This window comes from Dorea sp. MB18-49 (assembly GCF_023669465.1).
Classification (GTDB): domain Bacteria; phylum Bacillota; class Clostridia; order Lachnospirales; family Lachnospiraceae; genus Dorea_A; species Dorea_A longicatena.
Window position 1 is genome coordinate 1 of the sequence record NZ_JAMOYX010000017.1, and the last position, 49656, is coordinate 49656.

At 42.1% G+C, this 49656-nt stretch carries 45 protein-coding genes and 1 pseudogene; 4 read left to right on the forward strand and 42 right to left on the reverse strand.

Annotated features, from left to right (window positions below; all coding sequences use genetic code 11):
* Nucleotides 1–1037: 1037 nt before the first annotated feature.
* From NCY30_RS06895 to NCY30_RS06970, 16 genes are all read right to left on the reverse strand, one after another.
* Nucleotides 1038–2063, reverse strand: coding sequence for a sensor histidine kinase (locus tag NCY30_RS06895; protein ID WP_008372095.1), 1026 nt, complete (start codon nt 2061–2063; stop codon nt 1038–1040).
* Complete coding sequence (locus NCY30_RS06900; RefSeq protein WP_044998951.1) at nt 2060–2737, reverse strand: response regulator transcription factor; 678 nt, start codon at nt 2735–2737, stop codon at nt 2060–2062. Before NCY30_RS06900 ends, NCY30_RS06895 begins: the two co-directional genes overlap by 4 nt.
* A 19-nt stretch (nt 2738–2756) precedes the next feature.
* Nucleotides 2757–4703: an ABC transporter permease gene (locus tag NCY30_RS06905; RefSeq protein ID WP_334296709.1), complete on the reverse strand. Its 1947-nt coding sequence runs from the start codon at nt 4701–4703 to the stop codon at nt 2757–2759.
* 115 nt (nt 4704–4818) lie between these two features.
* Nucleotides 4819–5586 (reverse strand): ABC transporter ATP-binding protein, encoded by a 768-nt coding sequence (locus NCY30_RS06910; protein WP_062304187.1) that lies wholly within the window; start codon nt 5584–5586, stop codon nt 4819–4821.
* Nucleotides 5587–6674: 1088 nt separating this feature from the next.
* Entirely contained in the window at nt 6675–7334 is a 660-nt protein-coding gene (locus NCY30_RS06915) for a thiamine diphosphokinase (RefSeq protein ID WP_055181937.1), read from the reverse strand.
* Nucleotides 7327–7989 carry a ribulose-phosphate 3-epimerase gene (gene rpe, locus NCY30_RS06920; protein ID WP_081019631.1) on the reverse strand — a complete coding sequence of 221 codons (663 nt, stop codon included), beginning with the start codon at nt 7987–7989 and terminating at the stop codon, nt 7327–7329. Before rpe ends, NCY30_RS06915 begins: the two co-directional genes overlap by 8 nt.
* Nucleotides 7990–7991: 2 nt before the next feature.
* Complete coding sequence (rsgA, locus tag NCY30_RS06925) at nt 7992–8870, reverse strand: ribosome small subunit-dependent GTPase A (RefSeq protein WP_250818588.1); 879 nt, start codon at nt 8868–8870, stop codon at nt 7992–7994.
* A gap of 6 nt (nt 8871–8876) precedes the next feature.
* Nucleotides 8877–10991 (reverse strand): Stk1 family PASTA domain-containing Ser/Thr kinase, encoded by a 2115-nt coding sequence (gene pknB / locus NCY30_RS06930; RefSeq protein ID WP_250818589.1) that lies wholly within the window; start codon nt 10989–10991, stop codon nt 8877–8879.
* Nucleotides 10985–11728, reverse strand: coding sequence for a Stp1/IreP family PP2C-type Ser/Thr phosphatase (locus NCY30_RS06935; protein WP_006427776.1), 744 nt, complete (start codon nt 11726–11728; stop codon nt 10985–10987). Before NCY30_RS06935 ends, pknB begins: the two co-directional genes overlap by 7 nt.
* On the reverse strand, nt 11706–12776 hold the full coding sequence (rlmN, locus tag NCY30_RS06940) for a 23S rRNA (adenine(2503)-C(2))-methyltransferase RlmN (RefSeq protein ID WP_055213207.1): 1071 nt from the start codon (nt 12774–12776) through the stop codon (nt 11706–11708). The genes NCY30_RS06935 and rlmN overlap by 23 nt, the downstream gene beginning before the upstream one ends.
* The gene (rsmB, locus tag NCY30_RS06945) at nt 12769–14079 is read right to left on the reverse strand and encodes a 16S rRNA (cytosine(967)-C(5))-methyltransferase RsmB (RefSeq protein ID WP_055213209.1); all 1311 of its coding nucleotides are present in this window, start codon (nt 14077–14079) and stop codon (nt 12769–12771) included. Before rsmB ends, rlmN begins: the two co-directional genes overlap by 8 nt.
* A gap of 67 nt (nt 14080–14146) precedes the next feature.
* Nucleotides 14147–14854 (reverse strand): zinc metallopeptidase, encoded by a 708-nt coding sequence (locus NCY30_RS06950; RefSeq protein ID WP_250818590.1) that lies wholly within the window; start codon nt 14852–14854, stop codon nt 14147–14149.
* A gap of 76 nt (nt 14855–14930) precedes the next feature.
* Nucleotides 14931–15881, reverse strand: coding sequence for a methionyl-tRNA formyltransferase (gene fmt / locus NCY30_RS06955; RefSeq protein ID WP_022415853.1), 951 nt, complete (start codon nt 15879–15881; stop codon nt 14931–14933).
* 1 nt (nt 15882) lies between these two features.
* On the reverse strand, nt 15883–16356 hold the full coding sequence (def, locus tag NCY30_RS06960) for a peptide deformylase (RefSeq protein ID WP_006427771.1): 474 nt from the start codon (nt 16354–16356) through the stop codon (nt 15883–15885).
* Nucleotides 16357–16377: 21 nt separating this feature from the next.
* Entirely contained in the window at nt 16378–18606 is a 2229-nt protein-coding gene (gene priA / locus NCY30_RS06965) for a replication restart helicase PriA (RefSeq protein WP_250818591.1), read from the reverse strand.
* Nucleotides 18607–20070, reverse strand: coding sequence for a UDP-N-acetylmuramoyl-L-alanyl-D-glutamate--2,6-diaminopimelate ligase (locus NCY30_RS06970; RefSeq protein ID WP_006427769.1), 1464 nt, complete (start codon nt 20068–20070; stop codon nt 18607–18609).
* 126 nt (nt 20071–20196) lie between these two features.
* Between NCY30_RS06970 and pepT the strand changes: the two genes are divergently transcribed.
* Nucleotides 20197–21414 carry a peptidase T gene (gene pepT / locus NCY30_RS06975; protein WP_055194438.1) on the forward strand — a complete coding sequence of 406 codons (1218 nt, stop codon included), beginning with the start codon at nt 20197–20199 and terminating at the stop codon, nt 21412–21414.
* An 89-nt stretch (nt 21415–21503) separates the two neighbouring features.
* On the opposite strand, the gene NCY30_RS06980 is transcribed toward pepT, so the two are convergent.
* From NCY30_RS06980 to NCY30_RS07005, 7 genes and pseudogenes are all read right to left on the reverse strand, one after another.
* Entirely contained in the window at nt 21504–22379 is an 876-nt protein-coding gene (locus NCY30_RS06980) for a YitT family protein (protein WP_055194436.1), read from the reverse strand.
* A gap of 176 nt (nt 22380–22555) precedes the next feature.
* Nucleotides 22556–23335, reverse strand: a complete 780-nt coding sequence (locus NCY30_RS06985) for a Cof-type HAD-IIB family hydrolase (protein ID WP_055194434.1) — start codon at nt 23333–23335, stop codon at nt 22556–22558.
* On the reverse strand, nt 23313–24791 hold the full coding sequence (locus tag NCY30_RS06990) for a BglG family transcription antiterminator (protein WP_055194432.1): 1479 nt from the start codon (nt 24789–24791) through the stop codon (nt 23313–23315). Before NCY30_RS06990 ends, NCY30_RS06985 begins: the two co-directional genes overlap by 23 nt.
* 36 nt (nt 24792–24827) lie before the next feature.
* Nucleotides 24828–26966, reverse strand: coding sequence for a glycoside hydrolase family 3 N-terminal domain-containing protein (locus tag NCY30_RS06995; RefSeq protein ID WP_055194429.1), 2139 nt, complete (start codon nt 26964–26966; stop codon nt 24828–24830).
* A gap of 32 nt (nt 26967–26998) precedes the next feature.
* A complete protein-coding gene (locus tag NCY30_RS07000) occupies nt 26999–28405 on the reverse strand; it encodes a sucrose-specific PTS transporter subunit IIBC (protein WP_250818592.1) in 1407 nt (468 codons plus the stop codon).
* On the reverse strand, nt 28405–28728 hold the full coding sequence (locus NCY30_RS15205; RefSeq protein ID WP_330376416.1) for a GH32 C-terminal domain-containing protein: 324 nt from the start codon (nt 28726–28728) through the stop codon (nt 28405–28407). Before NCY30_RS15205 ends, NCY30_RS07000 begins: the two co-directional genes overlap by 1 nt.
* 96 nt (nt 28729–28824) lie before the next feature.
* A pseudogene (locus NCY30_RS07005) lies at nt 28825–29724 on the reverse strand (glycoside hydrolase family 32 protein); the annotation flags it as partial.
* A 171-nt stretch (nt 29725–29895) separates the two neighbouring features.
* Here NCY30_RS07005 and NCY30_RS07010 point away from each other — a divergent pair.
* Together NCY30_RS07010 and NCY30_RS07015 are read left to right on the forward strand one after the other, a co-directional pair.
* Nucleotides 29896–31926: a beta-galactosidase gene (locus NCY30_RS07010; RefSeq protein WP_055194425.1), complete on the forward strand. Its 2031-nt coding sequence runs from the start codon at nt 29896–29898 to the stop codon at nt 31924–31926.
* Nucleotides 31923–32408, forward strand: coding sequence for a PTS sugar transporter subunit IIA (locus tag NCY30_RS07015; protein ID WP_081019623.1), 486 nt, complete (start codon nt 31923–31925; stop codon nt 32406–32408). Before NCY30_RS07010 ends, NCY30_RS07015 begins: the two co-directional genes overlap by 4 nt.
* Nucleotides 32409–32430: 22 nt before the next feature.
* On the opposite strand, the gene NCY30_RS07020 is transcribed toward NCY30_RS07015, so the two are convergent.
* The 4 genes from NCY30_RS07020 to NCY30_RS07035 all read right to left on the reverse strand — a co-directional run bounded on the left by NCY30_RS07020 (nt 32431) and on the right by NCY30_RS07035 (nt 37913).
* On the reverse strand, nt 32431–33618 hold the full coding sequence (locus tag NCY30_RS07020) for a Y-family DNA polymerase (RefSeq protein ID WP_161170470.1): 1188 nt from the start codon (nt 33616–33618) through the stop codon (nt 32431–32433).
* Nucleotides 33609–36203 carry an ATP-dependent chaperone ClpB gene (gene clpB, locus NCY30_RS07025; RefSeq protein WP_250818593.1) on the reverse strand — a complete coding sequence of 865 codons (2595 nt, stop codon included), beginning with the start codon at nt 36201–36203 and terminating at the stop codon, nt 33609–33611. The genes NCY30_RS07020 and clpB overlap by 10 nt, the downstream gene beginning before the upstream one ends.
* A gap of 150 nt (nt 36204–36353) precedes the next feature.
* Nucleotides 36354–36806: an Hsp20/alpha crystallin family protein gene (locus NCY30_RS07030; RefSeq protein ID WP_055181944.1), complete on the reverse strand. Its 453-nt coding sequence runs from the start codon at nt 36804–36806 to the stop codon at nt 36354–36356.
* 606 nt (nt 36807–37412) lie between these two features.
* The gene (locus tag NCY30_RS07035; protein ID WP_055213229.1) at nt 37413–37913 is read right to left on the reverse strand and encodes an EFR1 family ferrodoxin; all 501 of its coding nucleotides are present in this window, start codon (nt 37911–37913) and stop codon (nt 37413–37415) included.
* A gap of 209 nt (nt 37914–38122) precedes the next feature.
* On the opposite strand from NCY30_RS07035, the gene NCY30_RS07040 reads away from it, so the two are divergent.
* Nucleotides 38123–38308, forward strand: a complete 186-nt coding sequence (locus tag NCY30_RS07040) for a hypothetical protein (RefSeq protein ID WP_173733532.1) — start codon at nt 38123–38125, stop codon at nt 38306–38308.
* 6 nt (nt 38309–38314) lie between these two features.
* Here NCY30_RS07040 and NCY30_RS07045 read toward each other — a convergent pair whose 3' ends face one another.
* The 15 genes from NCY30_RS07045 to NCY30_RS07115 form a co-directional block, all read right to left on the reverse strand.
* The gene (locus NCY30_RS07045) at nt 38315–39064 is read right to left on the reverse strand and encodes a YibE/F family protein (RefSeq protein WP_006427760.1); all 750 of its coding nucleotides are present in this window, start codon (nt 39062–39064) and stop codon (nt 38315–38317) included.
* Nucleotides 39058–40203: a YibE/F family protein gene (locus tag NCY30_RS07050; protein WP_006427759.1), complete on the reverse strand. Its 1146-nt coding sequence runs from the start codon at nt 40201–40203 to the stop codon at nt 39058–39060. Before NCY30_RS07050 ends, NCY30_RS07045 begins: the two co-directional genes overlap by 7 nt.
* An 11-nt stretch (nt 40204–40214) precedes the next feature.
* Entirely contained in the window at nt 40215–40352 is a 138-nt protein-coding gene (locus tag NCY30_RS07055) for a hypothetical protein (protein ID WP_006427758.1), read from the reverse strand.
* 6 nt (nt 40353–40358) lie between these two features.
* Entirely contained in the window at nt 40359–40811 is a 453-nt protein-coding gene (locus tag NCY30_RS07060) for a hypothetical protein (protein ID WP_195389383.1), read from the reverse strand.
* A gap of 352 nt (nt 40812–41163) precedes the next feature.
* The gene (locus NCY30_RS07065) at nt 41164–41523 is read right to left on the reverse strand and encodes a Fur family transcriptional regulator (protein WP_006427754.1); all 360 of its coding nucleotides are present in this window, start codon (nt 41521–41523) and stop codon (nt 41164–41166) included.
* A gap of 139 nt (nt 41524–41662) precedes the next feature.
* The gene (locus NCY30_RS07070; protein ID WP_006427753.1) at nt 41663–42247 is read right to left on the reverse strand and encodes a cytidylate kinase-like family protein; all 585 of its coding nucleotides are present in this window, start codon (nt 42245–42247) and stop codon (nt 41663–41665) included.
* 13 nt (nt 42248–42260) lie between these two features.
* Nucleotides 42261–43622, reverse strand: a complete 1362-nt coding sequence (locus NCY30_RS07075) for an MATE family efflux transporter (protein ID WP_006427752.1) — start codon at nt 43620–43622, stop codon at nt 42261–42263.
* 292 nt (nt 43623–43914) lie between these two features.
* Entirely contained in the window at nt 43915–44175 is a 261-nt protein-coding gene (locus tag NCY30_RS07080; RefSeq protein WP_006427751.1) for a type II toxin-antitoxin system Phd/YefM family antitoxin, read from the reverse strand.
* A 52-nt stretch (nt 44176–44227) separates the two neighbouring features.
* Nucleotides 44228–45574, reverse strand: a complete 1347-nt coding sequence (locus NCY30_RS07085) for an MATE family efflux transporter (protein WP_006427750.1) — start codon at nt 45572–45574, stop codon at nt 44228–44230.
* Nucleotides 45564–46019, reverse strand: coding sequence for a MarR family winged helix-turn-helix transcriptional regulator (locus NCY30_RS07090; protein WP_006427749.1), 456 nt, complete (start codon nt 46017–46019; stop codon nt 45564–45566). The genes NCY30_RS07085 and NCY30_RS07090 overlap by 11 nt, the downstream gene beginning before the upstream one ends.
* Nucleotides 46020–46259: 240 nt before the next feature.
* Nucleotides 46260–47237, reverse strand: a complete 978-nt coding sequence (locus tag NCY30_RS07095) for an aldo/keto reductase family protein (protein ID WP_006427748.1) — start codon at nt 47235–47237, stop codon at nt 46260–46262.
* 14 nt (nt 47238–47251) lie between these two features.
* Entirely contained in the window at nt 47252–47461 is a 210-nt protein-coding gene (locus tag NCY30_RS07100) for a substrate-binding domain-containing protein (RefSeq protein ID WP_006427746.1), read from the reverse strand.
* Nucleotides 47425–47964 (reverse strand): substrate-binding domain-containing protein, encoded by a 540-nt coding sequence (locus tag NCY30_RS07105; protein WP_147578449.1) that lies wholly within the window; start codon nt 47962–47964, stop codon nt 47425–47427. Before NCY30_RS07105 ends, NCY30_RS07100 begins: the two co-directional genes overlap by 37 nt.
* Nucleotides 47865–48485 carry a methylated-DNA--[protein]-cysteine S-methyltransferase gene (locus NCY30_RS07110; RefSeq protein WP_022415842.1) on the reverse strand — a complete coding sequence of 207 codons (621 nt, stop codon included), beginning with the start codon at nt 48483–48485 and terminating at the stop codon, nt 47865–47867. The genes NCY30_RS07105 and NCY30_RS07110 overlap by 100 nt, the downstream gene beginning before the upstream one ends.
* 183 nt (nt 48486–48668) lie before the next feature.
* A complete protein-coding gene (locus NCY30_RS07115; protein ID WP_006427743.1) occupies nt 48669–49556 on the reverse strand; it encodes a LysR family transcriptional regulator in 888 nt (295 codons plus the stop codon).
* Between the last annotated feature and the right edge of the window lie 100 nt (nt 49557–49656).

Here is a 49656-nt window from a genome sequence, read left to right on the forward strand (position 1 = left end):
TTCGGAAACTGGAAGTACTGAAGCATCTGCTCTGACTCCTTCATGTATTCATATTTCATTCTTTTCTCGCCTCGTTTCTGTTTCTAACTGTTGTAAAAATCATTTTTATGCCGGCTCAAAAAATGTCCTTACACATATTCAAAAGATGAAGGGCATAAATACAGGCTCTTGATGAAAATTTTTTATTTTTCCTGCAAAAAATACCCTTTCATTAATACGAAACGCTGAGAGGCATTTTTACAGCCCCCTGATGAAAATTTTTTTATTTTTTCGGTTAATTGAATACTTAAAAACAAAAAAACACTCACCTATCCAGGTGAATGCCTTATCAAAATTTCCTTATTTTGTTGTCTGTAACGCTTATCCAGAAACGCTTGCGTATCTGCTAAAATATAATTGCCAGCAATTATATTTTCACGTGGGTATGGGGACGTAATCCCAATCAAGTCTGCTACTCGTAAGTAATACAAAATTGTCAAAATGACAATACTGTAATACACGGGTGGATCTTGCTCTGGTTGTAACGTATGAATTCATACAATAATAGGCCCAAATGGGCACTTTCACCATTTGAGCCTATATATTATATATGTCTTTCAAATGATAGCTTAAAAAATAGCTGTCTAGACGGTATGTTTTTAACGTAGAATTGATTTTATGGAAGACAAGGCATGGAATGCTTTGTACCTTTAATGGAAAAATTTAATGATATTTACCATGTACAAAAAAGAAACGGCAGATAAAAAACATCACACGAATCCTTATCGTGCTGTAAACTATATAAGAGATGAGAACGGAAATCCTATATGCCCTATTGGACGTAAATTTCTTTTCAAACGAAAACAACATGTAAGATATAAAAAATATGGACGTACAGAAGAAATCTATCCAAGCTTATTAAGTGTACCCTTTTTACATAAAACAGTGACGATTTTCAAAAAACATATATTAATGTAAAGAAACGCCAGAACCAGCATTTGTCGGAACTAGCGTTTCTTTAGCAGAGACTTATTTTACAGCCCCGTTTTTTGCTTATATTATTTTCCTCCGTTGGATCTCAATTTTGGAAAGAAGATGACTATCTTAAAGCCCTTTTCCCACGGGGAAGCAGCTTCCAGACGAAGGTTTAGATCGTCAGCCATCTTCTTAACCAGGTAAAGCCCTATACCGGTAGCTTTCTTTCTGCTGTCAGTAGAATCCCCGGTAAAGCCCTTTTGAAAAATATACGGCAGATCATATTTTTTTACACCGATGCCATTATCCTCAACCGAAAGGACATCTGCGATCTCCGAATGTATCATAGAGATTGTTAGCATGGGACTATCGCTGCTATATTTTATGGCATTGCTCACGATCTGTCCCAACATAAACTGGAGCCCTCTACGGTCTGTATAGACTGTTTCAGATTGCAGTTTATTGATAATTACAAACTGCTTTTCTTCCAGAAGTGGGGCATAGTCCTCCAGAACTTCCCCCAAGCAGTCATTCAAATTGATATCCTTAAACTGATAATCCTTTGTACTGCTCTTTAACCGGGCATAGTATAACATCTGAGTGACATCCTCCTGAAGCTGACTGCGGACATAATCCAGTTTTGCTTGCAGGGGAGGAGACATTTCGTTGCTCCGATTATCCAGGAGCATGGTCAACAACGATAGGGGCGTTTTCGCTTCATGTGCCCAGCCCTCCACATATTCTTCATAGTCCTGTAGGGCATCTGCCATACTGTTACTCTCAGTTTTGTGTTCCTGTAAAACTGATGCCAGAAGCCGGATAGATTCTCCTTCTTCCCGGCTGATGGCACTGAGCAGCCGTTCCTCGTTGCAGATGGTAGGATCACTGAGGAAATCCCGGAACAGCTCTCGGCGGGTGGTCTCCCGCTTGTTTAGTACAAACAGAATTGCTGAAAACAAAAGGAGGCTTGTCAGAACTACTAACCCACTCAAGGTTTGAAATGCCTGAATGTCAGAAATCCAAAGAATGATAGCACAAAAGCAATCCACGCCCAACAGCAACAGCAGCCAGGGGTAGTACCGTTCTATCATGCGCCAAAGCCGCTTCATGGAGCCACCCCCGTTTCCAGACGATAGCCCATCCCACGAACCGCAACGATTCGCTGCTTCATCTCAAGACCGGACATCGTCTTTTTCAGCCTGGTCAGATTAACCTGCAAGGCATTTTCGTCTATATATTCCGTGGTTCCCCATAGTGCTATGCAAAGTTGCTCCGTCGTGACCAGAGCATCGCCGCCGGACAAAAGAGCAACCAACAGTTTTCCCTGATTTTTTGGAAGCACGACAGAGGTATTATGAATATAAAGCGTGTAGGTCTGCTGGTCTAACAGGAAATCTGGTCCCTCTATGAGATTGGTACGGCCTTCATACCTTTTGAGAATATTGGATACCCTGGCAAGAAGTCGATCTTTTCTGCACGGCTTCGTCAAATATTCATCAGCACCCAAGTGGAACGCTTGCAGTTCATCCTTTACCTGATCTCTGGAAGTCAGTACCAGGACGGGGATAGCGGTTTTATTCTTTAGTTCCTGGCAGATTTGAAAGCCACTGATCTCCGGCAAATTCAGGTCTAAGATCACAAGGTCAGGACGGAGGGCTGCCAGGAGCCGAACGGCATCTTCCAACTCGGTGATTGCCTCCGCAAGATACCCGTCCTTTTGAAGCATATTGCAGAGTTCTTCCCGCATATAGACTTCATCTTCCACAACAGCAATTCTTTTCACGGCAGCACCTCCTTCCAAATTATTCTTCTCTCTGTGGCTGCATCAGTGTCAGCAAATACCGATCACTGGAGCGCTTGACCACTCTCATATAAATATATTCTATCACGCAAAGCAGCAAAATCATAGTAGCAGATACAAGCAGCATTTCAGACACTGTCCCACGGGTTCGAGACGAGAGTATCCCTGTAAATAACGCCCTGACTCCAAACAGACTGCTGACAGCCGCAACCAATACAGGAAGTCCCATAAACCAGGTAATTTGCTTTCCAGCAGACTGGCAAAGGGTTTCGTAAGTAGCTCCCAGGCGGATCAGAGTCTGGTATCTGCGCCCGGTTTTCTGCTGACTCATCAGGAACTGAACACCCACGATGGTGTTGGCAACTACCAGGAAAACAATTGCTAGATATAGGGTAATATAACTGGATGCTATGGTGTAGAAAAGCTGACGACCCATATTCTGAAGATAGCTTTCATATTCAATGCCAGTTTCGTCCAGCTTCTCGTTCAAATCCAAATATGCAGTCATAAGGCTATTTCCATCCAGAGCCTGTTCACTGAGCACCGCATTGACATAGGTATCATACATCCCCTGGCTATAATATAGGAATGCTTCATCCGGAAGAATCAATGCAAAGGACAAGGTTATAGAACGGTCCGTGACCAAATTCACAGACTGAACCTCTCCTGTAAGATGAATCGGACTACCATCCAGTTCCACCTTGGGATGCCCGGCCAATACTTGGTTCAGCATTGCGGTACGGCTTACCGTAGTAAACTCTGTATCAATATAGACAGCGGCCTCCTTTTCGCCTAATTGGAGAGCCGGATTGCCGGACAATTCCAACAAACGATTATAGTCCGATAAACAAATCAAATATGGGTATGTGGCATAATCAAGATTGTTCAAAAGGACATCCCGGTCTTCCGACTGGGGCAGGCTTCGAAGAGAGTCCATAACAACGTCCATGCTGTAGGCATTATCATAATCTTCTGTGGTGTGAATACTCCCAACCCTCATTTCAAAAAGCTCTGAAAATTGATTTTCCAAACCGTTTTCTTTCAGGGCTGCCTTTATATTCGGAAGAACCTGCGATGAATCTTCTGCAGTATGATCTTCAAAAGTATAGTCGATTACATGGTCAGAAGACAGGCTATTCGTTCCTGCAATTCCTACGCCCGCACCAAAACAACACAGCGCTGCCAGAATCAGCAGGGAGCTGATGGCAATGGAGTTTGACTGATGAATGACATTCTCCTGAATCTGCCGGAAGGTAAATACATGCAGCTGCTTATTTCCTTTTCCTTTCTTAACAATCAAAGCAATCAGCGCACGCATCCCATAGAAAAGCAGCATCGTACCAACTATGCCCAACAGCAAAGTCAGTCCCATCATACTTACCTTTGTCCATGCAATTCTCTGAATCGCCATGTAGTAAGCCACTGCCAACATCACACTTCCGCATATAGCAGCCAGTCCATAGATAACAGATGGCATTTGCTTTTTGGGGTGGTTCGTTGGCTGGGATAGCAAAGTACCGATCTCTTGGCGGCTGATTCGTCCACTCAAAATCAGAAGTGCCGTCAGCTTAATTGCCAGAAATCCTGCCAGCGTCCATTCAATCGCAGACCAGGATAAAGAAAACTGATGACCGATGATCCCCATGCCTACCAGTTTGGCGGTGACAAGACTGACAATTTCTGAAAGCACCACAGCCACAGGTAATCCTATGAGCATGGCAAGAATACTGGTCAGGAAATCTTCCGCCAGAAGCATACCAAACAGTTTACTTCTACGCATCCCCAACATTAGATAAACACCAAACTCATGCCGTCTGCGCTCGAACTGATACTTGCAGGCAAAATAGATCAAAAAGAACAGAATACCGAGGGTCATCCCATAAAACGCAGGAATCAGAAGCAGGAGTTTGTCAACTGCGTCACTCTCCATTTTCTGCAAAAAGAGCATCACATCTTGAGTGGAGATGGAAAGAATCATGTAAAATGCAACAATAGAAATCACCAGGGAGCTGAAAAACAGACCGTTTTCCTTTCGGCTGCGGCGACTGTTCCGAAGAATGAGATTAGAGAACATTTGCGCTGCCCCCTCCCAGTTGCGCCATCACCTTCAGGATGCGCCCGTAGAACTCCTGCTGGCTTTCGTCTCCACGCCGAAGCTCATGAAAGATCACGCCATCCTGGATGAACAGGATGCGCTTACAGAAACTGGCGGCATTGGAATCATGGGTTACCATCAGGATCGTAGCTTGTTCGTCACGATTCAGGCCGGACAGCTTCTCCATAAGACTTCTTGCGTTCTTAGAATCCAGCGCACCCGTCGGTTCATCGGCAAGGATCATTTGGGGATGTAAGATCAGAGCCCTTGCTGCCGCAACACGCTGACGCTGGCCACCGGACATCTTGGACGGAAACTTATCCAGAACATCAGAAATTTCCAGATAGTCAGCCAACTGCTTCAGCCGCTGGCTGCTTTCTGTTTCGGCTACCCCATGCAAGGAAGTCGGGAGCAGGATATTTTCCCTGCCAGTCAGGTTGTCCAGCAATTCAAAGTTCTGGAATAGATAACCAACTTTTTTGCCACGGTACTCGGCAAGAGCCTTTTCCTTGAGGGATTGCAGAGTATCTCCCTCCACCTGAATGCTTCCACCTGTAGGCTGAATCACAGTTGCAATACAGTTGAGAAGCGTGGATTTGCCGGAACCACTGCTTCCCATAATACCGAGAAACTCTCCCGGCATGACCTGAAAAGTGATTCCGTTCAGTGCTCTCGTCTGGTTTGGCAACGTCCCATAGACTTTGGTAAGATTTTCAATATTCAAAATTGGTTTCATGTGAATGCCTCCTATCCATTTCTGGGTAAATGATAGCACAGAAGCACAATAAATAACACTTACAGTCGCTGTAAGGATTCTGTTCCTGTTTTCAGAACAAGAATGACGCATCAAGCGGAATAAGTATATGTTTTGTATAAACGTCGGGTGACAATGAAAAAATATGCTGGACTACCGGATTGGCTAACTTGCATTTCTTTGTCAATTCTGGTAACCGCTTCAAACATGGAAGTTTCTGTTCTTACTTTTATTATACTCAATCAATAAAATCAACACGGTTCAGCAAATTTTAATTATTTCCAATATGACAAAATTGCTTCCTGTTATATTTATCTATTTCTTTATTTCTCTATTATTCCGATCCGGTCTTCCAAAGGTATAAATAAGGTGTAAATTATTCGTCAATCATCAAAAAATCCTTTAAAGCCTAGGCTTTCACAGCATCCATTAAACACTGCCGTGACAATTAAAAGCAAATCATAATACAACAACGTTCTGTTCGATACTAGAAATATATCATCAGCATGCAGTTTGAGTGAAAAAAGTCTCATGGTCATGAGCAAAAATGAAAGCAAAATTTATTAGATGGTACAACATACTATGCCTTTAAAATTCCAGTTACATATTCATATTGGAACCTAATCACCAGTTATTTTTATTATAATACTTGCAAAAAAGAAGCGCTCATACAAGCACTTCTCCTTACCATATTAGGACTTCAATCAAAAGTTAATGGGCCACAAAGTGGGCCATTTTTCAAAAACTTACATGAATTTATATAGAGTTTTATCCAAGTCGGAAATCCGTTAAATGCTCTAGCTATCAGCATTTAAAGGCATTTAACAACTTATATGGACATTTATGAAATCGGTCTCGTAATAACGATTCCTAATTTCATTTTTCTATTTCCTCCTGTGAATCTATCTGTTTTCTCTTTTTGGCACTCTAGGTCTGATAGTCTTGCCGGTAATCATTCTCATTCCGGCACTCTTATATCACAATAAAAAAGTCTTAACACAGTATTTTGTATTATACCATGCTAGGACTTTTTTGTGAATAATTTTGCTTTAAATTCTATTATGAAAATTTTATCTGTCTTTTGTCTCCATCAGGATTACAATCCCTTTCATGAAGCTGATCGTAACTTCATCTTCCTGAAACTGATTGCTTACACACAGACTGTCATAAGGAATCAGGGTATGATTATCAAGCGGATACTTTGCCCCCTTAATACTAAATCCATATACCTCTTCCCCCAACGGGAACACTGAAAAATACGGCCCATATGTTTCACCTTTCTTCAGATGTGTCTCCCCGCCTCCGATCAGACGGATCTTATTCTGCGTATCCATAATAACGGCATCAATCCCTGCTTTAAATGGAATTGCAAGGCTCTGTACATTAGCCCAGAGATGATCAATTCGCCCTCCGGTCGCTCCAAGGATCAGGATTTCCTTAGCCCCTAGTGTCATCGCAAGTCTTATTGCAATCTCTGTATCCGATGCATCCTTTACCGGATTAAATTCACGAATAGGAACATTCGTCTCATTGCGGTAATAATCACCGATTTCTTTTTTTACACTGTCGAAATCGCCAACAATATAATTCGGCAGTATCTGATGTCTGCAAAGGAACTCCATACCTCTGTCCACACCGATGACATACTGATTCTCTTCTTTTTCAAGAATCGATAATACAAATTCTTCATTCAGTTCCCCACCACTGATGATGATAATCCTCTTACTCATAACTCTTTAGTATCTCCATAAATTTTGCAGTATTTTCTCCGGCATCCCCTCTGAATACAGCGGAGCCGGCAACAATCACATTCGCTCCTGCATCCAGTACTTCTCTTACATTCTCTACATAGACGCCGCCATCTGCCTGAATATCCGTCTCCAGATTTTTTTCATTTAACATCGCACGAATCGCACGAATCTTGTCCAATGACTCTGGAATGAATTTCTGTCCTCCGAATCCAGGATGAACACACATCACCAGAATCATATCCACTTCTTCAAGATACGGTACAACTTCCTTCACATCCGTCTCCGGATTAATAGAAAGTCCTACTTTCATTCCGCATTCGCGGATCTTATTCAGCGTAGCTTTTACATCCTCACAGGCTTCTACATGTACAGTTACAGAATCAGCCCCTGCTTTCTGAAATGCTTCCACATAACGGATTGGCTCCTGAACCATCAGATGTGCATCCATGAATTGCTCTGTAGCATCATGAATCGATGCCATAACCGGCATACCGAATGAAATGCTTGGTACAAACATTCCATCCATGACATCAAAATGAATATATTCCGCTCCATTATCCTCAGTCTTTTTCATTTCCTGACCCAAAACTTTGAAATCCGCCGCCAGTATTGACGGTGCTAATACATAGTTTATCATCAGTACCTCCTCTTATTCTTCAATTCCTCATACATTTCTATATAATTCTGATAACGGATCTTATGAATCTTTCCTTCTTCCAAAGCTTCTTTTACTGCGCATCCCGGCTCATGCACATGATCACATCCATTAAACCGACACATTCCTTCATATTCCCGGAATTCCGGGAATAAATATTTCAATTCTTCTTTTTCATAATCATTGACGTACAATGAGCTAAATCCGGGTGTATCCATGATATAAGAATCCTCATCGATCGCGAATAGTTCCGAATGTCGTGTCGTATGTTTGCCACGCTCAATCTTTGTGCTGATCGCACCGATCTCCATCTCGGCGTCCGGCTGCAGAATATTGATGATCGAAGATTTTCCTACCCCTGACGGCCCTGCAATTGCCGTCGTCTTTCCTTTTAGCAATTCACGTATTTTTTCAATTCCCCGTTCTTCTTTTGCACTTACGAATACCATTGGATAGCCACATGTTTCGTAGATTTCTTCCAGTTCTTTTATCTGAGGATCTGTTGCAATATCTTCTTTATTAAAGCATAAAACCACCGGAATTTCTTTGCTTTCCATCATGACCAGAAATCTGTCCAATAGATTAAAATGCGGATTCGGTTTTGTGATTGCAAAAACCACCAATGCCTGATCGATGTTAGCCACTGCCGGACGTATCAATTCATTCTGACGAGGCAAGATTTTTACGATATTGCCTTTCTTCTCGGATTCATCCAGAACCTCTATCTCTACATTATCTCCGACCAGAGGTTTTATCTTTTCTTTACGAAATACCCCTTTTGCTTTACATTCATAAACACCGAATTCTACTACATGAACGTAGTAGAATCCGGCAATTCCTTTTATAATTTTTCCCTGCATATCTTTTTACTGATTACCACCGTTATTTCCATCACCGGAATTCTGGCCGTTATTTCCTGAATTTCCGGAATTGTCACCATTATTTCCAGTGTTATTACTATCTTGTGATTTTGATCCAAGACTGATCACATAACTGATTGTTCCTCCTTTGGAAACTGTTCCTGAAGAAGGAGTCATGGAAATAATACATCCTTTTGCATAACTGTCACTGTATTGTGAATCAGATATATTGGTATAAAGTCCTTTTGACGATGCCCAGCTCTTCAGTGCTGATTCCTGTTGACCGACAAAACTCTGTACTTCTATCTTTTCCTCCGGTTTCGGTCCGTTACTTACGGTAATAGAAATACTCGTTCCTGCAGAAGCCTTTGTTCCAGGTTCTACTGTCTGACTGATGACCATTCCTTTTTCTACACTGTCGCTGTAATCATAAGTTACAGTTCCTACATTAAATCCGTAACTCTTGATTGTACTCTGTGCAGTTGCATCTGCCATACCTCTTACATCCGGCACTGTCTTCTTATTGCTTCCCTGACTTACCAGCATCGTAACCGTCGAACCTTTCTCAGCTTTTGTACCTGCTTCCGGTGTTGTACTGATTACTTTTCCACTTTCAACACTGTCATCATACTGGAAACTTGAAGTTACTTTAAATCCTGCCTCCTCAAGTTCATTCTGTGCCTCTGTCTCACTCATACCACTGACATACGGTATTGCCTTTTTGCTTCCAACTAGTCCTGAACTTACAACTACTTCAATCTTGGTATGTTTTGATACCTTTTCTCCGGCTTCCGGTGTCTGTTTTGAGATCTTTCCTGCCTTATACTTCTTAGACTCTTTTCTTGTCACAACCTGAATTCCGAGTCCTTTTTTATTCAGCAGTGCCTTTGCATTCTCTTCAGACATACCACGGACATCCGGTACTGTGACCTTGCCTGATTTATCTTCCTCGTCCTGAGTTGTAATTCCACCAAATGATTTAAATACGCCTGCCGCCTTACCAACAGTAAATACAAGGATCAGCACGATGATCGCCACAACTACGATTGTAAGTATCTTCATGATCTTATGCATATGCGGATTGACTTCATCTGCCCCTCTGCCACTTTCATAATTCTCATAATCTTCGTCGTTGTCATCATTTCCATACATGGTATCTGTATCATACTCATCTGTATCATACTCTTCTGTATCATACTCTTCATCATCATTTCCATGCCGGATATCATCCAGATCTTTGTCTGTCATGATAACGGTATCTGTCATACCACCGATTGGAGGGATCACTACAAAATCCCCATCCGGATCGACCAGTGAATGCTTCAGATCTTGAATCAGAGCCCCTGTACTTTCATATCTTCTCTCTGAACTTTTCTGCGTACATTTCAGAATGATCTGCTCCAGACTGTACGGAATATCCGGTACGAGTTCTGACGGCGGTGTAATCTCCTGCTGCAGATGCTTCATTGCAACTTCTACCGTTGTCTCCCCGTCAAATGGAACCTGACCGGTTACCATTTCGAATAAAGTTATACCAATTGAATAAATATCACTTCTCTGATCACTGAATCCGCCTCTTGCCTGCTCCGGCGACGTATAATGAACCGATCCCATCGCATTCGTACTTACCGTATTGGACGTTATGGCCTTCGCAATTCCAAAATCCGTAACTTTTACCTTTCCGTCCTTGGAAATAATAATATTCTGTGGTTTGATATCGCGATGGATAATTCCCGATGCATGTGCTGCGCCGATACCGCTGCACATCTGAATCGCAATACTGATCGTCTCTTTATGAGAAAGTCTTCCCTTTCTCTCTATATATTCTTTTAATGTAATTCCTTCTACGAGTTCCATAACCATATAGTTAAGGCCACGGTCCTCCCCTACATCATATACATTTACAATATTCGGATGTATCAGTCCGGCTGCTGCCTGTGCCTCCGAACGAAATTTTCTCACGAAATTTTCATCCTCTTTATACTGTTTCTTTAATACCTTAATCGCTACATATCGGTTCAGCATCTGATCCCGGCCTTTATAGACATCTGCCATTCCGCCGGCACCGATCTTACTAAGTACAGCATATCTCTTGCCTAGTACGATTCCATCTTTTACCATACACTCACCTCATCAGCAAGTGGCTCTGCTACGATAACCCCTATATTATCTCTCCCGCCATTGCTATTTGCTTTTTCTATCAACATCTGAACAGCTTCCACTACGTCTCTGGAACCTTTGACAATATTGAACATGTCTTCATCCTCTACCATATTACTGAGGCCATCTGTACACATCAATATCATATCACCCTTTTTCAGACGATATTCATAAATGTCCGGTTCCACATCTTCTTTTACACCAATTGCCCGTGTAATGATGTTCTTATCCGGATGGTTTCTTGCTTCTTCTGCTTTGATTCCACCAAGTCTTACCATCTCTTCTACCAGCGAGTGATCTTTGGAAAGCTGACGGATCTTATCGTTGATCAGGTAAAGTCTGCTGTCTCCCACATTGGCAAAGTACAATGTATTGCCAACAACAGTTGCCGCTACCAGTGTCGTTCCCATACCTTCCAGTTTTATATCTCTTGAAGCTGCCTCGATTAATTTATGATTTGCAATACTGACTACGCTCCTTAGGATCTCCTCGGGTTTATCCATCGGTGTCTTCTTCAGTTCATCTTTTAATACATTTACCGTATAACTGGACGCGAAATCTCCCGCCTTATGTCCGCCCATTCCGTCGGCGACCGTAAGGAGATTTGGAAATGGTCCAATCGGTCTGTCTGTCACATATACATAGTCCTGATTGACCTCACGTCTTCTTCCTACATCAGTCATTGCATAAATTTTCATCTGTCTCTCCCTCGCTTTTGGCTGCGTGTCTGCGACGCAGCTGTCCACAGGCTCCGTCAATATCAGAGCCTCTTTCCCTTCTTATAGTAACATTAATTCCGTTTTTTTCAAGTTTATTTTTAAATTCCAGGGCATTTTTGCGGTCCGGCTTTTTAAAATCTCTTTCCTTGATCGGGTTCACCGGAATCAGATTAAGATGACAATTTCGCCCTTTTAAAATCGTCGTAAGTTCCCGGATATCGTCCGGCTGGTCATTCACTCCGGCTACCAGACTGTACTCGAAAGTAATCCTTCTTCCTGTCTTGTCAAAATAATAATCGCAGGCATCCAGTACTTCCGACAGATCGTATTTATTCGCTACCGGCATCAGTTTCTTACGTTTTTCCTGACTGGAACCGTGAAGTGAAAGTGCCAGTGTGATCTGAAGTCCTTCCTCCGCAAGCCGTCTCATATTCGGAACGATTCCACAGGTAGACGCCGTAATATTTCTCTGACTGATATTCAGTCCGTGCTCATCACTCAACATATGGATAAACTTTACAAAATTATCATAATTATCGAGCGGTTCTCCGGTTCCCATCACAACAACATTCGAAACACGTTCTCCGGTAATCTTCTGGATGTGATAGATCTGCCTTAACATCTCAGACGGCTCCAGGCTTCTTACCAGTCCACCGATCGTTGAAGCACAGAATCTGCACCCCATACGGCAGCCCGCCTGTGAAGAGATACATACGGAATTGCCGTAATTATATTTCATCAGAACACTTTCTACCATATTACCGTCTTCCAGTTCGAATAAGAACTTCTCCGTCGGATCTTCTTTTGATATCTGATGATCGATCATCTTCACTTTGCGGATCTCATAATTTTTTTTCAGTTTCTCACGTAAGGCTTTTGACAGATTCGTCATTTCATCAAAATCATCTGCCAGCTTTACATGAAGCCATTCATAGATCTGTTTGCTCCGGAATGCCTTCTCTCCGATTACAAGCATCTCTTCTTTTAATTCATCATAATTATAGGAACATATATCTTTCTTACTCATGGTTCACCCTTTTTATTATTGCTATGTAGAATCCATCTCCTGCATCTTTACCCGGAATCATCTGTTTGTCTTTCACCAGTTCAAATTCCGGATATTCTTTCAGGAACCATTCTACATTCCCCTCATTCTCTTCTCTGTGTATGGTACAGGTACTATACAGAAGCTTCCCGTCCGGTTTTACATAATCCTTTACCACCGACAGGATCTTCCTCTGTAATTCCACCAAGTCAGCTTCCGTCTTTTCATTCATCTTATAACGCAGATCCGGTTTCTTTCCAAGTACACCAAGTCCGGAACACGGAAGATCTGCGATTACAATATCTGCACTCTTTTTCTTATCCGGATCATACACAGTTGCATCCTGGCATACTGCCTCAATATTAGTAAGGCCGCTTCTTTCGATGTTGTCCCGGAGCAGATCGACTTTATATTCAGTCAAATCTCTTGCTTCCACATGGCCGGTTCCGTTCAGAAGTTCTGCGATATGTATGGATTTTCCACCCGGTGCGGCACACACATCCAGTACCTGGTCTCCTTCTTTCACTTCTGACCATAATGCTACCTGCATAGAGCTTAAATCCTGCACCTGATAAAGTCCTTCGCAGAAGCTTGGAAGTACGGACAGGTGATCATATCCTGACAGATATAATGCACACGGAATCTCCGGCACTTCACCAACCGTTACACCTTCTTTTTTCAGGATTCCGACCAGATCTTCTTTTTTGATCTTATGTTCATTAAACCGGACTGTTAATGGCTTTTCTTCCAGAAATGCACTTCCGATTGTCTTTACTGTCTCTTCGTCGTATACGTTCAGCCATTGTTTGACCAGCCATTCCGGCAGCGAATACTTCACGGAAAGGTAAGACACCTTATCCTTCTCATCCGGATAGTTAATCTTGTCAAGATTCCTGCTGATATTGCGGAGCACTCCGTTGACGAATCCTTTCAGATTCACGAATCCTCTTTTGCCTGCAAGCTTCACCGCTTCATTACAGATTGCCGAATCCGGTACGCTGTCCATATATTTCATCTGATACACCGAGCTTCTTAAGATCGTTCGTATCAACGGTTTCATCTTATTTACTTTTACCTTTGAAAACAGATTAATGATATAGTCGATCTCAATCATGCGTTCCAGGGTTCCATTTACCACTCTTGTGATAAATGCACGTTCTCGTTTGTCCAGATACTGATATTTATCCAGAACATTCTTTATAACAATATGGCTGTACTCACCGTCTCTCGTGATCTGAAGCAGCATGTCCAGCACTAATTCTCTTTCATTTACAGACGCCTGCATACGTCCCCTCCTCTTCCCATAGATATACAATCAGGGAAGCGGTTTATATCCCCTTCCCTTTCGTTAATTAATCGTTTCTTCGATTTCCAGTCAGAAGCAGTATACGCAGAAGCTGCAGAATTGCAGATGCTGCTCCGGCTACATAAGTAAGCGCTGCCGCTGTCAGCACCTTTCTGGTATCTCTGACTTCATCCTCATACAACATGCCTGTATTACCAAGGATCTTTAATGCTCTGTGCGACGCATCAAATTCCACCGGTAATGTCACAATCTGGAATAACACTGCAAGTGAAAATGCAAGGATTCCAAGATTGATGAACAGTGAAGAGGTCGTACTGCTGTTGAAGAAAAATCCAAGGATAATTAACGGCCACGCGATCGAACTTCCGAAATTCGCCACCGGCACCAGGCTGCTTCTCAACTTCAGCGGCACATATCCCATCGCATGCTGTACTGCATGCCCGCATTCATGCGCTGCTACGCCAAGTGCTGCTACTGATGTAGAATTATACGTTGCATCCGAAAGTCTCAGCGTCTTTGTTCTTGGATCATAATGGTCAGTGAGATTGCCGGAAATATGCTCGATCCGCACATCATACAGTCCTTCCCTGTGAAGGATCTGCTCTGCAGCATCTCTTCCTGTCATACCGGAATGATTCCTTACTCTGGAATATCTGCTGAATGTGGAATTCATCTTCGCAGATGCGATCAGGCAGATCACGACACCAATCAGCACTAATATATACGTTGGATCAAAATACATTGGATAATACATAATTATCAGCCTCCTTGCTCTCTATGACCTGCATTATATATGAAAATTTCCCCAAATAGCAGGTTTTCATACATTTTTAACAATTCTTAATCATTTGTGAAGAAAGTTCACATCCTGTTTCGATCTGATAACCTCGTAAGAAAGCGTCCGCTTCCATTCTCTTCTTTCCCGGGATCTGAAGTACCAGTACTTTCAGAAGTCCGTCTCCTGTCTGTACAGAAAATCCGTCTTTTTCCACTTTCACGATTGTTCCCGGGGTTGCATCGGTATTCTCATCCAGAACTTTTGCTTCCCAGATTTTCATGACTTTACCATTCCAGTCTGTGTAAGCACTCGGCCATGGATTCAGACCCCGGATCAGACATTCGATTGCCTTCGCAGACTTGCTCCAATCGATATCTCCAAGCTTTTTGTCCAGCATTTTCGCATATGCTGTCGGGCTTTCTCCCTGTGTTTCCCACGTTGCGGTCTTATCTTCCAGTGCCTTTAATGTCTCAACACAGAGCTTTGCACCTGCTTTAGCAAGCTTGTCATGAAGGCTTCCGCCGGTCTCATCTTCTGCCAGTGGCACTTCTGTCTTCATGATCATATCTCCCGTATCCAGGCCTTCATTCATCTGCATCGTCGTTACACCGGACACTTTATCCCCGTTGATAACTGCCCACTGGATCGGAGCCGCACCACGGTAACTTGGCAATAAGGACGCATGTACATTGATGCATCCGTATGGTGTCATCTCAAGAATTTCTTTTGGAAGGATCTGTCCGAATGCGATAACGACCATGATATCTGCATTATATTTGCGAAGTTCTTCTACGGCCTGCGCTTCTCTGATCTTCACCGGCTGAAAGACCGGGATTCCATGTGCCAGTGCTGCTTCTTTGACCGGTGTATACTGCATCTTGCCGCCACGTCCCTTCGGCTTATCCGGCTGTGTGACTGCAAGTACGACTTCATGTCCGGCTTCGATCAGTGCTTCCAGTGTTCCGACCGAAAAGTCCGGTGTTCCCATGAATATTACTTTCATGCTATTCTTCCTCCTCATAGTTCACGTCATGTACTTCACCCTCTACCAGTCTGGTATATAACTTACCATCCAGATGGTCGATCTCATGACAGAATGCTCTTGCAAGGAGACCTTCTCCTTCCAGGATCACTTCTTCCATATCTTCATTCAATGCTTTTACTTTCGCATAATTCGGTCTTGTCACGATTCCTGCTTTTCCAGGAAGGCTTAAGCATCCTTCTTCGCCTGTCTGTTCTCCGGATGTCTCCAGGATCACCGGATTGATCAGGACGATCGGTCCTTCTCCGATATCAATGACTACGATACGCTTCAGGATCCCAACCTGTGGTGCCGCAAGCCCTACGCCCATTGCTTCATACATGGTATCTAACATGTCGTTGATCAGTACTTTTGTGCGAAGCGTCATCTTCGTTACTTCTTTACATTCTTTATTCAGAACTTCATCCCCAAATTCTCTGATTGTTCTAAGTGCCATCTCTTTTGTCTCCTTTATCTTTTAAAAAATATTCATCGGATTAAAGTCAAACTGTATCCTCATGTTCGCAAATCCTCTGTTGATCTCGATATAGCGTTCCATATGGTTCTTGATCCGCACAAGCACCTGATATTCCTCACTTTTCAGATATATGACTTTCCGGTAAACGTCATTGACTTTTCCAACCGACGGACTTGCCGGTCCGATTACCTGCACTTCTCCGTCTGCGCTTACCCTGATTACATATTTCTTCAGATATTCTGCTGCCGTTGTAAGCTTATTTTCATCAGATCCGGTCATCAGGACTGCCATCAGCTGTGATGCCGGCGGATATCCCATCAGATCCCGGTAATTCATCTCTTTTTCATAGAAGCCTTCGTAATCCTGTCTCGCTGCCATCCGGATACTGTAATGATCCGGACTGTAAGTCTGTATTATTACCTCCCCCGGACGTCTGCCTCGTCCCGCACGGCCCGCCGCCTGTGTCAGGAGTTGGAATGTACGTTCTCCGGAACGGTAATCATCCGAATACAGCGACATATCTGCCGCCAGAACACCGACCAGCGTCACATTTGGAAAATCATGTCCTTTTACGATCATCTGTGTCCCGATCATGATATCTGCTTCTTCGTCTGCGAATTTCGCCAGGATTTTCTCATGTCCGCCTTTGTTCTTCGTGGTATCCATGTCCATCCGAAGAACCCTTGCCTGTGGGAATTCCCGCTTCACCAGATCTTCAATCTGCTGTGTTCCCGCCCGGAAACCTCCGATATACGGAGACCCGCACACCGGACAATTCTTAACAGTCTGTGTCTCATACCCACAGTAATGACAGACCATTTTTCCGCCCCGGTGTACCGACAGTGATACATCACAGTGAGGACATTTTACTACATATCCACAGGCTCTGCAAGAAACAAAGCCTGCGTATCCTCTCCGGTTCAGGAATAACATTATCTGTTCCTTCTTCTCCAGCCGGTCCTGCATCAGTAATTTTAACCGGTCACTTAAGATAGAACGGTTCCCATGCTTTAATTCTTCCCGCATATCTGCCACATATACTTCCGGAAGTGCCTGCATCCCGGTGCGGTTCCTAAGCCTCAGCATCTGATATCTGCCACACTCACACGCATAAAATGCTTCCAGAGACGGAGTTGCCGAACCAAGTACTACACTTGCGCCCTCCATCCGTGCTCTTTCGATTGCCGTCTCTCTTGCATGAAATCTCGGTACCTGTTCACTCTTATAAGTCGGTTCATGCTCTTCGTCAATGACGATCAGTCCCAGTCGTTCGAACGGTGTGAACAGAGCCGATCTCGGACCAATCATGATATCGACTTCACCTTTTTTCACACGTTCCATCTGATCATAACGCTCTCCCTGTGACATCCTGGAATTCAGGATAGACACCCGTCCGCCAAATCTTGTGTAGAACCGCATCACGGTCTGATAGGTCAGTGCTATCTCCGGAATCAGTACGATTGCCTGTCTGCCCTCACTTAGGACTTTATCGATCATTTCCATATATACTTCTGTCTTGCCGCTTCCTGTCACCCCGTATAACAGATAAGTCTTACGGATTCCCTGCTCATAATCCTTCGAAAATGTCCGGATTGCCGCCTGCTGTTCTTCTGTATAAATGATTTCTTTTTGCTCTTTCTGCTGATAAATCACCGGGTTACGGTATACTTGTTCCGATTCCAGTGCCAGAACCTTCTGCTCTTCCAGTGCCCTTACCACACTTCTCGTCAGATTCAGCTTATGGATCAGAAAATCATAATCCTGTTCCGGCTGATCCAGAAGTGCCGCCAGAAGTCTGGCTCTTGCTTTCTGATTCTTGTGCAGATACAGTTCCAGCTTTTCTTTTCCCTCTGCTTCCGGCAAAAGAAGCCGTACCTTCTGCTTTTCCTTTGCTTTTTCTTTCTTCTTGATCGGAAGTACCGTCTTCAGTGCCTGGATCATCGTTCCCCCGTAAGATTCCTTCATCCAGGCTGCCAGTGCAACAAGTTTACTTTCAATCGCCACACTTTCTTCGGCAATTTTTAAGACCTCTTTCATCTTCTCCGGTGCATACTCCGCACGTTCGGAGAATCCGGTTACATAGCCTTTGATTTCTTTATTTCCCATGCCGAACGGAACTACAACTTCCATTCCAACCTTAAGCATCCCCTCCAGATGAGAGGGGATGCGGTATTGAAAGACTTTATCTAATTTTTCATGCGTAATATCAACGATAATATCAGCGTACATTTATTTCTTTAATTCCTCTAATACTTCCTTGATCAGAACACGTTCGTCCATATCGTGTTTCACACCCTTGATTTCCTGATATGTCTCATGTCCCTTTCCTGCCAGAATGATGACATCTCCAGGCTGGCCGTGTTCGATCGCATACTTGATTGCTTCTTTTCTGTCACAGATCGTGATGTATTTTCCATCTGTCTTCTTCATTCCTACTACAATGTCATCGATGATCGCCTGTGGTTCTTCAAATCTCGGGTTATCAGATGTGATGATCGTAAAGTCGGATAATTTACCGGATACTTCACCCATCTCGTAACGTCTGGTCTTAGATCTGTTACCGCCGCAACCGAATACGGTCACGATTCTTTCCGGATGATAATCTCTTAATGTATCCAGAAGACTTTCGAGTGCCATGGCATTGTGTGCATAGTCGATCATCAATGTAAAGTCATCAGATACTTTGATCATCTCGATACGGCCTTTGACTCTTGCAACCTTCAGCGCCTTCTTAATATCTTCTACCGGCACACCGAAATGTCTGCATACAGCAATTGCTGTCAGTGAGTTATATACACTGAAGTCTCCGGGAATGTCGATCTCTACATCAAAGTCCATAAGTCCTGCTACATGATACTGTACTCCAAGGTATCCAGGTCTTGAGATGTGCTTTACATCCGTTGCACGAATATCTGCTTTTTCAGAAAATCCAAATGTTTCCACTTTGCATGTTGCGTCTTTGAATATATCTTCGAACCATTTATCATCTACATTACCGATTCCGATCTTACACTGCTTGAATAACAGGCTCTTACAATATTTATATTCATTGAAATCTTTGTGCTCATTCGGTCCGATATGATCTTCTCCAAGGTTCGTAAAGATTCCGATCTCAAATGGAATTCCTGCGGTACGATCCAGTTTCAGCCCCTGTGAAGAAACTTCCATAACTACACATTCGCAGCCTTCTTCTACCATCTCTGAAAAATATTTCTGAATGGTATAAGATTCCGGCGTTGTATTATTTGCCGGGATACTCTTATCTCCGATGATTGCCTCAATCGTACCGATCAGTCCGACTTTGATGCCGACTTCTTCCAGAATGGATTTCACCATATAGGTTGTCGTTGTCTTTCCTTTTGTTCCTGTGATACCGATGACTTTCAGCTTCTCTGCCGGATATCCGAAATATGCTGCCGAAGTTAATGCCAGTGCGTAACGGGTATTCTCTACCTTAATGACTGTCAATCCTTCCGGTGCTTCTACATCTTTTTCTACGATCACAGCCGCTGCTCCTTTTTCCGCAACCTGCTGTACATAAGCATGTCCGTCGGAAACCGCTCCGCTGATGCATACGAACACGCTTCCTTCTGTCACTTTACGGGAATCGTTGATCAGTTCTGTGACTTCAATCTGGTCGTCTCCCTGTACTACTTCATATTCTAAACGTTCCAGTAACTGGGTTAATTTCATCTGATTGCCTCCTATTTTCCTACAATATCATAAGTATACCATCATTTTTCCATGCAGCAAAGGAAAAATTATGTTATAGTAATAGTTAGAATATTTTGAAAAAATAAGAAAAGGGGAATGTAACTTATGAAAGCTTATGAAAGATTACTGAAATATGTCGTTGTCCGTACACCAAGTGACGAAAACAGCGAAACTGTACCATCTTCTGTATGCCAGTTCGATCTTGCAAGACTTCTGGAAGCAGAGATGAAGGAACTGGGTCTTACAGATGTTATTCTGGATGACCAGTGCTACCTGTACGGAAAGCTTCCGGCTACCGAAGGCCTGGAAGACAAGCCGGCGATCGGATTCATCGCACACATGGATACCGTATCAGACTTCTGTGACCATGATATCAAACCAATTGTTACTGAAAATTATGACGGTGGTGAACTTAGGCTCGGAACAAGTGATACTATTTTAAGTCCTAAGAACTTTCCGCATCTGGCAGATCTGAAAGGACGTACACTGATCACTTCTGACGGCACGACTGTTCTCGGAGCTGATGACAAAGCCGGAATCGCAGAGATCATGACAATGATCGAACGCATTCAGGAAGAAAAGATTCCTCACGGACCTCTGTGCGTAGCATTTACACCGGATGAAGAGATTGGTACCGGTGCTTCTCACTTCAACGTAGAACAGTTCGGTGCTGACTACGGCTATACACTGGACGGTGATACCGAAGGCGAGATCCAGTACGAGAACTTCAACGCATGCAAAGCGGATTTCGTGATCAAAGGATTCAACGTACATCCTGGTTCTTCCAAAGATACTATGATCAACGCAAGTCTGGTTGCTATGGAGATCAATAATGCTCTTCCATCTATGGAGACACCTCGCGGAACAGAGGATTATGAAGGATTCTATCATCTGATGAGCATGTCCGGAGAAGTTGCGGAAGCTGAGCTTCATTATATTGTAAGAGACCATGACAAAGATCTCTTTGAAGCAAAGAAAAAAACTTTGAAATTAATCGAGAAAGATATGAATGAAAAATGGGGCGAAGGTACTGTAACACTTACCATTTCTGAACAGTACCGTAACATGGCTGAGATTATCTCCACCTGTATGCATCTGATTGACAATGCGAAAAAAGCGTGTGAGAATGCAGATGTGACACCACTTGTACTTCCGATCCGCGGCGGTACAGACGGATGCCAGTTAAGCTTCAAGGGACTGCCTTGCCCGAACCTTGGAACAGGCGGACATGCTTATCACGGACCTTATGAACATATTACTGTAGAGGGTATGGATAAGAGTGTGGATGTAGTTACAGAGCTTGTGAAATTGTATGCAATGTAAAGATTTTCTTTTTACAGCAAGAAGACCTGCCGGTAATCGGCTGGTCTTCTTACTCTTTTATGTCTCTTCTAATTTTTTACTGTCTTATTTTACAATTCAATATCCGGAAGTTCTTCCTTGAATCCTTCTCCTACTACTTCGTTCGATTCTACGATAATAGTGAATGCTTTCGGATCGATGGTATGTACCATCTTCTTAATGGTATACATCTGCTTGTTATTGCAGGCGCACATTACGACATCTTTGTCCTTCTTTGAATAACTTCCGATTCCTTTTAAGATTGTAGATCCTCTTCCTGAGTAAGCGTCAATCTGTTCTGCAATCTCAGCACCTTTGTCGGTTACGATCAGGGTCATCTTACCTTCATCGATACCGTACATGATTCTGTCCATTACCATTGCCATCAGATAAGTAACGACGACACCATAGATCAGGCCGTCTATATCCTTGAATACAAGTGCTGTGCCAAGAATGATCGTACAGATATCAAGGACAAATGTAATAATTCCAAGCGTAATATGTGGTTTTACTTTCTTGATTGCCACACTGATAAAGTCCTGTCCACCTGTTGAAGAACCTCTCATGAAGATCATGGCATATCCGATTCCGCATAATACGCCCATACACAGAGCTGCCAGCAGTCTGCTTCCGTCATAGACCGGAAACAGTGGTGCTACGTAGTCCATCAGTAATGATGAAATGATCATCGATTTCATGGACTTTAAGAAAAATTCTTTTCCTAAAAATTTATAACAGAAGATTGCAACAGGTACATTCAAGATGATGGTTCCGGCACCAACCGGAAGGCCAAATAAGTGATACAGAATGATTGCGATACCGGAAAATCCTGCTACCGGGAAATCTGCATTCAATGCAAAGTTGTAAATACCAACTGCGATGATCATACCTGCTACGATATCCACAAGGATATCAATGAATAATTCTTTCCAATTTACATTTTTCATTTCCATTCCTCCTAGATTTATTTTTTAATCTTTGTGGACATATCTCTCACGACCAATGTCTTTTGATGATGTCCGCTTTATTTATAAACAAACAAAGAAAGCAGCCACAAATTATATGTAAATATAATTCGCAACTGCTCTTATGCTCATAACTATATCAAATTTCATTAGTTTTGTCAAGGATTTTTCCTACCCAGCAATTTCAACACGGTCTTTCCCACTCCTGACTCCTCATTCGTATATTCAGTAATATGCGCTGCCCGTTCTTTCAATTCCCTGGTACCATTCTTCATTGCATAGGATTCTGGGAACTGATCTATCATTGACAGATCATTCCATCCATCCCCGAATACAACCACTTCTTCTGACTTTATATCATAGTATTCTGCAACTTGTTTCAACATAATTCCCTTTTGAGCCTTTGGTGCGGTAACCTCCATATTATCTGCAAATGAAGATAATACGCTAAGTCCTGTCTCTTCAAAAATCTCCTGCTTAAGTCTTTTTATCTTTTCTGTATCTTTACTGAAACATAGTATCTTTCTTATCTTGTATTTCTTTTCAAAAATCTGCTGCCATCCCTCTTCCAGAAAATCTGCATATTTCATCTCTTTCGTAGTCGCATAATCCCCATGATCCGTATTGATCTCGAACTTTATCCCCTCTGCATCCAGTTTTCTGCACACTTTTGCTGCCTTTTCAGGATCCATATCCTCCGCAAATATCAGTCTTCCTTCTTCATCCCGAAATTCTGCCCCATTCATTAATACATATCCACAGTTGATCCCATACTGTTGCATAAGCGGCATTGCACCTCTGTAAGATCTTCCGGTTACCGTCATCCACCTGACTCCCTGTCCCTGCGCGGTCTCTACTGCCTTAGCATTTATCCCGGATACTGACCAGTCATTTTTCAACATTGTTCCATCCAGATCAGTTGCAATCATCTTTATCATAATCTGTTCCTTCCTTCATCAGATACTCCTGGATCGCTTTCAGATTTTCTTCTTTCAACAAGTAATCCACGTATATAATTTTTGTCTTTTTTGGAAACTCTACACCATATACTCTGGAACCCGATATTACCAGATCTACCGGAACCGGATCCAGTCTGTACTCCGCCAGAGACATCTTCTCCAGAATGTGTATCTTTTCACCACAGTAATCTGTAATCTGCCTTGCCATATTATCCGCAAAGCTTTCACCAATGTCACATAAAATAACGGCTTTTAATCTCTGGAAGTCATATGCCTTTAAGTAAATTGCAACATAACAGATCTCATGTACATTGGCTATAAATTGATATTTTTCCTGCAGTATCTGGTTCAGTTCTTCTGCCATCCGCACTTCTCGTTCGTAATATTCCAATACATTTTCCAGTGTCGGATTTGTCTCAAAATATCCCTGTTCTATCCGTTCTATCATCTTTCCGATGTGTACAGACAGTCTCGTGAATAATTCTTCATTATTTCTGTAATCTGTATGATATTTCCGGTCAACTATTTCAAGAAATTCTTTCGTAATCTCTGTATATTCTTCCGGAACTTCATACGTTTTTCCCTGTGTGTACAATATTCTTTTTGCTCTCAGACACTCTGCCATATAACTGCGTTCCTGCTTTGGAATATCATATTCCTTTTTTTCAAGAAATCTGCATATTTCTTCTACACATGGCCAAGTCTCATAATCTCCGGCATCTTCTTCCAGTTCAAATCCTTTTTCTCTCCGCATAAGACTGACAAATATATCCAGGGCAAACCCTTCGATTGCTTTATCTATTAACCGATATCCGTATTGTTGTAATATCGCCGGAAGTGCTTTATATAGTGCAATATAATCTTCATATTTTTCACTTCCAAACAGGAACGTGATCACACGTTCCATCAATATCGCACCATACGTATAATAGTTCATGATCTCCGCCAGGGCATGTCTGCGGATTTTTTCCGGACCCGTAATTCTTGACCCCTTACTGCTTACCTCTATCGTCAGTCCATGGTACCATCTGCATGCATCCTGTATTTCTTTCTTGGTCTGCAGCATTGCTGTTTTAGATACAAATAATTTTTCTGCTGTCCGTTGTATAGAAATCGGGCGCTTTTCAAAAAACAAAGTGGTAAATCCAAATAAAAATCTTTCATCCGGCGTCTCCGGCAATATTACATTCTTACTCTTCCTGATCATACGATCCAGGACCTTCTGTACATTTTGTTTTTCTTCTGCTTTCAGATAATACCCTCCAGTATTAGACGAATAAATTCCAACATTCTCCTGTCTCAGGATTTCATTAATTTCTTTTACTTCGTTTCGCAATGTTCTCTGGCTGATATCTAATTTATCCATCAATTCGGCAGACGACATTCTTTCATGTCCAAGCAACGCCCTGATCAGCTTTATCTTTCTATTATACATTTACTCACCCTGGTTCGTTTCTTATACTTTGATTTTTTATCCGACCGTCAGTTCCATTCTCTGAAAGTTCCGGCCGTCATTACTAACCAATATTGTATATTCCCCTTTTTCTTTTGTCCAGCCTTTTCCCGGTATCCAGCGTTCCAGTGTCTTTTCTTCTATCGGAATAACGATTTCTTTACTCTTTCCCGGCTGTAATTCAATTTTTTTATAAGCCACAAGTTCTTTCACCGGCCTTGCGACCAAAGATTTTTTCTTCCCGATATAAATCTGGACTACCGTTTTTCCTGTCATATTTCCAAGATTTGTCACCTTCACAGGTACCAGGTATTCCTGTTCTTGTCTGACAATTTTTCCATTGACCTGTACATCATATTCCGTGTAACTCAAGCCATATCCAAATGAATACAATGGTTCATTCGGTATATCCAGATACTGTGATTTATATCGTGGTTCCTGCACCAGATCGGCTTTTGGGCGTCCTGTCGGAGCCATATCATAGGACACAGGGATCTGACCGCTTCCATATGGAAAACTCATCGCCAGTTTTCCGGAAGGATTCTTTTCTCCATACAGCAGTGCTGCTGCTGCATTGCCGCCTTCCGTTCCCGGAAACCACATTTCCAGAACTGCATCTGCATATTCTTTCACCTTTCTTAAGTCCAATGGACGTCCATTAAACAGTAATACTACTACCGGAATCTGATGTTCATGAAGTTTTTTCAAAAGGCTGATCTGATGTTCCGGCAGTTCGATCACAGATCTGCTTCCTGCTTCACCGGACCATAGCTCTGGTTCACCAAGTGCCAGTACTACTACATCTCCCGATGCTACAGTCTGTACGATACGGTCTGAATCTTGTTCTGTCACTTCTTCATATGCAGTCTGAATCACTTCCTTTATCCGGCCGCCCTTTAAAATAAGTCCGTCTTTTACTGTTATGGCATCTTCTACGATACCGTCAACCGACCACGGACCCAGAATATTTTTACTTTCTGCATATGGTCCGGTCAGAATAACCGGCGTCTCTTTCGTCAGTGGTAGAATTCCGTTATTTTCCAATAGTACAGCCGACTCTGTGGCCGCATGGAATGCTGCCCTTTTTTTATCCGGACTTCGAAGTTCCCGCATTTCCCGCTCTGGATCAACTCCGCGGTATGGATCTTCAAATAACCCCAGTTCGTTTTTCAAGATCAGGACTTTTTCCACCGCTTCATCTAATATAGCTTCCAGATGTGGAAATTTCTTAACATATGCTTCTATGTGTTTTACTATGGCTGCTGTCGCCATCTCAATCTGTACCCCGGATTCCAGAGCAAGTCTTCCGGCCTCTGCTTCCTCTTCTGCTACACCATGCTTGATCAGTTCCAGTACCGCCCCCCAGTCTGAAATCACGGTTCCCTCAAATTCAAGATCTTTTCTTAGTATATCCTGCAAAAGCCATGGATTTGCCGTCGCCGGAATTCCATTCAATGCTTCAAATGCTGCCATTACCAATTTAACTCCTGCATCAATACAGGCCTTGAACGGAGGAAAATATTTATTTCTCAGACGGAATTCTGATACATCGGAAGTATTATAATCTCTTCCCCCTTCTGCCGCACCATATGCTGCAAAATGTTTCACACATGCTGCCAGACGGTCCGGATCCTTCAGATTTTCCCCCTGGTATCCTTCTACCATCGCTTTTCCAAAGTCACAATTTAATTTACTATCTTCCCCAAAGCTTTCCATCACGCGTCCCCATCTCGGATCTCTTACGACATCTACCATCGGGGAAAATGTCACTTGATATCCTGCGGCACTTCCTTCTTTCGCAGATATTCTGGCACATTCCCGGACCATTCCCGGGTCAAATGATCCTGCCATAGCCAACGGTACCGGAAATATTGTCTGATACCCATGTACAATATCCGTCATAAACATCAGCGGAATCTGTAATCTGCTTCTTTCCAGATTCTCCTTCTGGATATTTCTCATAGATACCGCATCAAGTTTTCCCAAGATGCTCCCACACAGCCACTTCTTTTCTTCACTGATCCCAAGCTTTGTCTCTGTTCCGGTCAGCTGACTTCCCTGAATTGCAAAATACCGGGAAGGTAATTGCGTTACCTGCCCGGCTTTTTCTTCAAGAGTCATCTGCCGGATAAGAACTTTTATTTGATTCCTGTCCATTTTACTCTTCCTTATAATTCTGTCTTCATTTTTTATTCTGCTTCTGCAACATCCTGTTTCATTCCGAAGAAATATGTAAGTACAAATGCAACGGCGAATGCAATTACATTTACCAGAATGTAAAGCGGCATCTGTTTATTCAGATATAAGAGCATTCCCGGAATACCAGTGATAGACATTCCTGTTCCTTTCAGTCCGAGAAGTGCTGCGATCCATCCTCCGACGCCACCACCGATACATGCACATACAAAAGGCTGTACCAGTCTTAAGTTTACACCAAATACTGCAGGCTCTGTAATTCCAAGTAATGCAGAGATTGCAGAAGGATAACCTAAGGATTTCATTTTTGTTGATTTTGTTTTTACTGCAACTGCCATTGCTGCTCCTGCCTGTGCTACAATACCGCAAGAACCTACCGGGTTTACCGGATTCCATTTTGTTTTTGCAAGCATCTCAATCTCAACAAGATTCAACGCATGATGTACACCGGTTACAACAATTACCTGGCAAAGTGCTCCCCAGATAAATCCGCCAATTCCGAACGGAAGGCTGAACAATGCAGATACGATACTTACCAGACCTACTTCAACCGAATGGAAAATTGGTCCGACAACAAAAAGTCCCAGGCAAAGTGATACAAGCACTGTAACAAATGGTGTCACGATCAGATCCAGTGCATTGATCACATGATCATGCAGCCATTGTTCAATCTTAGAGCCTAAGAAACCAACAATGAATGCCGGTAATACAGAACTCTGATATCCATTGACTTTAATAAATCCAAAGAAGATCAGTGGTTTTGCATTTCCCTGAGCCACATCCCATGAAGTTGGCAAAATACTGCTTACAAGCATCAATCCAATTACAATACCAAGTACCGGAGATCCACCGAACTTTTTGAATGCAGACCAGCATACCAGTACAGGCAGAAAACTAAACGCTGTATCAGTTAAAATCTGTGTAAATTCCAGGAACTGTTTTGGAATCGCATCTGCTGAAGTTCCAAAGAATGCAAGCAGTGCATCCTGTGTCAGGAATCCCCTCAGTCCCATGAAAAGTCCTGTTGCAACCATTACCGGAATGATCGGAACGAATACATCTGCGAACACACGGACCAACTGCTGTAATTTATTTCCTCGTTTTGCGGCAGCGGCTGCCTGTTCATTCTTAGAGGAACCTTCAATTCCAAGTTTCATTACTTCATCATATACTTTATTTACAATACCTGTTCCAAGAATAATCTGATACTGTCCAGCCGTGAAAAAGCATCCTTTTACAATATCAATTGCTTCTACCTGTTTGTCATCAATGATTTCCCTGTTTTTTACAATCAGGCGTAATCTTGTCGCACAGTGCGCAACAGAAATGATATTCTCAGGTCCACCGACAACTTCGATGATCTGCTGTGCAACTGCTTTATAATCTGTCTCTTTTGCCATCATTCTTCCTCCAATAACCATGTTTTCACTTTTATCTGCAGTTCAGAATTCATATGGATCAACGTATCCTCTGTGAAATACGACTTCATAGTCAGTACTTTTTCACCCTGATTCAGGAATATCTCTGCCGTAGACTGATCCAGATAGATTCTGAAATCTTCCAGTTTATCCAGATGGATCTCTTTCTCATCATATCCTTCTCCATTCCACTTCTTTCTGAAAACAAGCAGATTTCCCGATTCTTTCTTATATAAGAACTTGATCACCTTACCAAAATCAAATGTGATCGTCTGATTTTCCAGACCCTCTGCCAATATCTCCATGCACTTTGAGTGTCTGTCGATTGCAATCTCTCCGGTTCCACAAATGCTTTCTTCGTTCTTTCTCAGATGTTTTAATTCTTCTGCCGGCTTCTGATACAGCCGGTCGTTCTTCACATATACTTCCCGCGGTATCGTAAGCACATGCAGCCATCCTTCTTTTACGGTCGGCTGACTCATCTGATATTCAATCTCTCCTGCTCCGATCCATCCCATCAAAAGGCGTCGTCCACTTTCATCAGTAAATGTCTGTGGCGCATAGAAATCGAATCCCTCATCCAGAAGTACACCTGTGTCTTCACTTATATGGAATCTTCCCTGTTCATAATCCATTATTCCGGCAAATACCATCCCTTTGCATCCGTCTTCTTTCTGACGGCTCACAATAAGGAATTGTCTTTCTCCCATGTCTGCCAGATCCGGGCATTCACACATATACCCCCAATCCATGGAAGAATCCAGCATATTGCCTTTCCACTGCCATTTTTTCAAATCATCCGAAACAAATAAAGCTACATTTCCTTTCAGCTCTTTTGTCTGTGCTCCGACAACCATCCACTAGCGGCCATTCTTCTTCCATACTTTTGGATCTCTGAAATGTGGTGTATAGCCTTCCGGAAGATATACCACAGGCCCTTCCTTATGAAAGTTCACTCCATCCGAAGAACTTGCCAGACACTGATAAGTTTCCCTGCCGCCTTCGGAATCTCTCACATTTCCTGTGTAAAACAGATAATAGCTGTCTCCTTCTGTAATTCCAGAACCAGAATAACATCCATTCTTTTCATACCACTCTTCCGGTTTCAGCCCACATCCCTGATCCGACCAGTGAATCAGATCTTCTGACACGCAATGCCGCCAGATCTTATTTCCCTGCGGTACAACATCCGGAAGCCATTGATAAAATACATGATACTTTCCCTGAAACTGTGCCAGACCATTTGGATCATTCAAAAATCCATGTTTCGGTGAGATATGATAATTTGGTCTCATTCCCATATTCTTGCTCCTTTCTGATCTGCATCGATCTGATATCGTTATACTACCCCACTTTTCATTCGAAAAAAAGCCGTGTTTTTGCCATGCGGTTGTGCAAAAATGTGAACGCTTCCCCTCTTGTCCTTCCGCAGGAAAGCATTTAAACTCTTAGTAGCGGAAAGGACACAATTTATGAACATTTTAAGAAAAGGATTTATCTACGGCGGTGACTACAACCCGGAACAATGGCTGGACCGCCCGGATATATTAGAAAAAGATATTGTACTTATGAAAAAAGCCCGGATCAATACGGTAACTTTGGGAGTATTTTCCTGGTCCGTACTGGAGCCAGAGGAAGACCATTATCATTTTCAATGGCTGATTGATACGATTAATCGTCTATACGAAAACGGGATTCAAGTCATTCTCGCAACTCCGTCCGGAGCACGCCCACGCTGGCTTGCCGAAAAATATCCAGAAGTTCTCCGGGTCCGCGAAGACCGAGTCCGTTACCACTACGGCGAAAGACATAACCATTGTTATACTTCTCCTGTTTACAGAGAAAAGGTACGGAAAATCAACCGGAAACTCGCGGAAACGTTTCGGAATCACCCTGCCGTTATCATGTGGCACATTTCCAATGAATACCGCGACGAGTGTCACTGTCCATTGTGTCAGAAGGCATTTCGTGTCTGGTTAAAAAAGAAATATCATACAATAGATGCTTTAAATCACGCCTGGTGGACTACCTTCTGGAGTCACACTTACAATTCATTTGACCAGATAGAAAGTCCGTCTTCCATCGGCGACAAAGGACTTCATGGCCTGAATCTCGACTGGAAACGTTTCGTCACAGAACAGACTACAGATTTTATGTGTCACGAAATCACTGCTCTTCGTGATGCCGGTGCCATGCAGCCGACGGTCGTGAATTTTATGGATGATTATAAAGGACTGAATTATTACCGGCTTGCCCAGCACGTAGACTATATCTCCTGGGACAGCTATCCGGCCTGGCATAAAGATTCCGATATCCATACCGCATACGATACCGCCTTCCAGCATGATCTGATGCGAAGTATGAAGCAGCAGCCATTCCTTCTTATGGAATCCTGCCCAGCAAGTCCAAACTGGCAGAAAGTAAGTAAAGCCAAACATCCGGGGCTTCTTATGAATGCAAGCCTGCAGGCAATTGCACATGGTTCAGACAGCGCACAATTCTTTCAGATCCGCGCAAGCCGCGGAAGTTTTGAAAAGTTCCACGGTGCCGTGATAGATCATTACGGCGGAGATGACACCCGCATTTTCCGCGAGGTAACAGATACCGGTATCGCATTACAAACTTTAACCGCTGCCGACGTCCCGGCCTCTTCCGTGCATGCACCTGCTGCCGTTCTCTATGATATGGAAAGCCGCTGGGCTATGGAAGATGCCAAAGGGCCAAGAAATGAGGGACTTTTTTATCATGAAGCTGCTCTGAAATCTTATCAGGCATTCCGTAAGAACGGCCTGAACACCGATATTATCAACATGGATCAGGATTTGACCGGCTATCAGATCATTGCTGCTCCCATGCTTTATATGTTCCGTTCTGGCATTGAACAAAAATTAAGAACATTTGTACAAAACGGCGGCATTCTTATCATGACTTACTGGAGCGGCATCGTAAATGAAACCGATCTCTGCCACCTTGGCGGAACCCCGCATCATCTTATCGATGTACTTGGTATCCGCAGTGAAGAGATCGATGGATTATATGATAATCAATGTAACCATATGGTTCCTGCCAGCAATAATTTTATGACATTGCCTGCCACCTATCTCTGTACACATCTGTGTGATCTTGTACAATTAAAAGGCGCTGTTCCTCTTATGCAGTATGCCGATAATTTCTATGCCGGGTACCCTGCATTAACTGTTCACAAATATGGAGATGGCCTTGCTTTTTATCTTTGTGCAGACGCCGAAGATACGTTTTATTATGATTTTTACAGACAGATCATCCAGGAACAGGAGCTCCCGGTCATCATGGATCACATTCCAGAAGGCATTGAGGTATCCAGCAGAAGCAGCGGCCGCCAGGAATTCATCTTTGCCCAAAACTATACCGATTCACCAATCCCATTCACACTGCCCGGGCATGCACAGATCTTGTTTGGGCAATACGATGGAACGATCAAAGAATACAGCACACTTATTTATCAGATGGAGGTAAAATCATGAGTTTATTTAAAAGAAAATCAAAAGACACCGGAAACGATGTATACGCATTTATATCAGGAAATACAATTCCGATCACAGAAGTAAATGATCCTGTATTTTCTGCAAAAACATTAGGTGACGGACTTGCAATCATTCCTTCCGGGGAACTTATCTGTGCACCTTGCGCCGGAACTATCTCTATGGTTGCCGAAGGGTCAAATCATGCGGTCGGCATGACATTAGCAAACGGAGCTGAAATTCTGATCCACGTCGGATTAGATACCGTGAGTCTGAATGGTAAAGGCTTCAAAATCCTTGTAAAAGAGGGACAGAAAGTAAAACCAGGAACAAAACTTTTAAAATTTGATAAATCATTTATTGAATCAGAGGGATTTGACACGGCATGCGTCTTTGTTCTTACGAATTGCGAAGACTTCCCGGATGTCAGATTCTTTACCGGGCAGGATGTTGTTCAGAACGAAACTGTTATCTGTAGTTTTTAAAATAAATACGGGGATGGGATTGCTACCATCCTTTTTTCACAATCCCATCCCCGTATTTTCCTTCTAATTTCTTTAATGCCTCTTTTAAGTTCTTCTTTTTCTTCCTCGTCTCTTCAGATTCAAACTTCATATCAAAAAGGCTCAGCTGCTCCGGTTCGCTTTCTTCCGATAATTTGGACGTCCGGATTCCAAGAAGTCTGATAGGTTCCCCGCTCCACAATTCGCGGAACAGTTCGATAGATGCCTGATAAATATCCTGATCCTGGTTCGTCTGTCTCTCCATCTGTTTCTGATGAGACACCTGATTAAAAGTGTGATACTTAATTTCTACGCTCACCATTCCGGCTTTTTGTCCGGCTTTTCTCAACCGTCGTCCCACACTTACAGCCAGATCTTTCAATACCGGCAATGCCTCTGCTTCTGTTATCAGATCTTTGGGAAGTGTCGTGGAATTGCCGACTCCTTTTGCCTCTGCACGGACACTTTCCACTTCCGAATCATCCAGCCCGTTGGCAAATTCCCATAGCTTTCTTCCATGGCTTTTCAAATGCAGTTCCAAAATTTCCGGATCTGTATTCGCCAGATCTCCGATCGTATAGATTTCAAGCTTCTTCATTGTCTCTACACTTGAACGGCCTGCCATGAATAATTCTCCGATCGGCAGCGGCCACATTTTCGCCGGGACTTCTTCTGGAAATAAGGTATGCACTTTATTTGGTTTTTCAAAGTCAGATGCCATCTTTGCCAGGACTTTTCTGGAAGATATCCCCACATTCACCGTGAATCCGAACCTTTTATACACCTCATCTTTGATTTCAGACGCACCTTCCACCGGAGATGTGAACCGATCCGCAATCTCTGTAAAATCCATATAACATTCATCCACACTGACCTGTTCTATATGTGTCGTGTAAGTACGTAAAAATTCCATCAGCTTTCTGCTATATTCACGGTACATCTGATGATCCGGCAGATAGGTCTTAAGATTCGGACACTTACGAAAGGCATTCGCAACAGGTTCCCCCGTACGAATGCCATATTTTTTTGCCGAAATGGATTTGGCCAGTACGATACCGTGGCGGGACTTCTGGTCTCCGCCAATGATCGCAGGTATCGTCCGGATATCCACCCCGGCTCCGTTTTTCAATTGTTCTACTGCTGTCCAGCTAAGATATGCTGAATTGACATCTATGTGAAATATTATTCGCACACGCTCTGACTCCTTGCCACAAGCTTACCGTCTTCTACGTCTATGATGATCGTATCCTGTGCTCCAACGTCACCTTGCAGCATCAGTTTTGCTGCCAGTGTATCGACATGTTTCTGGAGGAATCTCTTCAGTGGTCTTGCACCATAGTTCGGATCGTATCCTCCGTCTACGACATATTTCTTCGCATCTTCGGTCAGGAAGATTGAAATCTCACGATCAGCCAGACGTTTGTTGACATCAGCTACTAATAAGTCAATAATGTCATAAATATTGTCTTTCGTCAATGGTTTGAACATGATCGTCTCATCCAGACGGTTCAGGAACTCTGGTCTGAAGTGTGCTCTTAAGTCTTCCATTACCGCATTCTGGCTCTCCTGGCTGATGTTGCCATTTTCGTCCATACCATCCAGCAGATACTGAGATCCAATATTGGATGTCATGATCAGGATCGTATTCTTAAAGTCCACGGTACGTCCCTGTGAATCGGTGATACGTCCGTCATCTAATACCTGTAACAAGATATTGAATACATCCGGATGTGCCTTTTCTACCTCATCAAACAGTACAACCGAATAAGGTCTTCTTCTGACTGCCTCGGTAAGCTGACCGCCTTCATCGTATCCGACATATCCCGGAGGCGCTCCGATCAGACGTGACACAGAATATTTCTCCATGTACTCACTCATATCAATACGTACCATGTTGTTCTCATCGTCGAACAGATTCTCTGCCAGTGCTTTGGCAAGCTCTGTCTTACCTACACCGGTAGGTCCAAGGAACAGGAACGAACCGATTGGTTTGGTCGGGTCTTTGATTCCTGCTTTGGAACGGATGATGGCTTCTGTTACCAGTTCTACCGCTTCATCCTGTCCGATGACTCTCTTATGCAGTTCATCACCTAAATGTAAAGTCTTGCTTCGTTCGCTTTCATTTAACTTGGCAACCGGAATTCCTGTCCAGCGGGATACGATTCTTCCGATCTCTTCGTCATTGACACTTTCGTGTACGAGAGACAGATCTTCGTCTTTTACCTTTGCTTCTTCCTCTTCTAACTGTTTCTGAAGCTGTGGCAGTTTGCCATACTGAAGTTCTGCTGCCTTCTCCAGATCATAGGAATGCTGTGCTCTTTCGATGTCTTTATTGACCTGCTCAATCTCTTCACGTAGTTTCTGTACACGTTCGACACCGACTTTTTCATTGTCCCACTGTGCTTTCTTACCGGCAAATTCATCTCTAAGCTCTGCCAGTTCCTGCTGTAAGTGTTCCAGACGTTCTTTACTTAACCGGTCATCTTCTTTCTTAAGAGCCGTCTCTTCAATCTCCATCTGCATGATCTTACGGTTCAGCTCATCCATCTCTGCCGGCATAGAATCCAGTTCTGTCTTAACCAATGCACACGCCTCATCTACAAGGTCGATAGCCTTATCCGGAAGGAAACGGTCGGAAATGTAACGGTCAGATAATCTTGCGGCTGCTACCAGGGCACCATCTGTGATCTTCACACCATGGAATACTTCATAACGCTCTTTCAATCCACGAAGGATAGAAATGGTATCTTCAACGGTGGGTTCTTCTACCATAACCGGTTGGAAACGTCTCTCAAGTGCGGCATCCTTTTCAATATACTGACGGTATTCATCCAGTGTCGTTGCACCGATACAGTGGAGTTCACCTCTTGCCAGCATAGGTTTTAACATATTACCGGCATCCATGGCTCCGTCTGTCTTACCTGCTCCGACAATGGTGTGTAACTCATCGATGAACAGAATGATCCTTCCGTCACTGTTCTTGACTTCTTCGAGTACTGCTTTCAGACGTTCCTCGAATTCACCACGATATTTGGCACCTGCTACCAGAGCACCCATATCCAAGGAGAAGATTGTCTTCTCTTTCAGTCCTTCCGGTACATCACCGCGTACAATACGCTGTGCAAGACCTTCTACAACTGCTGTCTTACCTACACCAGGTTCACCAATCAGGACCGGGTTGTTCTTCGTCTTACGGGAAAGGATTCTGACCACATTACGGATCTCGGAATCACGTCCGATAACCGGATCCATCTTCTGTTCTCTTGCTCTTTCTACCAGATCGGTACCATATTTGTTCAATGTATCATAGGTATCTTCCGGGTTATCGCTGGTCACTCTCTGATTACCTCTGACGGTTGATAATGCCTGTAAAAATCCTTCTTTCGAAATTCCCACTTCACGGAAAAGTGCCTTCATATCTTTACTTGCATATTTCATCATTGCCAGGAAAAGATGTTCTACAGATACATATTCATCTCCCATAGCTTTTGCTTCGTCTTCACCGTGTACCAGTGCATTGTTCAGATCCTGTCCGACATACTGCTGTCCGCCCTGGACTTTCGGACGTTTCTGAATGGCTTCTTCTACTCTGTTAATGATGAGGTTCTTATCAAGCCCCATCTTTTCCATCAGTTTCGCGATCAGGCTATCATCCTGTGTCAGCAACGCATAGAGCAGATGCTCCTGTGCAATCTCTTGGTTGCCATAGTCCATTGCAATACGTTCACAGTTCTGAACAGCCTGCAGTGATTTCTGTGTAAATTTATTTATATTCATATAGACAACCTCCTTTTCACTCTTGTTCTATTTGCAATATAACATTACATCGTTTTATTAGCACTGTCAACCCTCGAGTGCTAATTTTGTTGTATTTTTTTGCCACAGAAGGATTGCTCCCACCGTGGCAACGGTTCTTACCTTATTTAATTATCCCTCAATGGAAATATAATTTTTCTTTTCTTCCACTGGTTTTGCTTCCTCTTTCGGAACACTGAAGGAGAGGATTCCGTTCTCGTATTTCGGATGTACATCCTCTACGGTTACGTGTTTTCCTACATAGAAGCTTCTGCTCATGCTGCCTGCATAACGCTCTTTTCTGATGTAGTTACCTTTCTTGTCTTCCTCATCTTTGTCCAGTCCTTTGGCTGCGCTGATGGTAAGCACTCCATCATTCAGCTCCATCTGAATCTCATCTTTCTTAAATCCCGGAAGATCCATATCTACTTCATAACCTTTCTCGGTTTCTTTTACATCTGTCTTCATTAAATTCTTTGCATGTTTTCCATACAGTTCTTTGTCTACATCCGGAAATGCAGGTAATCTGAAATCGTTCATAAAATCATCAAATAAATTTTCTCCCAAAATACTAGGCATCATCATAAGTCATTTCTCCTTCCAAATGTTTAAAATGTATTGTTAGCATCATCGGATAATTCCTGGATGTTGTTTGCTGGAACTTCTGGAGTTTCGATTCGGAATCATATCTTTGATTCTTTATCTTTCTTCCTTTGTTCTATTTGTACTATAACATACTTTGTTAGCACTGTCTAGAGGCGAGTGCTAATTTTTTGATTTTTTTTTGCAAAACTTTTCAATGTTATACTCCAAAATGTAACATTTACGCTCGCAAATACTGCATCTATAAAATAATAATTTTTCTGTTGAGAAATTTAATGTCTAAAAAACTATGGAATCAGAAATAATCATGTTCAAAAAATGTTACTCCAACTAGTAAATTTTACAGATGCACAACTCCGTGGTATCTGGAACTGTCTACAAACTACCTACAATGAATTACTCAGCAAATCCTATCAAAAAAAAGGAAAAAAGCCTACCATTATCCGTAGAATACTCCACAGATAATAGTAGGCTTGACTCACTCATTAACAGTTACCTGCATTACCGTTACAGCCATGCTTATCTTCACCACAATGATGTTCTCCGCAGGAATGCTCGTGTTCATGATGGGTGCAATGCACTTCCGGATTATAGTTCAGGTTTCCGGCTATATAATTTTCTGTCTACAAAATTTCCTTTTCTTTTTGACATTATATTGCCGATAACAAGCTTAAGCTGCTTTTTGCCGTCACTCAGCCATTTATCAACTCTATTCTTATTCGTAAGGTCAAATACCGGTGTCCATGTATCCGGCATAATCACACTATAGTAGGCATCAAAGTTCTGCCCATTATGAGCCATAATCTTCTTCGCCATACTGCCAGCCTCACCTGTCGTTGCTCCATAGCTGGTAAGGAAAAATGTATATCCACAATTTTCAATTCTGAGCTTTCCCAGATATTCTGCAACAATCCGTGGAAGACGCCAGAAATAAGTCGGTACCACCATTCCAAATATTTTTTCATTGGAGAAACAATACTTATCCTCACAGATGCAGTCTACGATAGACATACATTTTTCATCTGTTTTCTCCGCAATCTGTTCTGCAATATATTTCCCGTTTCCTGTTGCACTGAAATACAAAATCATTTTCTGTGAGCCTCCCTTTCGACACTGCCAAGCAAAAAGCAAACCGCCTGTAATGCTTCCTCTTTGCTTAATTGCTCCTTCGCCAAAAACATTTTTCCATATCCATGTCTTTCATAATTGCAATCCAGCAATAATCCATCAGATCATAAATGTCATCAAAATAATCATAAAATGTTGACCTTGGATATGTCCTTTAACCGTGCAGGATCATGGCATTAATCGAAAAAGCCCAAAAGACTATACATTCAAATTATGACGAAAAAGATCAAAATCATACTGTAGGATCCGCCATACTATGTGAAAGTGGGAACATCTATGTCGGTGTTAATGACAGGAAACCAGGAAAAATCAAAGCAAAATATCTGCTGCCTTTTGCTTATAATACGGAAAATTAGAAGCAATTATACGATATTAATACGTTTTCCCACCAATACCGCCGCAACCGGCATCACCACTACACAGGCGATCGCACCAAATATCATTGATACACAATTCTGGAACAATATTTTCGAATTTAATAATGTTTCCAGTGTATAATCCTGCATCTTCAGATAAGAAAATAATAATAGTGATTCTCCAAGATACGCAAATAACAATGTATTCACCGTTGTCCCGATTACTTCTCTTCCGATCTGCATTCCACTTTCTACAAGTTCTGTCAGTTTCATCTCCGGTTTGTGAATACTGACCTCGTAAACGGAAGTGGTAACCGTAAGTGCCATATCTAACACAGCACCTAACGTGCTGAGTATGATCACAGCTGTCGCAACATTTCTCATATTAATATCCAGATTCATATTGTAATATAATACATCATCTTCCGCAGCCTGTATTTCATTCAGTCCTCCTGCCTCACTTCTCCACACCACCATATAGATAAAGAAGAACAAGACCGCCATTGTAATCAATACGGCTGTAAATGCACTCTTCGTCTTTTCATTGGTACCATTTTGATAAAATAATGTGACACATGAAATGATGATTCCTACTCCGACCGTAACCAGAAGTACCGGTGCTCCCGCTGCCATCAGCCAGATAGCCAGGCTAAGCAGCAGCATATTTCCAACCAGTGATATCAATGATATCACACCTCTGTCCCCGCCAATAATCATGATCAAAAATAACAGGATGAATCCCAGTATCATCAACATATCTTCTTCACCTTTCTTATCGTTAATTTCATTATCACAGATGTGATCAGGATAGATACTGGTATTGCCAGTACAATTCCAATACTCTCTATGAAGAATCTGCATAATTCACACGGAATATGTAATTTGATGATCGTCATAAACCGGACACTGTTATTCATCCTGATCACACACATCGGAATCAGGCCACAGCCAAACACGAATAACAATACATTGATCATCGTTCCCATAATATCATATCCAATCTCTCTTCCGGACCGGAATAACTCCCGGAATGTAACTTCTGGCCGCTTCGTAACAATTTCACTCAAAGCTGCCGCAATTGCCACTGCAACATCCATGATTGCTCCAAGTCCGGATAACAGGATCTCCGCATGAAAAATCTCATCCGGATTATCAATGCTTCCCAAATATTCCATCGTAGAATAATCCAGTTCTGCGGTATGACTGATCACTACCTCAAATATTCCCATGATCATTGCCAGTATACATAGTGTTGACAATAAGGCCGCCCATGTTTTCCTGTGAAGTCCATTTAATCCGATCAATGTAGCAATTGCAAAGAAGAGTACCATTTTATTACAGATTGCTACAACATCCGCATCATCACCGCTTTTTAAAAATCCTACTGAAAATATCACAATATTGATTCCAACCGTTATAATCGTGAGCACGCCTTTCTTTCCTGCGATTGTCATCAGTGCAAATATTAAAAGTCCAAGCAAAACAACAAGTTCTGTATCTCTTTTTACGCTCTGTATACTGGATCCCACATTACTTTCAGACCCGTTCAGCAATACTTTATCCCCTTTGTGATATTTCTGTTTTAACATTCCTGTATAGGTATATTCGTTAGAAAAATCAACGATTTTCCCCTTATTCGTTCCATTTAATATCACACCCCGGATTTTTTGCTTATATTTGATTTCCTGTGTTCCGCGGGTGCTTTTATTCTCTCCTGCTATGCTTGTCTCTACTTTTGTAAGTTTTGCAATTGGTGTCTGATACAGCCATGCATCATTCATGACAAATATAACTGCAATCAGATATATCAGACCAAATACTCCATATAATTTTGCTCTTTTGCTTTTCTTTACATATTCCGTTATCTTCGTTGCAACCTGTTTCATTCTTATCATCTTTTCATTTTTTATTTTACCTGCATCTCTGAATTCACAAGGTGACAGTATAATGTATCGTCTCCAGGTTCCTTATACGTTTTAAATGTTCCCTTTACCTCTATCTCTGTCTCATCTTTGGGATATTCATCCGAATATACATGTAACACATCTCCCTAGACAAACTCCAGTCCCTGTGAACAGCAGGCCAGTGCATCTTTTATAATGCTATAATGATAGTATGTTCCAGTTTTTTCGTTTTGTCCAGTATAATATAAGCCATCGATGCAAAGTGTCTTTCCAATATATTTATCTGGTTCTACCATCAGCTGATAAAAAGCAGCATAGACCATATCTTTATTCATATTTGTAAGGTCATAATCAACATCACTGCCTGGTGTCTGTTGCCCTCCCTGTCCCTTCGATTCCTGGCTTTTCTCTTCCTGCTGTTTTTTCGTTTCTTTACGTTTTGTATTCTGAGTTTCTTTTTTTTCTGTCTTTTCCTTTACGATTTTATCCACGGAAGAGCCTGTAGTAATCTTCTTGCTTTCTTTTTTTACACATCCAGCTATATTTATCATACAAAAGAGCATACAAACGCCAAGAATAATCCATTTTTTTCTTCTCATATCATCTTCTCCCCATCATCCGTCCTGCTACACAACTGATAAAGAATGCTGCCATATCTGCAGCCACGATAGTCGAGCCAACCGGTGTTCCGGCAAGTATGGATAACAAAATTCCTATAACCGCACAGATAACGGACAATATCACCGAGCACAAAGTTACACAAAAAAAGTCTTAAACACACGCACAGACAGGACAGTCTTCTCCTGTGCATTTATGATTTTCTTCTTTGACAATATAGAAAAGAGAAGCCAATGTCACGAATATAAAGATGATGCTAAACCATGCTGCAAGATGTTTTCTTTTTTCCGTAGTCATATCCTTCTCCTTTCTCATTAACGTTCTTATTTTGGTTTAAGTGTTTTTTCTACACTCATTACAGATTCCATAGAAGACAGTACGTTTGGGATCTAATTGAAAATCATGATGTTCTGTCATGTGTCTGCTCAGGCATTCAATCTCATCACATTGAATATGAATCAGTTTTCCACATTTTTCACACTTGCAATGATAGCAGCTCTCATAATCAGATGTCTCACTCTCTCCTATGTACTCAAAGCAGGCACTGTTTGTACCTTCTACCACATATTTCTCAACCAAACCATCTTTTACCATCTTTTCCAGCTGCCGGTATATTGTTGTCGTTCCGACTGCAATTTCACGGTCTTTGAAGTATTCTCTGATTTCCTGTACAGTAACATGCTGTCCCTGCACGGATTGCAGAAAAGTATGTTACTCAGTCATCTGTTTTATCTTATATCTGGCTTTTGCCATTTTGACCTCTCCTTTTCAATTTGGAAATCATTTTTAAATTATCTTCATTAGCCCCGGATACTTTTCTGTCCCCACAGATCTATCTGCACTCCATAATAACCGCTTCACATCTGCCATATCCAAGCTGTGAACTGTTCAGACACAACGTGTAATTGCTGGCCTTTCCCCACTTCTGCCCGGTATAAAAGTTATAATTTGTCATGCGCCTTTTATCTGTATCTGCTATCAGCTTTACAGCCTCCTGCTCACTGACATGATATAACCTGCTGATACGCTGTATCTTTTCCGGCATATCTCCATGAATAAACACATTCAGCACATCATCCCTGTCTTTCAGTATAAAATCTGCATTTCTTCCTATAATAACGCAAGATTCCTTATCCGCAAGTTCCAGAATCACCTTCCTCTGTGCTTCATATACCATATCTTCCAAAGATTTTCCCGTGATATCCCGTCCGGCAAATGCATAGGCAAACAGTCCTTTCTTTGGCGATAATTCGGCACTTTCCTGAATATAATCCGGTGACAGTCCTGATTCTTCCGCTATCTGATTGATGATATTTTTATCGTAATAAGCAATTCCCAGCTTCTTTGCCACTTCCTCGCCGATGAAACGTCCGCCGCTTCCAAATTCTCTGCTGATCGTAATGATTCGTTTTACCATTCCTGTTTCCTCCTTACTTTAAAACCTTGTTTTTTCTGATTCTCTTTAAGAATACATATCCCACCAGACATGCAATCACTTCCGTGATCGGGAATGCCCACCAGATTAATGCAACTCCCATCTGACCATTTCTGGCAAATATAGAAAAAATTCCAGCCAGTGGTAAGATAATTACAAGCTGTCTCAGAAGTGAGATAACCAGTGATTCCATACCACTGTTCACTGCCTGATAGATTCCCTGATAAGCAACATTAATTCCTGCAAACAAGAAACTTAAAGAAATGACTCTCATTGCACTGATAAAATATGCTCTCGACTGTCCGGCATTAAACAGCGTCGCAAATGCCCCTGGGAAAATCTCTGTGATTGCAATACCCAGAATCATCAATGCAACCGTATAGATCAGACCATATTTGATTCCATCCTGGATTCTCTTCTTGCTTCTCATTCCATAAGCAAATGCAATGATCGGTGTGATTGCATCTCTGAGTCCAAATGCGAGGAACAGCACAAACTGTTGAACCTTATAGAATAATCCATAAGCTGTCTGTGCAGATGGATTGAATTTCAGAATCAGATTCATTACATATACCATAATAGACATCAATGCCTGTGCAATGATGGCCGGAAGGCCAATCGCATAGATTTCTTTTATAATGCCTGCATCCGGCTTCATGTATTTCACATCATGCTCAAATTCTTTATTCAGCTTTATCTGGAAAACAAGCAGTAAAACTGCAGATGCTATCTGACCAATTACTGTCGCATAAGCTGCACCTTTTACTCCCATTTCCGGAACCGGACCGATACCATAGATCATAATTGGATCAAGAATGATATTTACAACAGCTCCGACTACCTGTCCGATTGTGGAATAAAGAGATCGTCCTGTCGCCTGGAGTAATTTTTCAAATAGTGAAAAGAAAATGATTCCAAAAGAAATCACACAGCATATCCTCAGATAACTGACTCCCATTTCAAGTACTTCTGCATCTGTGGTCTGAGATGAAATATAAGCTTTCGCTCCAAAAATTCCAAATAACAGACATACCACATAAATAATCACACCAAGGAACAGACTGTTTCCTGCTACCTTTGCTGCTTTCTTACTGTTTCCCTGTCCCAGTGTTCTTGCAAGAAGTGCATTAGTTCCTACACCGGTTCCGATTCCCACTGCAACCATCAGCATCTGCACCGGAAATACTAAAGTCAGTGCATTTAGTGCCGCTTCACTGCCCGTTTTCATATTTCCCACAAACGCACTGTCTACAATGTTATAAACCGCCTGTAATGCCATAGATAAAATCATGGGGATTCCCATCTGGATCATCAGCTTATTTACCGGCATGTCTTTCATCTTGTTACTTTCTTCCATTTTGTTTTCATTCCTCCCTTTTCTGCACAAAAAATGCAGCTCTGTCGTATAAGTTGGACTTACGCTGACAGGCTACACACTTTTTCATGACAAATATTATGTTTTAACAAATAAAAAACGAGCAGCAGGTAAACTGGATTTACGCTTACTCGCTACTCGTTTGTGACTATTATATTTCCTGTTTTTCCAAAAGTCAAATAAATTTTTTCTGGTATTTTCCCCGAAAAATTATTGTAAAACCTTTGAACTCACATCCGTCTCAAACATCGGAAGATAACGAAGTTGATACGATTTATTTTCCATGTATCACGCTCCTTACATTCTTAAATACACTTTCATGAGAAAGTCTTTCCTCAGTTGCTGCCGCCTGCCTGTCTGCTTCATCAAGTTTCATTTCTACATTGTTAGTAAGACTTGCATACTCTTCTAAACTTAAAACTACCATAGAACCATAACCATTCTTCGTTAAATACACAGGATTCCCACTATTTACAATTGTCTCAATTTCAGGAAATTTGTTTCTTAAATCAGAAACTGGTCGAATTTGAATCATTTCTTCCTTTCATTTTTATTATCTATATTTTATCATAATCACAATAATATTTTTATTTTTTACTTATTTTCTTCTCCTGCTTTCCAAGATAAATATAAAATCCAACATTCAGCACAATTCCCACCATCGTCGATACCGGCGCCGCAAGACCAATCTTCGTAAGGCTCGCATCCGGTTGGATACTCATGACATATGCAAATGGAAGACGTACCAGCAAGGTCTGGATCAATCCCTGTGTCATTACCCAGACCGTCTTATTATTACCATTGAAGTATCCGACCATACTGAACAGGATCGCTGTCACGATTGTCTCCAGTGCAAATCCTTTCAGATATGCATAGCCTTTCTGGATAACGGCTGCATCTGTCGTAAAGAATCCTGCGAGCATATCGCCTTTTAACATCACCAGTAAGAATACCATGCATCCCACAACCAGGCCGACACCGATTCCGGTGAACATGGATTTCTTCGCACGTTTCGTCTTTCCTGCTCCGATGTTCTGGGATACGAAAGATGCCATCGACTGCATCAGCGCACTTGGTACCAGCATCGCAAAGTTGACGATCTTGCATGCAACACCGTAACCTGAAGAAGCTTCCAGACCAAGCCGGTTTACGAATGCACAAAGTGCCAGGAAGGACATCTGTGTCAAAAACTCCTGCAGTGCAAGCGGCAGCCCAATCTTCAGAAATTTCTTACACTGGCTGTTCAGGCTGAAATCTTTTCTGGTAATCTTAAATGGAAGTTTCTTTTTGATCAGAAGGATTACGGCAAATACTACGCTGAGTGCCTGTGCTGTAACCGTTGCGATCGCCGCACCTGCTGCATCCATGTGAAGTCCTGCCACCAGTACCAGATCTCCGATCACGTTCACGATACATGCAACAAATACAAATAGTAACGGAGATTTACTATCTCCCAATCCACGGAAAATTGCGGATAAAAGGTTGTATGCGACGATAAAGAAGATACCGCCTCCGCAGATACGCACATATACTGATGTCAGATCAACTGCTTCTTTTGGAGCCTGCATCAGTACTGAGATCGGATGTGCAAATCCTACCATAACGATAAATAAGCAGGCTGCAATCATAGTAAATACAACTGCCGAGCCGCCAATAACCGAACCTATCTGATCCGGTCTCTTTTCGCCCAGATACCTTGCTATCAAAACCGTGATTCCCATCGCAAACTGAATCACTACGAAAGTGACAAGATTCAATACCTGGCTTCCTGTGGACACTGCCGAAAGTCCTGATGTCGAACCAAATCTTCCGACCACCAGAAGATCCACTGCTCCATATGCCGCCTGAAGAATCAGTGCTCCCAGCACCGGCATCATAAATGCAATCAGTTTCTTAAGAATGCTTCCCTGTGTAAAATCTGCCTTATCGTTCATCGTAGTGTTTCCTCCTTTCACACATGATCTGATAGAATTTTTCGATCGTCTGTATCATGCATTCTGCATCTTCGTCCGGTATTTCTTCCATATATGGAAGCAGGCTGTCAAAATATTGTTCGTCATATTTCTGTGACAATTCTGAGCCTTTTTTCGTAACAGTAATGTATGTGACACGTCCATCCTCTTCGGAAGCAATCTTCTGAAGATATCCTTTTTCTTCCATTTCTTTGACCGTTCTTGTAACACCCGGTCTTGGAAGCTCCATTGCATCGCTGAGATCCGATACTTTTACCTGTATGCCCTTTCTTTCCAATGACTGAATCACATCCAGATACTGAATAAAGGATGCTCTGACACCTTCCGGCAGCGGCGGGAGCATATCCCGGGTCCGTTTTGCCTGATAGCATGCGTCGAACATCCTTTTTATGATTTCACTTGTCATATTTTGTCCTCCTTATATAATCATCATACAATTATTGCTTACCATTCTCTTGATATTGCAATGCATTCATAAAATTCTGTTAATAAACAGTAATCCAAATAATTACCTCTGTTAATTACCATTGATAATTATATGCAGATTTCAAAATTTGTCAAGAACTTATTTCATTGTTACACATTTGCATGGCGATTAAAGGCGGGGAAAATAACTTTTCCCCGCCTCTATGCATTTATATCAGTATTATCCTACATGGCGTTCAAATCTCTGGAATCCAAGAATCTTCTCAATCCGTTCCATCGCATCATCCGGAATCTCCAGATCAACAGCTTTGAGGTTATTCTCAAGCTGCGACGGCTTGCTTGCCCCTGCGATCACGCAGCTGATCTCCGGGTGTTTCAGAATCCATGCCAGTGACAGGATTGCTACATTTGTTCCCAGATCATCTGCCACTTTGGAAAGTTCATCCACAATTGCAAGATTTTCATCCGTCAGCAGATTATTGATCTGTTTGTCTGCCTGATGTGTTGCACGGGATCCTTCCGGATATGGCTGTCCTTTTTTATATTTACCGGTCAGAAGTCCCTGCGACAACGGTGAAAATGAAGTGATACCGATTCCGTATTTTCTGCAAGTTCCCATGATCTCATGCTCAATATAGCGGTCTACCATATTGTACTGTGGCTGGATCACTGTGATTGGATATAAACCACGCTTATCAATGATCTTCTGTGCTTCTTCAATTCTTGCACTTCCCCATTCTTCACTTACACCGTAATACAGCACCTTTCCCTGAGCAACCAGATCACTCATCGCACGAAGTGTCTCTTCCAGATCTGTGTTCTCATCATAGCGATGGCAATAATACAGATCCAGATAATCTAAGTTCATATTTTTCAGAGACTGCTCACAGTTTTCCATAATGTGCTTTCTGGAAAGTCCTCTATCATTCACGCCATCTCCTGTCGGGAAATAGACCTTGCTTGAGATCACCAGATCTTTTCTCGGGAATTCTTTTAACACTTCTCCGAAGAACCTTTCAGCTGCTCCTCCTGAATATGCATCTGCACAGTCGAAGAAATTAATTCCATTCTCATAGGCAAGTTTTACAACTTCTTTTGCCACATCTTCCTCGGAACTTTCTTTCAGATCTGTCATCCAGCTTCCAAGTGCAATCTCACTGACTTTGATTCCTGCTTTTCCTACGTTACGATATTTCATGTGTATATCCTCCTTTAAGTAAATTGGTTAAACGTTTTCATATTATACAGAGTTCCACGCTCCATAATCTCATATGGAAGGATCCTGTCTGTAAGCGGCATTCCCTGATCTATATATCTGATCAGCATTCCAGCTGCCTGTCTTCCCATCTCATACGCATCCTGTCTGACCGCAGTAAGTTTCGGATTCAGATATTTCGAAATGTAAATATCATCAAATCCCATGATCTTAATGTCTTCCGGAATTTTTTCCCAAGTTCTTTGCTTGGCGATATCGAGATATCTGCTGTAATATACGCCGGCTGTCTGCAGCCTTTTCCGGCAATATATGCCGCTACATCCTTCATTGCAGAAAATTTATCGATCAGAACACTTCCCATATTCTCCCTTTTCTTTATCTTTCTGTCCATAAAAACCACCGGAACCGTTATGTTTTCCAGAAGTTTTTCACTTGTTGCAGGATTGAAACTGACGTATATAATACCGTCCACCATCTTTGCTTTTAATGCATCCAAAAACTTTTCTTCCTGTATATAGTTATTATCAGTACTTCCAAATAATACGGTATAACCATGCAGAAAGGCCTCATCCTGAGCACCTTTTGCCCTCTCTGGAAATGCATTGTCAATTATATTCCGTATTTTTCCAGATCTACCCTTCCGTTTATCACTTCGACTCCATCCGCCCGAAGAAGTTCTGCCTGCACATTCTGGCCTCCAAATGCAAATGCTCCGGCCAGTTCTCCTTTTGCATTAACTACACGGAAGCATGGAATATGTTCCGGATCCGGATTCTTATGCAATGCATTGCCCACGGCTCTTGCCATCCTGGGTTCTCCTGCCATCTCTGCAATCTTCCCATAAGTTGCCACATGTCCTTTTGGAATACGCTTCACTGCTTCATAGATTCTCTTTGTCGGACTGTCCGTAACCAGATCATAGCTTTCTGCGATCATTCTTTTGATCTCTTCTTCCGGAATGGTCCCATCCAGAATGATCGTATTCCAGTGTTCTTTATTCAGATGATATCCGGCCGTCACTGACTCATACGCCGAGCGCCAGAAGTCTCTCCACTCCGGATTCACTTTGACATTCAGATTGATATAGCCTTCCCGTTCATATATCCACAGAAATGTTTTTTTACTTCCTTTAATCCGCACCAGCTGCCAGTTCGGATCACGAAATGGCTTTTCTTCATATACATTATAAAATGACATTCCGTATGCTAATGCTTCCTCTCTTGTCATCATATACTTCTTATCCCTCCTGATTTCTGCTTTCAGATTAACAGAAATCAGCATTTCTGTAAACGGTAATGCTCTGGCATTTATGCATATGAATTATTCCTGTAAGGATGACTTCATCATCTCCGTAACACTTTTCTCCGGTGCAGCACAGATAATAATGTAATAGAATGCCTTCCCCTGCCAATATCAGTACTTTTTCAGAAGTTCCTCACATATTCCAATATATTTTTCTGTATAAATACTGCCCTTTTCCCAGATAAAATCAAAATCATGCTGCATTTTAAAATCTGAAAGCCTGATTTCTTTCAATGTTCCGTTCTTAAGTTCATCCGCTACCGCAATTTTGTACATAAATGAAATTCCACAATCTCTTTTTAAAAGCCCGATAATTGTATGCATATTTTCCACTTCTGTATAGTGAAGAAAATCTTTTATCCCCATTCCCCTTGCAAGAAGTAACTCTTCTAAAATATTCCTTGTCCCGGATCCCGGTTCACGTACAAGCAGGCGCTCCTTCACCAGTTCCTGCATCGTTTCCGGAGATTTTACTTCAAATATGTGATCTCTGGCACAAACTGCTATATATTCTTCAGTACTGTAATTTTTATGTTCATAATTTTCCTTCGGATAATTCCCCTCTACAAGTGCCAGATTAATAATTCCTTCATCCAGCAATGTTAATAGCTGTGTTGTATTTCCATAATGTATGTGTACATTCATCTCCGGATGACCGATCAGAAAATCTGCTATTTTATCTACAATTGCATATTCTCCGATCGTCATTGTAACCCCTATAGAAAGAGATTCCATCTTATGGGATTCATTTCTTATCTCATTCATAATTGCCAGCTGATCATTTTTCATTGTCATCAGACGTTTTCTGAGTATCTCCCCTGCAGGCGTCAGATACAGTTGTTTATTACAATAAGAAAACAATCTGGTATTATATTCCTTTTCAAGGAAACGAATATGTTGCGAAACCGCCGGCTGTGTAATATGTAATCTTTTTGCTGCCTCTGTAAAGTTCATCGTCTCACATACCGTAAGAAATGTATCTGTTCTAAAATCCAGCATAATTTTCTTCCCTTCATTGTCAATTTGATTTTCACAAATGATTTTTATTAATTCTCTTTCATATCTGTCAATAATTTTTTATTATCGTTCAATAATATTA

Coding starts and splice junctions, on each gene's coding strand:
- NCY30_RS07030 (WP_055181944.1), bottom strand. CDS start 36,806: ATGATGATGCCTAGTATTTTGGGAGAAAATTTATTTGATGATTTTATG.
- NCY30_RS06935 (WP_006427776.1), bottom strand. CDS start 11,728: ATGAAAATTTATGCAATGACTGATGTAGGAAGAAGACGTGAGGTCAAT.
- NCY30_RS07035 (WP_055213229.1), bottom strand. CDS start 37,913: ATGATTTTGTATTTCAGTGCAACAGGAAACGGGAAATATATTGCAGAA.
- NCY30_RS07090 (WP_006427749.1), bottom strand. CDS start 46,019: ATGACAAGTGAAATCATAAAAAGGATGTTCGACGCATGCTATCAGGCA.
- NCY30_RS07075 (WP_006427752.1), bottom strand. CDS start 43,622: ATGGAAGAAAGTAACAAGATGAAAGACATGCCGGTAAATAAGCTGATG.
- NCY30_RS07115 (WP_006427743.1), bottom strand. CDS start 49,556: ATGCTGGATTTTAGAACAGATACATTTCTTACGGTATGTGAGACGATG.
- NCY30_RS07040 (WP_173733532.1), top strand. CDS start 38,123: ATGGCATTAATCGAAAAAGCCCAAAAGACTATACATTCAAATTATGAC.
- NCY30_RS07010 (WP_055194425.1), top strand. CDS start 29,896: ATGAACATTTTAAGAAAAGGATTTATCTACGGCGGTGACTACAACCCG.
- NCY30_RS06990 (WP_055194432.1), bottom strand. CDS start 24,791: ATGTATAATAGAAAGATAAAGCTGATCAGGGCGTTGCTTGGACATGAA.
- NCY30_RS07000 (WP_250818592.1), bottom strand. CDS start 28,405: ATGGCAAAAGAGACAGATTATAAAGCAGTTGCACAGCAGATCATCGAA.
- NCY30_RS07070 (WP_006427753.1), bottom strand. CDS start 42,247: ATGGTAAAACGAATCATTACGATCAGCAGAGAATTTGGAAGCGGCGGA.
- NCY30_RS07015 (WP_081019623.1), top strand. CDS start 31,923: ATGAGTTTATTTAAAAGAAAATCAAAAGACACCGGAAACGATGTATAC.
- rsgA (WP_250818588.1), bottom strand. CDS start 8,870: ATGCAGGGAAAAATTATAAAAGGAATTGCCGGATTCTACTACGTTCAT.
- NCY30_RS07050 (WP_006427759.1), bottom strand. CDS start 40,203: ATGATAAGAATGAAACAGGTTGCAACGAAGATAACGGAATATGTAAAG.
- NCY30_RS06910 (WP_062304187.1), bottom strand. CDS start 5,586: ATGAAACCAATTTTGAATATTGAAAATCTTACCAAAGTCTATGGGACG.
- NCY30_RS06915 (WP_055181937.1), bottom strand. CDS start 7,334: ATGAGTAAGAGGATTATCATCATCAGTGGTGGGGAACTGAATGAAGAA.
- NCY30_RS06995 (WP_055194429.1), bottom strand. CDS start 26,966: ATGGACAGGAATCAAATAAAAGTTCTTATCCGGCAGATGACTCTTGAA.
- NCY30_RS07085 (WP_006427750.1), bottom strand. CDS start 45,574: ATGAACGATAAGGCAGATTTTACACAGGGAAGCATTCTTAAGAAACTG.
- NCY30_RS06905 (WP_334296709.1), bottom strand. CDS start 4,703: ATGCTCTTTTTGCAGAAAATGGAGAGTGACGCAGTTGACAAACTCCTG.
- NCY30_RS06950 (WP_250818590.1), bottom strand. CDS start 14,854: ATGTATTATCCAATGTATTTTGATCCAACGTATATATTAGTGCTGATT.
- NCY30_RS06895 (WP_008372095.1), bottom strand. CDS start 2,063: ATGAAGCGGCTTTGGCGCATGATAGAACGGTACTACCCCTGGCTGCTG.
- NCY30_RS07045 (WP_006427760.1), bottom strand. CDS start 39,064: ATGTTGATGATACTGGGATTCATCCTGTTATTTTTGATCATGATTATT.
- NCY30_RS07110 (WP_022415842.1), bottom strand. CDS start 48,485: ATGATGACAAGAGAGGAAGCATTAGCATACGGAATGTCATTTTATAAT.
- NCY30_RS07095 (WP_006427748.1), bottom strand. CDS start 47,237: ATGAAATATCGTAACGTAGGAAAAGCAGGAATCAAAGTCAGTGAGATT.
- rlmN (WP_055213207.1), bottom strand. CDS start 12,776: ATGAGTAAGAAAGATATATGTTCCTATAATTATGATGAATTAAAAGAA.
- def (WP_006427771.1), bottom strand. CDS start 16,356: ATGGCACTTAGAACAATCAGAGAATTTGGGGATGAAGTTCTGAATAAA.
- fmt (WP_022415853.1), bottom strand. CDS start 15,881: ATGAAAGTAATATTCATGGGAACACCGGACTTTTCGGTCGGAACACTG.
- NCY30_RS06980 (WP_055194436.1), bottom strand. CDS start 22,379: ATGAAAAATGTAAATTGGAAAGAATTATTCATTGATATCCTTGTGGAT.
- NCY30_RS06970 (WP_006427769.1), bottom strand. CDS start 20,070: ATGAAATTAACCCAGTTACTGGAACGTTTAGAATATGAAGTAGTACAG.
- pepT (WP_055194438.1), top strand. CDS start 20,197: ATGAAAGCTTATGAAAGATTACTGAAATATGTCGTTGTCCGTACACCA.
- NCY30_RS07100 (WP_006427746.1), bottom strand. CDS start 47,461: ATGGGATTTGATGATATTTACATTTCGAAATATCTGAATCCGAAACTT.
- pknB (WP_250818589.1), bottom strand. CDS start 10,991: ATGGTAAAAGATGGAATCGTACTAGGCAAGAGATATGCTGTACTTAGT.
- NCY30_RS06985 (WP_055194434.1), bottom strand. CDS start 23,335: ATGATAAAGATGATTGCAACTGATCTGGATGGAACAATGTTGAAAAAT.
- NCY30_RS07080 (WP_006427751.1), bottom strand. CDS start 44,175: ATGATTCAAATTCGACCAGTTTCTGATTTAAGAAACAAATTTCCTGAA.
- clpB (WP_250818593.1), bottom strand. CDS start 36,203: ATGAATATAAATAAATTTACACAGAAATCACTGCAGGCTGTTCAGAAC.
- NCY30_RS07060 (WP_195389383.1), bottom strand. CDS start 40,811: ATGAGAAGAAAAAAATGGATTATTCTTGGCGTTTGTATGCTCTTTTGT.
- rsmB (WP_055213209.1), bottom strand. CDS start 14,079: ATGCAGGCGTCTGTAAATGAAAGAGAATTAGTGCTGGACATGCTGCTT.
- NCY30_RS15205 (WP_330376416.1), bottom strand. CDS start 28,728: ATGGAGATATTGGCAGAGGGTCTGGAAAATCAGACGATCACATTTGAT.
- priA (WP_250818591.1), bottom strand. CDS start 18,606: ATGTACGCTGATATTATCGTTGATATTACGCATGAAAAATTAGATAAA.